Genomic DNA, 55,955 nt, shown 5'->3' with positions numbered 1-55,955 from the left:
ACCTGCGGGCCACCATGGGGTTGTCGGACGCCTCCGTCCAGCTGGACCTCGTCATGGTGATGGGGGCCCTCTTCGGGGTCGTGTCGACGCACTTCCCCGAGCGCGCGGCCCTCCGGGACGCGGCGGGCCAGGAGCATCCGCTGGCGTCGGTGCACCGGAGCCTGGACGAGGTCTTCGCCAGGCTGGCCGCCGGCCTGGGCTGAGCGCGGGGTCGCTCAGGACGGGGTTGCTCAGCGCCGCAGGACGACCGGCACGTGCGCCCAGCCGCCGACGGGGTAGGTCTCACGCACCGGTCTACGGTCGGGGTCGGGCACGACCTGCCGGGTGGCCCTCAGCAGCTCCGTCAGGACGACGACCAGCTCCATGGTCGCCAGCGGACGGCCGGGACAGACGTGGACCCCGGTGCCCCACACCAGGTTCTGGGCCGCGTTCTCGGTGGGCCGGTAGGCGTCGGGGTCGCCGAAGACCGACTCGTCCCGGTTGGCCGAGGTCCAGTTGAGGTAGACGCGTTCGCCGGGCCGCAGGTCGAAGCCGCCGACCTGCGCGGGTCGGGTCACGACCCGGCGGTTGACGAGGAAGGGGTCGTCGATCCGCAGCATCTCGTCCACCGCGGCGGCCAGCTCGTCCGCCGCCGACCCCTGCCCGCCCAGGGCGACCTGCCGCAGCTCGTGCTGGACCTCGGGGGAGCTGGCCAGGAAGTGCACGACCACACCCAGCGACGCGGCGATCGACCCCAGGTCGCCGGCGGTCCAGTTGCGCAGGACGGAGACGATCTCGGCATCGGTCAGCGGCCGCCCGTCCACGACGGCGTGCAGCAGCTCGGTCGTCGGGTCGTCGGGGGCGTCGTCGCCGGCGGCCCGGCGCAGGGCCACCTGCTCGGCGACGAGCTCGTCGAACTCGGCGGCGACCGCCGCCGTGCGCCCGCGGTCGGCCGACCGGGCGGCGTCGTGGTTGGCCGACATCCACCGCACCAGCCGGTCCTCCTGGCCGGTCCAGCCGAGCCAGGAGGTCTGGGCGTGCACGGCGAAGCGCCGGCCGAGCCCGGTGACCGCGTCGGTGCGGTCCCCCAGCCCGGCGACGACGGCCCGGGCGATCCGTCGGACCTCCGGCTCGAGGGCGGCCATCCGCTCCCGGGTGAAGAAGGCGTCCACGAGGGAGCGGTACGCCGTGTGCTCCGGCGGGTCCATCGTGTTCGGCACCGACCGGAAGACAGAGGCGCCCGAGGAGAAGGTCGCGGGGTCCTGCGCCACGGCCACCACGTCCGCGTGCCGGAGGACGGTGACGCCACGGGGCGAGCGGGCCACCGGGCAGGCCCGCCGCCGCTCGTCGTAGTGCGCGCGCTGGTCCGCCAGGACCTCCTCGGACAGGGGCGCCCACGTCGGGATCTCGGCCATGCGGCCACGGTAGCCGGACGCGCGAGGGCCGGGCGGCTGCCACCGCCCGGCCCTCGTCGCACCCCGGGGCGGCTGCCCCCGGGCCGGTGCTCAGTCGCTGATGCGCTCGCCGGTCTCCGCGTGGAAGAGGTGCAGGTGCTCGCCCTTGGGCTGGAAGTGCACGATCTCGCCCTTCTTCGGCGGGGTACGGCCGTCGACGCGGGCGATGAACGGCTTGTCGTCGATCCCGGCACCGGGCAGCTCGCCGTAGATGTAGGCGTCGGCCCCGAGCTCCTCGACCACGTCCACCTCGATCGGCAGGCCGCGGCCGGAGTCGGAGATCGCCACGTCCTCGGGCCGCACGCCGAGGACGACCTCGCTGCCGGCCTTGGACAGGGTCTCGCGGTCGACCGGGTGCACGTAGTCGCCCAGCTTGACGCCGCCGTCGGCGACCGGGACGGTCATGAGGTTCATCGCGGGGGAGCCGATGAAGCCGGCGACGAAGACGTTGTTGGGGTGGTCGTACATGTGCCGCGGCGCGTCGACCTGCTGCAGGATGCCGTCCTTGAGGACCGCCACGCGGTCGCCCATCGTCATGGCCTCGACCTGGTCGTGGGTGACGTAGACCGTGGTGACGCCCAGGCGCCGCTGCAGCGAGGCGATCTGGGTGCGGGTCTGCACGCGCAGCTTGGCGTCCAGGTTGGACAGCGGCTCGTCCATGAGGAAGACCTGCGGTTGGCGCACGATCGCGCGGCCCATGGCGACGCGCTGGCGCTGGCCGCCGGAGAGGGCCTTGGGCTTGCGCTCGAGGTAGTCGGTCAGGTCGAGGATCTTGGCGGCCTCCTCCACCCGCTCGCGGATCTCCGCCTTCGGCTTGCCGGCGATCTTCAGGGCGAACCCCATGTTGTCGGCGACCGTCATGTGCGGGTAGAGCGCGTAGTTCTGGAAGACCATCGCCACGTCGCGGTCCTTGGGCGGCATGTGGGTGACGTCGCGGTCGCCGATGAGGATGCGTCCGCCGTTCACCTCCTCCAGGCCGGCCAGCATGCGGAGGGAGGTCGACTTGCCGCAGCCCGAGGGGCCCACGAGGACGAGGAACTCACCGTCCGCGATCTCGATGTTGAGCTTGTCGACCGAGGGCGTGTCGGCCCCGGGGTAGACGCGGGTGGCCTCGTCGTACGTCACTGTTGCCATCTGTGTGCCTTTCCTTCACCGGCAGGTACGTGCCGGACGATCCGTCGTAAAGGAACCCGTCCGCGGGCGCGGGCGGGCGTCGTGCGGTGCCTCCGGCGGCGGGTGCCCACGACAGACGGTGAGGTATGGCGTGCACGGCGCCCTTGCCGGTGACGGACCTCACGCTAGCACGGAGCCCGGGACGGGCGTTGCAAGATTTTGCATGCCGCTCGTCACGGCCCCATACTGATCGCGTACGTCACGGCTCGGTCTCCGGGTCGTCGTGTACCGGCGTCGTGGCCGTCAGAGGTGCCACGGCCGGGGACCACCCAGTTCGAAGGAGAACCATGAAGCGCACGACCGGAGCGGTCGCCATCGCCAGTGCGGCGGCCCTGCTGCTGTCCGCCTGCGGCGACACCGCGGACACGGCCGACGAGCCCACCACCGCCGCCGAGGAGACCGCCGAGGACGACGCGGCCGCCGAGGACGACACCGCCACCGAGACAGAGGACGCCGCGGCCGGTGAAGACGCCGCCGCCACCTCCGAGGGTGCCGCCCCCGCTGCCAGCGACGGCACCAGCCTCGTCATCTGGGCCGACGACCTGCGCGCCGCGGCGCTCGAGGACGTCGCCGTCACCTTCGAGGAGGAGACCGGCGTGCCGGTGACCCTCCAGGTGGTCGCCAACGAGAACCTGCGCGAGCAGTTCAAGGACTCCGTCGGCGCCGGCGCCGGCCCGGACATCGCGGTCGGCGCGCACGACTGGCTGGGCGAGCTCGTCCAGAACAACGTCGTCGCCCCGGTCCAGCTCTCCTCCGACCTCGCGGGCCAGTTCACCCCGGAGTCGGTCGAGGCGTTCACCTACGAGGGCCAGACCTACGGCGTGCCCTACTCCGTGGAGTCCCTCGCGCTCATCCGCAACACCGCCCTGGCGCCCGAGGAGCCCGCCTCGATGGAGGCCCTCGTCGAGACCGGCCAGCAGCTGGTCGCCGACGGCGAGGCCGAGCTCGTCATGGCCCAGGAGCTGGGCCAGGAGGGCAACGCCTACTCCATGTACCCCTACCTGGCGGCCTACGGCGGCGGCATCTTCCCGGTGCTGGAGGAGGGCGGCTTCGACTCCACCGAGGTCATCATCGACTCCGAGGAGACTGTCCAGGGCGGCGAGAAGATCGCCTGGCTGGCCGAGGAGGAGGCGCTCAGCGTCAGCATCGACGCCTCGAACGCCATCCCGCAGTTCGTCGAGGAGAGCACCGCCTTCCTCGTCTCCGGCCCGTGGGCGATCCAGCAGATCGTCGACGCCGGCATCGACTACGAGATCACCTCGATCCCGGACTTCGAGGACGGCGGCGAGACCACCCCGTTCCTGGGCGTCCAGGGCTTCTACGTCTCCGCCGAGTCGAAGAACCCGCAGATCGCGCAGACCTTCGTGCAGGAGTACGTGAGCCGTCCCGACGTGCAGGTCGCCCTGTACGAGGCCGGTGACCGTCCGCCGGCGCTCGTCGAGGCCTACGACGAGGTCTCCCAGGGCAACACCGACATCGAGGCCTGGGGCCAGGCCGCCGAGGGTGGCACCCCGATGCCGAACATCCCGCAGATGAACGCCGTCTGGGGCCCGCTGGGCAAGGCCACCGCGGACATCGCCACCGGCGACGACCCGGCCGAGCGCCTGGCGACCGCCCAGTCCGAGGTCGAGGCCGCGCTCTGACCCCGGCCTGATCCCGCCACCGCGGGTGGGTGTCCCGGTCCGGGGCGCCCACCCGCACCGGCGGGGCGTGGTATGCCGTGCGTGCGCACCTCCCGGGGCGCGACCGCACGGCATACCTCCCCCTCCGGACCGTCCTCGAGGAGACATCGATGTCCCAGACCGTCGCCGACCCGTCCCGGTCCGGCCCGCCGCAGGACCCGCACGTCAGCGAGGTGGCCCACACGCCCGTGTGGGTGACCGTGACCAGGTGGGTGCTGATCGCGCTGACGATCGGCGTGCTGGCCTACGCGGCCCAGCAGGCGATCGAGGCCGGCGCCTGGCTCATCGTCATCGTCGTGGCGTTCATCGCCATGTCCGTGCTGGTCGTCTACTCGACGCGGCGGTTCATCCCGCTGAAGTACCTGCTGCCCGGCCTGATCCTGCTGCTGCTGTTCCAGATGTGGCCGATCGTCTACACGGCAGCCACCGCCTTCACCAACTACGGCGACGGGCACACCCTGTCCAAGGAGGAGGCGATCTCGGCGATCCAGGCGCAGTCGGTGCGCCAGGACCCAGACGCCCCCCGCTACGGGATGTCGGTCGCCGTGCCCGAGGGTGCGACGGTGCAGAACGGCGAGCTGTCGCTGCTGCTGACCGTGCCCCCGGCCGAGGACGCCGGCGAGCTCGAGGAGGGCGCCGAGGAGGGGATCGGCGCCGCCGAGCTCGGCGAGAACGTCACCGCCGACGGCTTCCAGCTGTTCGTCGGCACCGAGGAGGGGCTGGAGCCGCTGGCCGCCGAGGGCGTGGAGGTGCGCGGCAACGGCACCATCGGCGCGGCGCCCGGCTACCGGGTGCTCAACCTCATGGAGGCCAACCAGCGGGCCCAGGAGGTCCAGGACTTCGCCGTGCCCGTCGGGGAGGACGGGGCCGCGGTCAAGCCGGCCACCACCTCGCAGGCGTTCGTGGGGCAGCCCACGATCTCCTACGACGAGGAGAACGACGTCATGGTCACCGCCGAGGGCAAGCGCTACGTGGCCCAGGACGGCAACTTCGTCCCCGAGGACGGCCAGGGCGCGGTGCTGCCCGCCGGGTGGACCGAGAACGTCGGCTTCGACAACTTCCTGACGATCTTCACCGACCCGACCTTCCGGGGCGGCTTCCTGAAGATCTTCCTGTGGAACCTGGCCTTCCCGCTGCTCAGCGTCGCCAGCACGTTCATCCTCGGCATGCTGCTCGCGCTGCTGTTCAACGACCCGCGGCTCAAGGGCAAGGGGATCTACCGGTCGCTGCTGATCCTGCCCTACGCGCTGCCGATCTTCGTGACGGGCCTGGTCTGGGCGGCGATGTTCAACCAGCAGTTCGGCCTCATCAACGAGGTCACCGGGCTCAACGTCAACTGGCTCGGCGACCCGTGGGCGGCCCGGGCGGCGCTGCTCATCACCAACCTGTGGCTGGGCTTCCCCTACATGTTCCTCATCACGACCGGGGCGCTGCAGTCGATCCCCAACGACGTCAAGGAGGCCGCAGCGGTCGACGGCGCGGGCCCCGTGCGCACCCTGGTGTCGGTGACGATGCCGCTGCTGCTCGTGGCCGTCGGTCCGCTGCTCGTGGCCAGCTTCGCCTTCAACTTCAACAACTTCACGTTGATCTACCTGGTGACGCGGGGCGGACCCTTCGACTCGGGCAACAGCCTCGTCGGCAACACCGACCTGCTCATCAACTTCGCCTACCGGCTGGCGCTGGAGTCCGGGCAGCCCAACATCGGGCTGGCGTCCGCGGTGAGCATCGTGATCTTCATGCTCGTCGGTGCCATCAGCTACATCGGGTTCCGCCAGTCCGCGGCCCTGGAAGAGGTGAACTGAGATGACTCAGCCCACGGCCGAGACCCCCGCCGCCGACGCCAACGCCCCCGCGCCGGTGCCCGAGAGCAAGAAGGCTGCCGCGAGCGCCGTGTCCAAGCCCCGGTCGGGCGTGTGGTGGCGGCACGCGCTGGCGATCGTCGCCCTCGTGTGGGCGTTGTTCCCGGTGATGTTCATCCTGTCCGCGGCGCTGAACCCGGCGGGCACGCTGAGCGCGTCCTCGCCGATCCCGCAGCACTTCTCCGGGAAGAACTTCTCCGACCTCTTCGCCTCGACGACCTTCCCGTTCTGGACCTGGTTCCGCAACAGCCTCATCGTGGCCGGCCTGGGCACGGTCTTCCAGGTCTTCATCGGCGCGGCCGCGGCCTACGCCTTCTCCCGCCTGCGCTGGTCGGGCCGCCGGCCGGGCCTCATGGGGCTGCTGCTGGCACAGATGTTCCCGGCGCTGCTGGCCTTCCCGGCGCTCTACGTCATGTTCCTGCGGATCGGTGAGGTCCTGCCGGCCGTGGGTCTGAACACCCTGTGGGGCCTGCTGCTGGTCTACCTGGGCGGGGCGATGGGGGCCAACGTGTGGCTGCTCAAGGGCTACTTCGACACCATCCCCAAGGAGATGGACGAGGCCGCCAAGATGGACGGCGCCAGCCACGCCCGGATCTTCTTCACGATGACCCTGCGCCTGGTGGCGCCGATCCTGGCGACCGTCGGCATCCTGGCCTTCGTCATGCTGTGGGGCGAGTTCCTCCTGGCCAGCATCTTCCTGCTGGACCAGGACCAGCGGACCCTCGGCGTCGGTCTGTACTCGCTGAACATGGCCGACCGCAACCGCTACTTCGGCATGTTCAGCGCCGGTGCCCTGGTCGCCTCCATCCCGCCGGTGCTGGTCTACCTCTCCCTGCAGAAGCAGCTCATCGGCGGGTTGACCTCCGGCGCGGTGAAGTGACGACTACGCCGGCTTCTCCGGCCCGCCGCGCCGGCACCGGCGAGGCCGGTGGGAGCCGGGGTCGTCTGGCCGACCTGGCGGCCTACGCCGGGGTCAGCGAGGCCACCGTCAGCCGCGTCCTCAACGACAAGCCCGGCGTGGCGTCCGGCACCCGGCAGTCCGTGCTCACCGCCCTCGACGTGCTCGGGTACGAGCGGCCGAGCAAGCTGCGCCGCAGCAGCGCCGGGCTCGTCGGCCTGGTCGTCCCCGAGCTGACGAACCCGGTCTTCCCGCTGTTCGCGCAGTACATCGAGACCCACCTGGCCGCGGCCGGCTACACCCCGGTGCTCTGCACGCAGACGCCGGGCGGTGTGCACGAGGACGAGTACGTCCAGATGCTGCTGGACCGAGGAGTCTCGGCCATCGTGTTCGTCAGCGGCTACCACGCGGACTCGCGCGCCGGGATCGAGCGCTACACCCGGCTGCGCGACCGGGGTCTGCCCATCTCGCTGGTCAACGGCTTCCGGGAGGGGGTCGAGGCGACCTTCGTCAGCCATGACGACCGGGGCACGATGCACCTGTCGGTGGGGCACCTGCGCGACCTGGGCCACACCCGCATCGGGTTCGCCACCGGGCCGGCGCGCTACGTGCCGGTCCAGCGACGGGTCGAGGGGTTCCTGGAGGCCATGGACGGCCTCGAGGGCGTCGACGCCGAGGGGCTGGTGCGCACGACCTTCTTCACCGTGGAGGGCGGCGCGTCGGCGACCCGGCAGCTCGTCGAGGCGGGGGCGACCGCCATCGTCGCCGGCTCCGACGTCATGGCGCTGGGCGTCCTGCGCGCCGCCCGTCAGCTGGGGCTGCGCATCCCCGAGGACCTCTCGGTCGTCGGGGCCGACGACGTACCGTTCATGTCGTTCGTGGACCCACCCCTGACGACCGTCCGGATGGACGTCCCGGGCATGTCCACCGCGGCGGTCGGGGCCGTCATGGAGGAGATCGCCGGCGAGACGGTCCAGCACCGGGAGTACCTCTTCGAGCCCGAGCTCATCCTGCGCCGCTCCACGGCGGCCCCGCCCCGGGACTGACTCCCGCCGGAGCGCCGGAGGTCGCCGGCCGGCCCCGCCTCGGCGTGTCGCGCACTGTGCCGATCCCGTTGCGGCGTGTCGCGGCCCCTGGCGCGGTTTGTGCAGCACGTGTCCTGCACCGGTGCGCGACACGCCGGCAGTGGGGGGGTCTGGATGTGCGCGACCCGCAGGCGGTGGGGTTCAGCAGTGTGCGGGACACGCCGGCGGTGGGACGGCGGTGGGATTTCGGCGAGGTGCGGGACACGCCAGGTCACTCGGCCGGCCGCTGCTCCCGCCGGGCGGCCTCGATGGCCCGGAAAACCTCGACGAGGGCCCGCTCGTCGGGCACGCGGAACTGCGCGGACGTCTCGCCGTCGCCCACCCGGACGGTCAGCCGGCGACCGGCACGCTCCCGGTCCGGGTCGTCGGCCAGCGCGGCGAAGCCCTGCTCGTCGGTCAGGTCGTCCCCGGCGTAGAACACGGCGTCCACGCCGAGCTCGTCGGCGAGGGCGACGAGCGCGGTGCCCTTCCCGACGTGCGCGACGGCCAGCTCGACGACCTCCTTGCCGGGGGTGACCACGAGCGCGGGATGCCGCTCGCCGAGAGCGCGGGCCGACTCCAGGGCGGCGGCCCCCGCCTGCGGGTCCAGCCCCCTGGTGTGCAGCACCCGCCCGGCCGGCTTCTCCTCGATGCGCGTCCCCGGGTGCCGCTCGACCACGGCGCGCAGATCGCCGTCCAGCGTCTCGAGCAGTGCGCGCTGCTCCTCGTCGAGCGCCAGCCCGTCGGGGTGCCGGGAGTCCTCGGCGCCGTGGCTGCCCACGAGCAGGAGCGGGTCGGTGGCGCCGGACAGCGCACGCAGCGGCTCCAGCGCCCGGCCGGACACGAGGGCGACCGTGGTCCCGGGCAGGTCGGCGATCGCCCTGAGCGACTCCATACCCCCCTCGACGGGGCGGGAGTCGTCCGGGTCGAGCACGAGCGGGGCCAGCGCCCCGTCGAAGTCGGTCGCCACGAGGACCCGGGGCAGGGCGGCGAAGCTGCCGACGGCCTCGGCGAGCGGCGGGGGCAGACTCATGACGGCTCCTGGGGGCGGGGGGGGCGGGACGTTCGTGCGGTGGCCGGGTGCCGACCGGTCATCGGCGGGAGCGCCCCCGGGGCCGCTGGGGCGCCGAGGCCAAGGCGGCCAGGAACTCCTCGGCCCACGTCTGCACGTCGTGGCGGCGGACCCGGCGCCGGAGCGCGGCCATGCGCCGGCTCTTCTCGGCCGGGTCGTCCCGGATCGCCCGCACGATCGTCTCCTTCAGGCCCTCGATGTCGTGGGGGTTGCACAGGTAGGCCGCGCGCAGCTCCTCGGCCGCCCCGGTGAACTCGGACAGCACGAGGGCGCCTCCGCCGTCGTGGCGGGCGGTGACGTACTCCTTGGCCACGAGGTTCATCCCGTCCCGCAGCGGGGTGACGAGCATGACGTCGGCCACCTGGAAGAGGGCGGCCATCTCCTCGCGCGGGTAGGACTGGTGCAGGTAGTGGACCGCGGTGTCGCCCAGGTGCGAGAAGTCGCCGTTGATCCGGCCCACGGTCGCCTCGATCTGCTCGCGGAGCGTGCGGTAGGCCTCGACCCGCTCGCGGCTGGGGGTGGCGACCTGGACGAAGGTGACGTCCGGGGGAGCGATGTCGCCGTCCTCGAACAGCTCGCCGATCGCGCGCAGCCGGTGCCGGATGCCCTTGGTGTAGTCGAGCCGGTCGACCCCCATGAGCACGACGTCGGGGTCGCCGAGCGACTCCCGGATCTCGCGGGCCCGCTCACAGACCTCGGGGGAGTCGGCCAGGCGCTGGAAGCCGGAGGCATCGATCGAGATCGGGACCGAGGCGGCCCGCACGGTCCGCGGCCCGGCGCCCGTCCGCCCGTCGTCGGTGCCGTCCCAGCGCACCTGGTCGCCGGCGGCGCGGGCCCCGAGCACCGCCCGGCAGGCGCGCCGGAAGTTGCGGGCGTCGTCGGGGCGCTGGAAGCCCAGGAAGTCGGCCCCGAGCAGGCCGCGCAGGATCGAGGCCCGCCACGGGAGCTGGGCGAAGAGCTCGACCGGCGGGAAGGGGATGTGGTTGAACCAGCCGATCCGCAGGTCGGGTCGACGGTCGCGGACCATCGCCGGGACCAGCTGGAGCTGGTAGTCGTGCACCCACACGGTCGCGCCCTCGGCGGCCACCTCGCAGACCGCCTCGGCGAACCGTTCGTTGACCGCGCGGTAGCAGTGCCACCAGGACCGGTGGAAGGTGGGCGGGACGATGACGTCGTGGTAGAGCGGCCACAGGGTGTCGTTGGAGAAGCCCTCGTAGTAGTCGGCGATCTCCTCGGCCGACAGCGGCACCGGGACCAGCCGCAGCGGCCCGTCGTCGAAGGGTTCGGGGGCCTCGCCGGGGAAGCCTGCCCAGCCGACCCAGGCGCCCTCCCGGTCGCGCATGACCGACTCCATGGCGGTGACCAGGCCTCCGGGGCTGGTCTGCCAGGTCGTGGTGCCGTCCGGTTCGACGTGCCGGTCCACCGGCAGCCGGTTGGCGGCCACGACGAAGTCGTAGGTGCCGCGTGCGGACGAAACCATCTGCGCTCCTCGTTCGTTGACCTGTGTCGACTCCGTCCGCCAGCCTAGTGAGGGCTTGCGGAGTCCGCCCGCCGGACCTGCAGACCGGGTCCCCCGAGGAGGAGACCGCATACCGTGGACCCCGTGACGACCGAGCTGCCCCGCACCCCCGGTGCCGACCCGACCCGACGGGTCCCGGTCGTCGTGCCGCGTCGGCTGGGCGGCTACGAGCTCCTCGAGCGGATCGGGGAGGGGGGTATGGGGGTCGTGTGGCGGGCCGTGGACGACCGGGGGCGCCAGCTGGCCGTCAAGGTGCTGCGCGAGCACATCGCCCACGACGAGCAGGCCCGGGCCAGGCTCCGGCGCGAGGTGCGCACGTTGGCCCGGGTGCACCACCCGCGGGTGGCGGCGGTCGTCGACGCCGACGTCGACGGACCGGCCCCCTTCGTGGCGACCGAGTACATCGCCGGCCGCCCGCTGGACGAGGTCGTGGGACGGTCAGGGCCGCTGCAGGGGGAGGAGCTGCTCCGGCTGGGCCGCGGCCTGGGGGAGGCGCTCGAGGCGATCCACCGGGCCGGGATCGTCCACCGGGACCTCAAGCCGGGCAACGTGCTCATGGTGCGACGTCAGGACGGCACCGGGCTGGACCCGGTCGTCATCGACTTCGGGATCGCCCAGGTCGCCGACGACGTGCGGCTGACGATGACCGGGATGGTCATGGGGACGCCGGGCTACCTCTCGCCCGAGGTCGTCGAGGGCGGCGACGTGGGACGGGCCACCGACTGGTGGGGCTGGGCGGCCACGCTGGCCTACGCGGCGAGCGGGGAGCCGCCGTTCGGCCGGGCGCCGATGACCGTCGTGCTCGACCGGGTGACGCGGGGACGGCTCCGGCTCGACGGCGTGGACCCCGCCCTGCGGCCGCTGCTGGCCGCTGCGCTGGATCCCGACCCGTCCCGACGACCCGCGCAGCGGCAGCTGCTCGAGGGCCTGGAGCGCTATGCCCGGGGGGAGGACGTCACCGGTGTCCTGCCCTCGAGAGCGCCTCGTGGGGGCGGTGGCGTCGGCGGGCACGAGGGCGGCCCGCGCGACCGGGACGACACCCGCCGTCAGCCGGTGGTCGACCCCACCCGGGGGCTTCCCCGGCAGCCCGGGCTGGTGGCGGTGCCGTCTCCGCCCCGGGACGCCGCGGAGAGCGACGCCGGGCGTCCCGCGGTCCCGCAGGCGCAGCCGGGGACCGACGGGGCATACCCCGTGGCGGCGGGGGAGCAGGGCGGGCCCGACCCCCGGATCGGGCGCAGCCGCCGGACCGGGACGCTGGCGGCGATGCTCGTCGGGTTCGTCGGCCTGGCCTCGACGGTGCCGGTCCTGGCGTGGGGGCTGTTCGCGCTGTGGGGGGTGGCCGCCAGGACGGTCGACGCCAGCCTCACCACGCTCGTGCTGCGCCGCCACGAGGCCGGACGACGACGCAGCGACGTGCCGGTGCTGGTCGCCGCGTCCCCATGGCACCTGACCCGGGGGGTGTTGGCCACCCTCCTCTCGCTGCTGCTGCCGGTCGGGCTGGCGGTGCTGGTCACCCTCGTGGTCGCGGGGGTGGTGACGACGACAGAGACGATGGTCGGCGTCGGGGTCGAGCACCCCCTGCCGATCGCGGCCGGCTCCCTCGTCGGTGGGCTCCTGGCCTGGTGGGGCCTGTCCGCCACGTCCCTGCGGCGGGGGTCGCGCACGCTGGTGCGGGGCGTGGCCCCGGCCGGGCTGCCCACGGTGGCCCTGGTCACCCTGATGCTCGTGGGGGGTGCCGCGCTCGCCGTGTGGGGCGTGCTCGACGCGCCCGCCGTGTCCTGGTGGCCGCTGCCCCCGGACGTCGACCCGCGGGACGTGCTGCCGTTCCAGCTCCCGTGACCCATTAGCAGGGTGCTCGGCTCGACCGGGGGATCTCGTCGTATGAGGTGCGTCACACCCGCTTCCCCGTCCGGGGAGGGTGCCTCTAGGCTGGTCCGGCTCGTCCCATCCGTCACACCCGTCCCTCGGGTGCGACGCCCGCGGTGCTCGTCCCGGCACCGCGCCCCTGCCGGAAGGACCGCTCCATGGGCTCCACCACCTCCCACCGCACGCCCCGCACCGGGGTGCTCCGGCGTCGCGTCGGCCGGCTGACCCTGGCGGGCGCGACCTCCGTCTCCGCGATGGGGATGGCCGCGCCGACCGCCGCCGCCGACGACCACAACGTCTGGGACCGGGTGGCCGACTGCGAGTCCAGCGGCAACTGGAGCATCAACACGGGCAACGGGTTCTACGGCGGGCTGCAGTTCTGGCACCCGACCTGGACCGGCTTCGGCGGAGGGGAGTTCGCCCCCTACGCCCACCAGGCGACCAAGCTGCAGCAGATCACCGTGGCCCAGCGCGTGCTCAAGGTCCAGGGACCCGGCGCCTGGCCGGTGTGCTCGGTGCGCGCCGGGCTGACGATGGAGAACGGGCTGGAGCCCTACGACGGGGCGGCCCCGGCCCCTGCGCCCGCGCCGGGCGTGCAGGGCACGTGGTGGGTGAGCGCGACGCCCGGGGCGAACGTGCGCTCGGGCCCGTCGACGACGTATGCCGTGGTCGGCGCCGCCGCCACGGGCTCGGAGGTCACCGGGACGCTGAGCAACGGGTGGGTGCGGCTGGCCGACGGACGCGGGTGGATCGCCCTGTCCACGCTGACCGACGAGGACCCAGGAGCCGCCACGCCGGAACCGGAGCCGGAGCCCACGCCCGAGCCGCCCGCCGCGTCCACGAGCTGGACGGTGACCGCGACCCTGGGGGCGAACGTCCGGTCCGGCCCGTCCACCTCCTACGCGGTGGTCGGGGGCCTGGCGCACGGGGCGACGGTGCAGGGCGAGTCGTCCACGAACGGCTGGATCAGGCTGGCCGACGGCCGGGGCTGGGTCAGCGGGTCGATCATGAAGGCGGCCGACGGGGCCGTGACCAGCCCCGGGTCGAGTACGATGGCCCCGCTCGTCCTGGACGGCAGCCGTGGCCCGCTGACGGTCAAGGCGGTCCAGCGGTGGGTCGGCCTGCCGGAGACCGGCCGCTGGGACACCACGACGGTCAAGGCGGTGCAGGCCGAGGTCGGCACCCGGGTGGACGGTGCCTGGGGCCCGATGTCCCAGGCCGCCTTGCAGGGCCACATCGGCCTGTCCCGCGACGGGTCGACCTACATGAACTACCGCACCGTCGTGGCCCTGCAGGCCTGGCTGAACGCGAACGTCATCGGCTGAGCGGCGGGCAGGTAGCATCGACGGTCGGCCGGGCGCTCCCGGCCCGGCTGGCGTGGCGCAACTGGTAGCGCACCTGTCTTGTAAATAGGTGGTTGAGGGTTCGAGTCCCTTCGCCAGCTCTGAGATCGCCTGTGGTGCAGGCGATTTGGGCTCTGATGTCACCGCTTCGGGCTGCTGTTCGAGAAACAGGTGGGTCAAGCCTCGAGGCGCCTCTGACCTGCGGTTTCTTCGCTTGCGCAGTGCACTTATGGATGGGACGTCCTCATCGCTGACGCACATATGCTGCACGCGAATTGGGGCAGGCTGCCGGGTTGGAGCCGGTTGCCTGGCACGGACTCCCAACTGTTGCTCTTGCGCGAGGATGCAAGTGCTTCGGTCGGCGTGCCCCTGGTCGTAACGTGGACCGAAACACATAGCTGTTTCACAGGTGCGGCACAGGTGGGCTGGAGTCCGCCGGTGGAGAGTGAGGTCATGACGATGTCACCCGGCGTTTCGCCTGCCCAGCCTCTGACCCGGGTCGACGGGACCCCGGTGCGCGTGCTGGTGGTCGATGACGAGCCTGTCCTCGCCGACCTGCTGCGGATGGCTCTGCGCTACGAGGGGTGGGAGGTGCGAACTGCCGGCACCGGGACCACGGCCCTTCGAGAGGTGCGCGACTTCGGTCCGGACGTCGTCGTCCTGGACGTGATGCTGCCTGACCTGGATGGGATGGCCGTGCTGCGACGGCTGCGCACCCAGGGTGAGGACGTCCCGGTCCTCTTCCTGACCGCGAAGGACGCGGTGGAGGACCGGGTCGCGGGTCTCACGGCGGGTGGAGACGACTACGTCACCAAGCCGTTCAGCCTCGAGGAGGTGGTCGCCCGGCTGCGTGGTCTCGTGCGACGCACCCAGGCCGTGGTCGCCAGCGCCCCGGACCCGCGGCTGGTCGTCGGTGATCTCGTGCTGGACGAGGACAGCCACGAGGTATGGCGCGGCGAGGAGTCGATCGAGCTCACCGCGACCGAGTTCGAGCTGCTCCGCTTCCTCATGCGCAACCCGCGCCGGGTGCTCAGCAAGGCTCAGATCCTGGACCGGGTGTGGAACTACGACTTCGGCGGACAGGCCAACATCGTCGAGCTGTACATCTCATACCTGCGCAAGAAGATCGACGCGGGTCGGGACCCGATGATCCACACCCTGCGGGGAGCCGGCTACGTCCTCAAGCCGGTCAGCACGTGACGAATTGGCTGCCCCGCCCCGCGGCGTGGACGCTGAGGCGGCGTCTTCTCCTCGCGGTCCTCTCGCTCCTCGCGCTGGTGGTGACGGCGATCGCCGTCCTCAGCGTCGTGACGGTGCGCGGGGTCCTCATGGAGCGGGTGGACACCCAGCTCGTCGCCGCGGCCCAGCGCGCCGGCGACGCCGCCGACCGTCCACCGGGTGGTGGGGAAGGACCCCCACCCGACGGTGGTCTGGCCGGCGGGGTACCTGACTTCCTGGAGATCCCCGGTCAGCCGGAGGACACGCTGGGGGCCCGCATCGTGGCGGGGGAGGTGGACCGTGCCGCGGTGCTCGACCAGGCGGGCACCGGTCAGCCCATCGATGCGGCGACCGCGGCGCCGCTGCTCACGGTCCCGGTGGACGGCACACCGGTGACGGTCGACCTCGGCCCGGAGTTGCTCGACTACCGGGTGGTGGGGGTGGAGACGGACTCAGGCGAGGTCATCGTCACGGGGCTGTCCTTATCCGGTGTGCACGACACCGTGGAGCGGGTGGTCCTCACCATCGCTGCTGTCGCCGTGCTCGGTCTGCTCCTCGCGGGGGTCGCCGGCACCGTGGTGGTCCGAGGCGCCCTGCGGCCGCTGGACCGGGTCGCCGCGACTGCCGCCCGGGTCACCGAGCTGCCCTTGTCGACCGGCGAGGTCACCCTGCCGCACCGTGTGCCGGACCAGGACACCGACCCGCGCACCGAGGTGGGCCAGGTGGGTGCCGCGCTGAACCGCTTGCTCGACCACGTCGTCGCGGCGCTGCAGGCGCGTGAGGCCAACGAGCGCCAGGTGCGCCAGTTCGTCGCCGACGCCAGCCACGAGCTGCGCACCCCGCTGGCGGCGATCCGTGGGTATGCCGAACTCACCCGCCGCGTCCCCGACCCGGTGCCGCCCGACGTGCAGCACGCGCTGGCGCGGGTGGAGTCGGAGACGGTGCGCATGTCGGGTCTGGTGGACGACCTGCTGCTGCTCGCCCGGTTGGACTCGGCGGCCGCGGGCGGCAACGGCCCCGGGCTGGCCGGTACCGAGGAGGTCGACCTCTCCTCGCTGCTCCTGGATGCCGTCGGGGACGCGCGTGCCGCTGGGCCGGACCACCGCTGGGAGCTCGACCTTCCGCCCGAGCCGGTCGTCGTGACCGGCGACCGTGACCGCCTGCACCAGGTGGTGGCCAACCTGCTGTCGAACGCCCGCGTCCACACGCCCCCGGGCAGCACTGTGACCGCGGCCCTGCGCCCTGTCCGTGAGGGCGGCGCACGACTGGTGCGGCTCTCGGTGACCGACGACGGGCCGGGCATCCCCGCCGATCTGCTGCCGCACGTCTTCGAGCGTTTCCGGCGTGCCGACACCTCACGTTCGCGGGTCTCCGGGAGCAGCGGGCTCGGTCTGGCCATCGTCGACGCGGTGGTCCGGGCCCACGGCGGCCAGGTCACGGCGACCTCGGTCCCCGGCCTCACCCAGCTCACCGTCCAGCTCCCGGCGGTCTCCTAGCGGGAACCCTGGGAAGAACCCCCCGGGGAGCATCGAGCAGCCGTCCGCTCGCCTCCGACGAGCATGGAGCCCCGAAGATGAGGGACCGAGAAGGGGCTCGACGGCGGGGATATCCGAGGTCGCCTGCTTGCGGTAGGGCTGTGGTGTTCCATCGTGAGGACTGTTGCTGCGGCAGTCTCAAGAAGCATGGGGCGGCTCCCGGCTAACCGCTCTGGCGCGACCCCCACGACGGAACGATGAGCTCGATCAACACACAGGTGCGCCGCAGCAGACCAATCACCCATGCGCGTCCTGTGACTGGGCCGAGGGACGGTCACTCACATCGTTCGCCCTGCGCCCAGGTCGCGATACGACACAAGCGGGGCCGACCACCAGGTGGTGGTCGGCCCCGTCGTTCTCGGGTGGTCAGCCGCGGGGGGCAGGCGCCATGCCGCCACCCGGGCCACCGGGCCGCATAGCCAGCTGGTCGGCGGACGTGATGATGGTGCCGTTCGCCGTGACCTGCGCGCCGTCCAGGGTGAGCTCGCCGTTCACGTCGACTGGGCTGTCGCCGCCGTTGGCGGCGCTGCTGATGGTCACCGTGCCGCCGGTCAGCTCAGCGGAGCCGTTGACGTCGATCCCGTCGGTGCCGGCCGCGACCGTGATCGTCCCACCGGTCACCTGGAGCAGCGAGCCGTCATCGGACTCGCTCCCTCCCTCGACCCCGTCGACGGCGGTGGCGTTGATGCCGTCGTCGGAGGCGGTGACGTCCACGCTGCCGCCGGTGACGAGGATCCAGGCGGACTCCATACCCTCGACGGAGGAGTTGACCGTAACCTCGCCCGAGGAGACCTGCAGCGCTTGCTCGCCCTTGATGCCGTCGTCGCCGGCGGCCACGGTGAGCGTGGCGCCGTCCACGAGCACCCAGCCTCGGTCGGTGTCAGTGGTGTTGTCCGACTTGACGCCGTCGTCCCCGGCCGTGATGGTGATCGTGCCGCCGAGCAGGTCGACGTAGTCCTTCCCGCGCAGGCCGTCGTCGACGGCCTCCAGGGTGAGTTGCCCGGTGCCGGGGGTGACGACGAGGCCGTCGCTGGAGCTGATGGCGTCGTTGGCGCGTCCTGTCACGGTCAGGGACCCGGACCCCGCGAGGGTGAGGTCGGAGGCCGACGCCAGAGCGGCGACCGGGGTGGAGTCGTCGGCGACCTCGTAGCCCTCGCCGTCGGTCAGCGTGTTGTCGGTGCCGTCCGCGAGCACCACGGTGACCTCGTCCGCGCTGACCACCGACAGGGCCGGGCCGGTGGTGCTGGTGATGTCGACGCCGTCCAGGACGAGGGTGACGGTCTCGTCGTCCGGGGCGGTCACGACGACCTGGCCGTCGCCGAGGTCCCCGGAGATCCGGTATACCCCACCGGCGCTGACGGTGATAACGTCGCCGTCCACCGCCACCCCGTCGGAGTCGGTGCTGCTCGCTCCGTCGGCGAGGGTGACGGCCTGTTCCTCGCTGGGGTCCCAGGTCAGGTCGTCCTCGTCCCAGTGTGTATCGAGGCCGCCGAGCCCGGTCGTCGTCGAGGAGGTGTCGCTGGCCTCCGCGCTGGCGGTGGCGTCCTCGGCTGCTGTCGAGCTGGCTGCGGATGTCGCGCCGGCCGCGGACGAGGTCTGGGTCGTGGTGGTGCTGGTCGAGCCGGGCGACTGGGCGATGGCGCCGAGCCCGGTGCAGGCGGCGAGGCTCAACGCTGCCAGGCCGGCGGTGCCGCTGGCGATGAGGCGAGAGAGGTTCATAGTGGTCTCCTTGGAGGTGGTCAGCCCGCGAGGGCGAGAGGGGTGGTGGGGTGGAGGTCGGCACGCAGCCGTGCGGTGGTGCGGTGCCAGCGGTTGCCCGCGAGGGCGTGTGTGAGGGCCATCCCGGTGGCGTACTTGGACAGCCGCACCGGGCGCATCCCGGCCGCCCACAGGATCCGGTCGGCGCGACCGGGGCGCGAGTCCGTCTTGGTCTCCACGACCACGAGGTCGTCGAGCGCTCTCCGGCAGCGAGAGGGTTCGTCGTCGGGGAGGGTCCAGGACAGGCCGCTGTCCAGGGTCACCCGTGCCCCGTCGACGGCGTCGAGCAGCGTGACGCGCCGGTACGTGGTGACCAACGCGGGATGCAGCCCGGCCGTGGCGTTGGTGCCGACCGTGAGTCGCTCGGCGACGAACGCGAGCTCTGCGGCAGTGAGCGCCGGTTCGCCGGCCACGGTGGCGCTGTCGCGCAGCAGCCGTTCCTTGACCGCGACGCCGCGCACCCCTCGCGTCTTGACCTCGAGGTAGGAGTCGCCGGTGTCGAGGTAGTCACGGACCCGCACCTTTGACCTGCGGCGACGACCGGTCGCCGCGGCGCGGTAGCAGTCCAGGTCCGGGGTGTCCAGATAGGTCGAGCGGTAGCCGAACTCACGTCGGTCACCGATCTGCAGCACCTGGACCGCATCCGCGTCCTGGTCGGCGAGGGTGCCGACGAGGTAGTCGACGAGCGAGGAGGGCACCAGGTACTTCCGGTCGGTGCGACTCATCAGCGCCGCCCGCTCGGTGAGCTCGGCCAGGGTGACCGGTCGCAGGGCGTTAACAGCGCTCATACCAGGACCCGCCCCTCGGCGCGCACCACGTGCCGGCGAGCGACCTGGTAGCGGACGTCCACGGTCGTGCTGTCGTTGACCAGGTCGGTCCGGACCACGGTCGCGGCCGTCACCTCTGCGCCCAGGAGCTGCGCGACGTGCTGGACCAGGAGCGACTCGTCGGGGAACGTCCGGTCGACGACCAGCACCTGTCGCCGGTGACCGGACAGGAACGCGGGGGAGTCCACAATCGCCATCGTGGTCACGATGAGGGCCATGAAGGTCACCGCGAGCCAGGGGGCGGTCGTGCTTGCGAGACCTCCCACGAGACCGAGCGCCAGGACGGCGAAGTAGTAGGCGATCTCGTGCTGGGCGAGCTCGTCCGACCGCAGCCGGATGATCGACAGCACCCCGAACAGCCCGAGACCGAGCCCCGCGGTGACCGAGGACCCCGCGAGCAGGGCCGCGACAGCGAGGACGCCGACGTTGATACCGAGGAAGGCGACCACGAGGTCGCGGCGACGGTGGCGGGGCCAGTAGATGCCGATGGCTAGGACGGTGGCCGCGACGACGTCGGCGGCATAGAGCATGAGGGTGCTCATCGAGGTCTCCTCCAGTGATGGGTCCCGGGTCTGCCGGGCGGGTACCCATCACTCTGGGAGGCTCGCGTATGCCTGGGCTGTGGCGTTCCTGTGGGCAGGCTATGTCTGTCGTCGGCGCTCTCGAGATGTGCTTATGGGGTAGAACGGAACTGCCAGCCGGCACCTCTGCGGGGTCTCTGCTCGGCATCGACCGCGGGTGGCGCGCCAAGTGGCGAGGGTCTAGCGTGGCAGCCGACGCTCGGCCCCGGTCAAACACGGAGTTGGCCGCTCTTTCCGGAACCTAGTGGTCACGAAGAGCCCCGAGGCGACAGCCATGATGCACGTATGATGCACGAAAAGGTCTGAACTCATCATTTTCGGCTGTTAGTGCAGGTCAGGACGTTTTGGTCGGGAGTCTTGTAAACAGGTGGTTGAGGGTTCGAGTCCCTTCGCCAGCTCTCCTCCTGTGCGAGACCGACGAGGAGGCAGGGCGCGTGCCCTTGTAGCGTGCTGACATGGCCGGTCACCTGAAGCGCTACCGGGAGATCGCCCGTGTCCTGACGCGGCACGGGCTGCACGCCATCGCGGTCCAGGCCGGTCTGGGTCGTTGGCTCCCGCACCAGCCCACCGAGCGGGACCTGGAGGTTGAGCGGGACAAGCTGCCGGGCCTCCTCGTGGACACCTTCGAGGAGCTCGGGACCACCTTCATCAAGCTGGGTCAGCTGATCTCCACCCGACCGGACATCTTCCCCGCCCCCTACTGCCAGGCCTTCGCCAGGCTCACCGACTCCACCTCCCCGGTCCCTTTCGAGCAGATGGCCGCGGTGGTGCACGACGACTTCGGTGCCACGGTGGAGCAGCTCTTCGCCTGGTTCGACCCGGTCCCGGTGGCCACCGCCTCCATCGGCCAGGCCCACCGTGCCCGGTTGCACGACGGGCGCTCGGTCGTGGTGAAGATCCGCAAGCCTGGCGTGGTCCAGGAGGTCCACAACGACCTTGAGATCCTCAAGAACCTCGCCGGCCACCTGAGCCGCAACTCCCAGCTGCTGTCCGACATGGACTTCGCGGGCCTGGTGGAGGAGTTCTCCCGTTCCCTGAGGGCGGAGCTGGACTACCTCACCGAGGCCCGAGCCTGCGAGGAGATCGGTGACCACTTCCGCGGCGCGCCGGGTGTCCACATACCCTGGGTCGACTGGGAGACCACGACGTCACGGGTGCTGACCATGGAGGAGCTCTCGGGCATCCGGATCGACGACGTCGACGCCCTGGATGCCGCCGGCGTCGACCGCCCGGACCTCGCCCGGCGCGCGGTCGAGGTGCTGATCCGGATGGTCTTCGAGGACGGTGTCTTCCACGCAGACCCACACGCCGGCAACCTCTTCGTCGAGCGTGACGGCACCATCGGCCTGATCGACTTCGGCATGGTCGGGCGGATCAGCCCGGAGATGCGTGGACAGTTCGCCCGCATGGTGATGGCCCTGGTCCGGCAGGACACCGACGGGCTCGTCAGGATCCTGCTCGAGATCGCTCCGCCCCGGGGTGCGCTGGACCGCCGGCGCATGCGCACCGAGCTCGCTCGGATCACCAGCTGGCTGGACGGACGGGCCTTGGCCGACATCCACCTCGACCGGGTCGCCAACCAGATCTTCACGGTGGTGCGCCACCACCGGCTCTCCCTCCCGCCCGAGGTGGTGCAGCTGTTCCGAATGCTGATCATCGTGGACGGTCTGGGACTCAAGATCGATCCCGGCTTCGACATCACCACGGTGCTCCACCCCTATGCACGACGTCTGATCGAGGAGCAGCTGAGCCCGCGGCAGATGGCGGCGCGGCTGCGGGACGCCACGCTGACGGCCGCCCAGCTGGGGGTCGACCTGCCCTCCTACGCCCGGCAGCTGCTCGACCGGATCGACGGCGGTGGCGTCGACGTGACCATCCGCACGGCTGAGATCGAGCCGCTGGTCGGACGGATGGAGCGCACCGGAGACCGGGTCGTCGCCGCTCTGGTGGTGGCGGCCATGATCACCGGCGGCACCAACGTGCTCGTGGCCTACAGGGACCGGTTGGGCCGCTTCGCGGGTCCACTCGTGGCCGGCGGGGGTGCCGCCCTCACCGCGGGCAGCGCCTACCTCGCCTGGACCGGACGCCCCCGCCACATCAGGCCGCGCTGACCAGCCCTGGCATGACCTCTGGCCGACACGGAGGACCCCGGCGCGCGGTACGGCTCCTCGTCCTCGTCCTCGTCCCGATCGTCCTGGTGGTGGTGCTCGTCATGGTGCTCTCGTCGCTGCAGCGTTCCCTCATCTACTTCCCCGACGCCACGGCCGTCCCTCCGGCCGCCGAGGTGCTGCCCGGGGCCCGGGACGTCGTGCTGCAGACCGAGGACGGGCTGGAGCTGGGAGCCTGGCTGGTCCCGGCGGCGGAGCATCGCGACCGTGGCCTGGGGGTGCTGTACGCGCCGGGCAACGGCGGTAACCGTGCCGGACGGGCCGGGCTCGCCGAGGAGCTGGCCCGACGCGGGTTCACCGTCCTGCTGATGGACTACCGGGGCTACGGCGGCAATCCCGGCTCGCCCGACGAGGACGGCCTGGCCACCGACGCCCGCGCCGCAGCGCAGCTGCTCGAGGACGAGGGATTCCCCGCGCAGCGGACGATCTACCTCGGTGAGTCCCTCGGCACCGGTGTGGTGGCCGCCCTGGCCGCGAGACGTCCTCCTGCCGCCATGGTGCTGCGGTCACCGTTCACCGAGCTCGCCGACGTCGGGGCGCACCACTACCCCTGGGTTCCGGTGCGGCTCCTGCTCCGCGACCGCTTCCCCGTGCTGGAGCACGTCCGGGGCAGCGCCGTGCCCGTGACGGTCGTCCGGGGGAGCCACGACTCGGTCATTCCTCCCGAGCTCAGCCGCCGGGTCGCCGACGGCGCCGGCCACCTCGTCGAGGAGGTCGTCCTGGACGGGGTCGACCACAACGACCCGGAGATGTTCGGCGCCCCGGTGGCGGACGCCCTGACCCGCCTGGCGGACACCCTGGACCGGTGAGCGGCTCCGTCGTCAGCCCAGCTCGGCGGCCATCAGGAGGCCTCCGGACCGGACCTCACGTCCCGCAGAACGTGACGTAGGGGCCGAGGTCCGCCGGGGCCGGGCCGGCGTAGCGCTCCAGGTGGGGACGCTCGACGTAGGGGTCGGTCACCGCCTCCAGCAGCCGTTCCACCAGCGTCAGGTCACCCTCCACGGCGGCGTCCAGCGCCTCCTCTACCAGGTGGTTGCGGGGGATGTAGACGGGGTTGACCGGGTCCATCGACGCCGCGTCCGGCTCCAGGGGAAGCCAGCGGCGGAACCAGGCGTCGAACGCGGCCCCGTCCGCGCCGGCACGCCGTGCCGCAGCGGTGTCACCGCGCGCGACGGCGCCGAGGCTGCGGAAGAACGAGGTGTGGTCCACCCGGTGCTCCTGCAGCAGGCCCAGCAGCTCCTCGGCCAGGGAGTCGGCGTCGTCCGGCGCGACCTGTTCCGGCAGGCCCAGCTTGGCCCGCATCCCCTCCGACCAGGCCGATGTGTATGCCGTCGCGAACCCCTCGACCGCCTCCGTCGCCACCTCCACCGCACGGTCCTCCTCCTCGTGCAGCAGCGGCAGCAGCGCCTCGGCCAGCCGGGCCAGGTTCCACCGGGCGACGGCGGGCTGGTTGCCGTAGGCGTAGCGTCCCTCCGCGTCGATCGAGCTGTAGACCGTCGCCGGGTCGTACCGGTCCAGGAAGGCGCACGGCCCGTAGTCGATGGTCTCCCCGGAGATCGTCATGTTGTCGGTGTTCATCACGCCGTGGACGAAGCCCACGAGCATCCAGCGCGCCACGAGGGAGGCCTGGTCGGCGACCACGGACCGCAGCAGCGCGGCATACCGGTCGTCCGACCCGGCCGCCCCGGGGTGGTGCCGGTCGATCGCGTGGTCGGCCAGGCGCCGCAGCAGCGCGACGTCGCCGGTGGCCCGGGCGAACTGGAAGGTCCCCACGCGGAGGTGGCTGCCGGCCACCCGCGCGAGCACCGCGCCGGGCAACGTCCTCTCCCGCTGGACCCAGCGACCGGTGCCCACCACCGCCAGCGAGCGCGTCGTGGGGATGCCCAGGGCGTGCATGGCCTCGGAGACGATGTGCTCGCGCAGCATGGGGCCCACGGTGGCCAGGCCGTCGCCCCCGCGTGCGAAGGGGGTGCGCCCGGACCCCTTGAGGTGCAGGTCGCGGCGGCGGCCGACGGGGTCGACCAGCTCGCCCAGCAGGAGCGCCCGTCCGTCGCCCAGCCGCGGGGAGTATGCCCCGAACTGGTGCCCGGCGTAGGCCTGCGCCACGGGGGTGGCGTCGGCCGGGACGCTGCGCCCGGTCAGCAGGCCCACACCCTCGGCGCCGCGCAACCCCCCTGGGTCGAGGCCCAGCTCGTCGGCCAGGGGCTCGTTGAGGGCCAGGACGCGGGGGTCCGGGGCGGCCTCGGCCTGCCAGGGGATGGCCAGCTCGGGCAGCTCGGTGGCGAACCGGCCCTCGAGGACGACGGTCGGTCGGGTGGACGTGCTCATCCATCGAGCGTAGGTCAGGTCCGCGGCCCCGGCGACGTCCCCCGGTTACCCGGGTTGCGGACCCGTCCCTCCGCCCGGCACGTAGCCGCGCTCCTTGTCGACGACGTTCTCCAGCGGCTCCTCGTCCAGCCAGCGGCGCGCGTTGGCGACGAACTGGTCGGCCAGCGTGTCCCGCCAGCCCACCACGTCGCCCGACATGTGCGGCGAGACGACCACCCCGGGCGCGTCCCACAGCGGGGAGTCCGGTGGCAGCGGCTCGGTGGCGAAGACGTCGAGGGTGGCGCCGTCGAGGCGCCCCTCCTGCAGGGCCGCCAGGAGGTCCTCCTCGACGACGGTCGGGCCCCGGCCGACGTTGACCAGGTGGGCCGTCGGCGGCAGGGCCGTCAGCACCTCCGCGTCGATCAGGCCCCGGGTGCGGTCCGTCAGGGGAGCGGCGTTGACCAGGTAGTCGACCCCGGCCAGGTGCTCGGCCAGCCGTCCGCTGTCGACCACCTCGCCGAGCTCGGGGTCCGTGCGGGCGCTGCTCCCGGCCACCGAGACGTCCAGGCCCGCCGTCGTCAGCAGGTGCGCCGTCTCCCGGCCGATCCCCCCGGTCCCCACGACGACGGCCCGGGCGCCCCGGAGCGGGCGGGTCTCCCGGTGTCGCCACTCGTGCCGCCGCTGCAGCTCGGCGCTCTCGTGGAGGCGCTTGGCGTGGGCCAGGACGGCGGCCAGGACGTACTCGGCGATCGGCCGGTCGAAGACGCCCCGGGCGTTGGTCACGACGACCTCCGAGGCCCGCAGCTCGTCGAAGAGGAGCGTGTCGACGCCCGCGGCGGCCACGTGGATCCATTCGAGGTCGCCGCAGCGCGGCCAGACGTCCCGCACGGCCGAGGAGAAGAAGTCCCAGAGGAACAGCGCCCGTGCGCCCCGCAGCGCCTCGCCGAGGTCCGCCTCGGTGGCGATCCGCAGGTCCACCCGGTCCGCCAGCGCCGCCAGCTGCGGCGGGGCGTCGTCCTGGCTCGCGCAGAGGACGACCAGGACCGGTGGGGTGCTCACCCGGTCACCGTAGGAACCGGCCTGTCTGATTGTCAACAATCCAGGCGAGGGTGCACGATGGCCCCATGCCCTGGCCTGGTGACGGAACCCCTGACGACCCGACGGACGTCGAGTCCCGGCCGTTCCCGCGGGCGGAGTACCGCGACCGGCTGCAGCGGGTGCAGGAGGCGATGGCCCGCCACGCCTTCGGCGCGCTGGTCGTCGTCGACCCGGCGAACCTCTACTACCTGACCGGCTACAACGCCTGGTCGTTCTACATGCCGCAGTGCCTGATCGTGCCCGCCCACGGCGAGCCGCACCTGTTCACCCGGGCGATGGACGCGCAGGGGGCGCACTACACGGCATACCTCCCGCAGTCCCAGATCCACGGCTATCCCGAGGACCTGGTCCAGCGGCCCGACGTGCACCCCTTCGGCTGGATCGCCGACCGGGCGATCGAGGTCGGGCTGCTGCCCGTCGGGGTGGACGCGCGGGTGGCCGCCGAGACCGACGCGCACTTCTTCTCGCCCCGGGGCTACCTGGCGCTGCTGTCGCGGCTGGGGCAGGGGCACCTGCTGGACAGCCACGAGCTGGTCAACTGGGTGCGGGTGGTCAAGTCGCCGCTGGAGCAGGACAAGATGCGCGTCGCCGGCGAGATCGCCCAGCAGACCATGCGGATCGCCGTCGACAGCATCGAGGTCGGGCGCCGCCAGTGCGACGTCGTCGCCCAGATCCAGTACTCCCAGGCGCTCGGCGCCCGCAAGCTCGGCGGCGACTACCCGGCCATCGTGCCCATGCTGCCGACCGGCGAGACGGCGGGCACGCCCCACCTGACCTGGAGCGACCTGCCCCTGCGGGCGCACGAGGCGACCACGATCGAGCTGGCCGGGGTGCACCACCGCTACCACGTGCCGCTGGCCCGCACGGTCAGCCTGGGACGGCCCTCGCACGACCTCGACCGGTGCGCCGGGGCGGTGACCGAGGGGCTGCAGGCGGCCCTGGAACGGATGCGGCCCGGCGTCCCCGCCCGGGACGTGCACGCCGCCTTCACCGAGGTCATCGGCCGCTACGGCTACACCAAGGCCTCCCGCCTCGGCTACTCCATCGGCATCGGCTATCCGCCCGACTGGGGCGAGCACACCATCAGCCTGCGCCCCGAGGAGACCACGGTCCTGAAGGCCGGGATGGCCCTGCACGTCATCCTCGGGATGTGGATGGACGGGTGGGGCTACGAGCTGTCCGAGTCGGTCCTGCTCGGCGACGACGGCCCCGAACGCCTCGCCCCGCTGCCCCAGGAGCTGGTCGTCAAGATCTGACCACGCCCCACGGCATACCCCCGACCCGCCCGCACGAGACCGACGAGACCGACCACGAGAGGGCCCACCATGACTCCCCCCACCACGACCGCGCTGCCGCTGGCCGCCCGCACCTCGGGCCTCGTCGGCTCGGTCATCGACTCCAGCACCTCGCTGCTGGCCTCCCAGACCCACGACATCGTCCGCTTCGCCATGGGCAGCCCCGCCCGCGAGGCCATCCCCGCCGAGATCCTGGCCGAGGTGGGGGCGGACGCGATCGGCGCGCAGGCGCACGACGCCTTCGACTACGCCGCCACCGAGGGCGACCCCGCGCTGCGGGACGCCCTGCTGGAGATGCTCGAGGGCACCACCGACGCGACCACCCCCGACCGGCTCACCATCACCTCCGGCGGCATGCAGGGGCTGGACCTGGCCTGCAAGCTCTTCGTCGACCCCGGCGACCTCGTCGCGGTCGAGTCGCCCACCTACACCAACGGCAGCGGCACCGCCCTGTCCTACCAGGCCGAGCTGCTGGAGGTGCCCGTCGACCGGGACGGCATGCAGGTCGTGGCGCTGCGCGAGGAGGCGCAGCGGCTCGGCCGCCGGCCGAAGGTGATCTACACGATCCCCACCTTCCAGAACCCCTCCGGCGCGACGATGACCCTGGAGCGCCGCCGCGAGCTGCTCGAGCTGGCCCGCGAGTGGGGCAGCATGGTCATCGACGACGACCCCTACGGGATGCTCCGGTTCGCCGGCGAGCCCCTGCCGAGCCTGCACGAGCTCGCCGCCGGCGACCCCCTCGTCTTCTCGGTGCGCACGTTCTCCAAGATCGTGGCCCCCGGCCTGCGGGTGGGCTGGGTGGACACCGACCCGTCGCTGCAGCCGCTGCTCGTCAACGCCAAGCAGGCCATGGACACCTGCACCAACCTGCCGATGCAGCGGCTCGTCGCGGCCTTCCTGTGCGGCGGCCACCTCGAGGCGCACCTCGTCGAGCAGCGGCAGCAGTACCGCCTCCGCAAGGAGGCCATGCAGGCCGCGCTCACCGAGCACTTCGGCGGCCTCGCCCGGTGGACCGACCCCGAGGGCGGGTTCTTCCTGTGGGTGACCTTCGACCCGGCGTTCGACACGCAGGCGCTGTTCCCGGTCGCCCTGGAGGAGGGGGTGGCCTACATCCCCGGCAACGCCTTCTCGCCCGAGGGCCGCTTCCCCGACGCGCTGCGCCTGTGCTTCGCCTCGACCCCGCCGGACCGGATCGCCGAGGGCGTGCAGCGGCTGCGGGTGGCCGTCGACCGGCTCGCCGGGGGGCGCCCATGACGTCCCTGACGCCGGTCGTCCAGGAGTCCACGCCGAGCATGATCGCCACCCGGCTCCGGGAGGCGATCGCGGCGGGGGAGCTGGCCCCGGGCAGCCGCCTCAGCGAGGCCCGGCTGGCGGCCCGCCTCGGGGTGAGCCGCGGCCCCCTGCGGGAGGGTATGCAGCGGCTCACCCAGGAGGGGCTGCTCGTCTCCGTGCGCAACCGGGGGCTGTTCGTCACCGAGATGACGCCGGGGAACATCGAGGACATGTACGTCGCCCGGCAGGCGGTGGAGCGGGCCGCGGCCCGCCGGGTGCTGACGACCGACCCGGCTCCGGCCGGGGAGGAGCTGCTGGCCGTGGTCGACCGGATGGAGGCCGCGGCCCGTGCGGGGGACGGGCAGCAGGTGGGGGAGGCGGACGTGGAGTTCCACGAGCGGCTGGTGGCCCTGGCCGGCAGCCCGCGGCTGTCCCGGATGCAGCAGACGCTGCTCACCGAGACCCGGATGTGCATCCACGCGCTCGAGGAGACCTACCCCGACCCGCTCGTACGGGTGGAGGAGCACCGGGCGATCGCCGAGGCGGTGCGCGAGGGCCGCGCCGAGGAGGCCGACCGGCTGCTCATCGCGCACATGGTCGACGCGATCGACCGGCTCACCACGTCCGGCCCGGGCGCCCGCCTGGCCGGGGCCGGAGGGCGGTAGCCGGCCGGCGGTCCTCAGGCGGCTGGCGGTCGTCAGGACAGGGCGATGCCGACGTACTTGGTCTCCAGGAACTCCTCGATGCCCTCGGCGCCGCCCTCGCGGCCCAGGCCGGACTGCTTGATGCCGCCGAAGGGGGCGTACGGGTTGGAGACCACGGCCTGGTTGAGCCCGACCATGCCGCTCTCGAGGGCCTCGGCGACCCGCAGCGCTCGTCGCAGGTCGTTGGTGAACACGTAGGAGACCAGCCCGAACTCGGTGTCGTTGGCCAGCCGCACCGCCTCCTCCTCGGTGGAGAACGGGGTCAGCGGGGCCACCGGGCCGAAGATCTCCTCCCCGGCCATCCGGGCGTCGGTCGGCACCCCGGTGAGCACCGTCGGGCGGTAGAAGAAGCCCGGCCCCTCGACCTGCTCGCCGCCGGTGAGCACGGTGGCGCCGCGCCCGACCGCGTCGGCCACCAGCGACCTGACCTTCTCCAGCCCGGCCTCGTCGACGAGCGGCCCGACGTCGACGCCCTCGTGCGTGCCGTCGCCGACGGTGAGCGCGCCCATCTGCTCGGCCATCCGGGCGCCGAACTCCTCGATGAGCGACTCGTGCACGTAGATCCGGTTGGCCGCCGTGCAGGCCTCGCCCATGTTGCGCATCTTGGCCTGCAGCGCCCCGGCGACCGCCTCCTCCAGGTCCGCGTCCTCGAAGACGACGAACGGGGCGTTGCCGCCGAGCTCCATGGAGGTGCGGAGCACCTTCTCGGCGCTCTGCTCCAGGAGGATCCGGCCCACCCGGGTCGACCCGGTGAAGGACAGCTTGCGGGCCTTGCCGGAACGGATCAGCGGCTCCGTCGTGCCGCCGGCGTCCGTGGCGGTGAAGCAGTTGACCACCCCGTCGGGCACGCCGGCCTCCCGCAGGACGTCCATGAGCGCCAGCATGGACAGCGGCGTCTGGTGGGCGGGTTTGACGACGCTGGTGCATCCCGCGGCGATGGCCGGGCCGATCTTGCGGGTGCCCATGGCCATCGGGAAGTTCCACGGCGTGATGAGCAGGGACGGGCCGACCGGCTGCCGGGCGACGAGGAAGCGGGCCCCGCCCTGGGGCGCCGCCTGGTAGCCGCCGTCGATCCGCAGCGCCTCGGCCGCGAAGTGCCGGAAGAACTCCGCGGCGTAGGTGATCTCGCCCCGGGAATCCTTGAGGGGCTTGCCCATCTCGGTCGTCATGAGCAGGGCCAGGTCCTCGATCCGCTCGTGCAGCAGCCGGAAGGCGGTCATGAGGATCTCGTGGCGCTCCAGCGCCGTCGTCGCGGCGAACGCCGGCTGGGCCTCCACCGCGGCGTCCAGCGCCGCCATGGCGTCCGCCGGGGAGGCGTCGGCCACCTGGGCGATCTCCTCGCCGGTGGCCGGGTTGAGCACGGGGAAGGTCGCGCCGGCCTCGGCGTCGACCCAGCGGCCCCCGACGAACAGCTGACGGGGGACCGAACCGGTCACGGACTGCGTCATGGTGTGCACCTTCCTCGTGGAGAGACCCTGGGATACGCTGATTGTCGACAATCTATCAAGGAGGTTCGGCGTGACGTCGTTGTCACCGGTGCTCAAGCAGGCCACGGGCGTGGTGGCCGCCCGTGGGGAGGGTGCGCTCATCTTCGACGAGGAGGGTCGGCGCCACCTGGACTTCACCGCCGGGATCGGCGTGACCAGCACCGGCCACTGCCATCCGCGCGTGGTCGCCGCCGCCCAGGAGCAGGTCGGAAAGATCATCCACGCGCAGTACACGACCGTGATGCACCGGCCGCTGCTGGACCTGACCGAGCGGATGGGGGAGGTGCTGCCGGCCGGCCTGGACCGGATGTTCTTCGCCAACTCCGGCTCGGAGGCCGTCGAGGCGGCCCTGCGCCTGGTGCGCCAGGCGACCGGCCGGCCCAACGTCGTGGTCTTCCACGGCGGCTTCCACGGCCGGACCGTGGCCGCGGCCTCGATGACGACCTCCGGCACCCGGTTCCGCTCCGGGTTCTCCCCGCTCATGCCGGGCGTGGTGGTCTCCCCCTTCCCGGACCCCACCCACTACGGCTGGAGCCGGGAGGAGGCGACCCGGTTCGCGCTCGAGCAGCTCGACTACACCCTGCAGACGATCAGCGCCCCGGCGGACACGGCGGCGTTCGTCGTCGAGCCGGTGCTCGGCGAGGGCGGCTACGTCCCGGCCAGCACCGAGTTTCTCGCCGGCCTGCGGGAGCGGGCCGACCGACACGGCATCCTGCTCGTCCTCGACGAGGTGCAGACGGGGTGGGGGCGCACCGGCAAGTTCTGGGGGCACGACCACTTCGACGGCCGCCCCGACGTCCTCGTCACCGCCAAGGGGCTGGCCTCCGGCTTCCCGCTCTCGGGCATCGCCGCCTCCGAGGAGCTGATGGCCAAGGCCTGGCCCGGCTCCCAGGGCGGCACCTACGGGGCCAACGCGGTGGCCTGCGCGGCCGCCCTGGCCACCCTCGACGTCATCAAGGACGAGGGGCTGGTGCACAACGCCGCGGTGCGCGGCGAGCAGCTGCGCGCCGGCCTGGAGCAGGTGGCGTCGGCGCACGGGCGGATCACCGACGTGCGGGGGCTGGGCCTGATGCTGGGCTGCGAGTTCCGGGACGCGGACGGTCGCCCGGACGGGGCTGCCGCCTCCGCCGCGCAGCAGGAGGCCGCCCGGCGCGGGCTGCTGCTGCTCACCTGCGGCGCGTGGGGCCAGGTCGTGCGGTTCATCCCGGCCCTGGTCGTCGACGACCAGCTCGTCGACGAGGCGCTGAGCGTGTGGGAGGAGGCGGTGGCGGCCACGTCCTGAGCGGACGCCCGGGCGCCCCGCCCGGGTGCGCCGCCCGGGTGCGCCGCGGGGGCGCCGCGGGGGCGCCGCGGGGGCGCGGCCGGCCCGGCGAACGACGACGGGTGCCGGCGGCTCAGCCGAGCTGGGGCAGCACCGCGGCGGCCACCAGCTCGACGTGGTCGAGGTCGGCCAGGTCGAGCATCTGCAGGTAGATCCGCTCCACCCCGGTGCGCTCGTGCCAGCGGCCGATCTGCTCCACGACCTCGTCGGGCGTGCCGACCAGGCCGTGCCCGCGCAGCTGGCCGAGCTCCTGACGGGTCGCCCCGACCCGGCGGGCCACCTCGGCCTCGTCGCGCCCGACGGCGGCGGTCAGCGCGGCGGAGCGCAGCACCGTCCCCGGGTCCCGCCCGGCCGCGTGGCAGGCCTGGTCCACCCGGCCGAACTGCGCATGTCCCTCGTCCATCGCCATGAACGGCAGGTTGAACTCGTCGGCGAACCGGGCGGCGAGCGCGGGCGTGCGGCGCGCCCCCTTCCCGCCCAGGATGATCGGCGGCCGGGGGTGCTGGGCCGGCTTGGGCAGGCCCGGGGAACGGCTCACCGTGACCGTCGGTCCGTGGTGGTCGAAGAGCTCGCCGGGCGGGGTGGCCCACATCCCGGTGACCACCTGGAGGTTGTCCTCGAGCAGGTCGAACCTCGTGCCGACCTCGGGGAAGGGGACGCCGTGGGCGGTGTGCTCGGCCTCCATCCACCCGGCCCCCAGCCCCAGCTCCACCCGGCCGCCGCTCATCTGGTCGACCTGGGCCACCTGGACGGCGGTGAGCCCGGCGTGCCGGAAGGTCACCGAGGTGACCAGGGTGCCCAGCCGGACCCGGGAGGTCTCCCGGGCCAGCGCGCCCAGGGTCACCCAGGCGTCCGTCGGTCCGGGGGCGCCGTCGCGGGAGAGGAAGTGGTCGGAACGGAACCAGGCCCCGAAGCCGCACTCCTCGGTGAGGCGGGCGTGCCGCAGCTGGTCCTCGTAGGTCGCGCCGAGGTGGGGTTCGGTGAAGATGCGCAGGTCCACGCCGCCCCAGTCTTCCCCCACCCCGGCGTCCGCGCACCCCGGGCCGGTCCTCCCCGCGCCCCGCGCCCCGCGCAGGGGTGCGCCGCCGGGTCCGCGGCCGCGGCTACGCTGCCGGGATGACCTGGGTCCGGCACCGTCCCATCGCCCTGTCCTGGGCGCTGCTCCTCGCCTTCGTCGCCGTGCTGGGGGCCACCGTCCACCGCTACACCGCCGGGGGCGTGCGGCTCGGCGACGACGTCCTCGGCCTGGTGCTCCGGCTCCTCGTCCTCGGGGTGGTGGTCGCGGCATACCTGCGCACCGGAGGGAGCACGACGGCCTCGCCGGAGGGGCTCGCGGTCCACGACGGCATCCGCCGGGTCGAGGTGCCCGCCGCGAGGGTGACCACGGTGGTCGAGGAACCCACGCGCAACGGCGCGGTCGCGGTCCTCGAGGGCGGTCGCCGGCTGGCCCTGCCCGGGGTGCCGGCGGACGCGGTGCGCGAGGTGCGGCGCCGGCTGCGGGGGCGCTGAGGGGTGCGCGCCCCGGGCGGCCGGTCGGGCCGTCAGTCCGCCGGGAGGTGGACCGTCGTGCGCCGCCCGTCGTCCCTGACCAGGGCGGCCGAGGGGAGCCGTCCGACCCGCCACGCCTGGAGCAGGTCCCCGGCCGAACCAGCCAGGTTGAGCCCGGCGAGCACGTAGACCGTCAGGAACATCTCGTCCGGGACGACTGCCAGCAGCCCGAGCAGCACCAGCCCCCAGAGCACGAGCGGCCCCAGCGCGACCGTCGTCGCCGTCCGCCGGGGCAGCAGCGCCTGGCTGCCGGTGACCAGGTAGGGCAGGCGTACCCCGACCGTGGGCCGGGTCCCGGTCAGCGCCCAGAGCAGCCCGGCGTGGGTGAGCTCGTGCAGCGCCATGTAGGCCAGGCACGCCAGGACGGTGACGAGGGCGACGGTCCAGGGGCCCCAGGCGCTGTCCACCGGCAGGTCGAGCAGGAGCGCCAGCCCGACCATGCCCGCGGCCACCAGGAGGAACCCGGTCTGGACGACCACCCCCGCGCCCCGGTCCTCCTCCAGGTCGAGCACCGTCCGCGGCCGCTCCTGCGCCGGGGGTGGTGCGACGGTGGGCTGGACGGGGGAGGCAGCCATGGGGCTTCACGACCTTCGGTGGTCCTTCCACCGTACTCCTGTGCCGGGAGTCCTAGGCTGGACCGGTGCGACGCTCCGGCCCCACCGGGTCCCCGACCGACGAGTGGCTCATGCAGCCCCGGTGGTTGCCGACCCTCCGGGCGGCCCTGGGCGTGGCCGTCGTGCTCAGCGCGGTGCTCGCCCTGGCCCTGACCAGCCCGGGACCGGTCGGCCTGACCGTCGTCGTGGTCTGGGCGGCCTACGGCGTCTTCCTCGTCTGGGCGAGCAGGCACGAGCACAGCGGCACCCGCCTCGAGGAGGACGCGATCGTGCTGACCGAGGGCCGGAAGACGCGCCGGCTGACCCGGTCGGACATCCTCGACCTGCGGCCGGACGCCCCGGGCGGGCGGGCCTGGCGGGTGCAGGCGCTGCTCGCGGACGGGAGCCTGGTCACCCTGCTCGGGGTCCCCCCGTCGGAGCTGGAGCGCCTACGGCGCTGGCACACGGGGGTATGACGTGCGCGCCCCTCAGCGGGGCGGCATCCGCAGGGCCCCGTCGAGGCGGATGACCTCGCCGTTGAGCAGCGGGTTCTCCACGATGTGGGCCACGAGCGCGGCATACTCCTGGGGCCTGCCCAGCCGGGCGGGGTGGGGCACGAGCGCCTCGAGCGACTCCTTCACGCCCTCGGGCATCCCGGCCATCATCGGGGTCTCGAAGACGCCGGGGGCGATGCACATGACCCGGATCGCCCTGTCGGCCAGGTCGCGGGCCGCGGTGAGGGTCAGCCCGGCGACGCCGGCCTTGGACGAGGCGTAGGCGGCCTGGCCGACCTGCCCGTCGAAGGCGGCGACGGAGGCGGTGGTGACCACGACCCCGCGGTCGCCGAGACCGCGGTCGTCCTCGACCGGCTCGTTGGTGGCCATCTGCTCGGCGGCCAGGCGCAGCACGTTGAACGTGCCGACCAGGTTGATCTCCACCACCGTGCGGTAGGTCTCCAGGGGAAGGACGCCGCGCTTCGACAGGATCCGCCCGGGGGTGGCCACGCCGGCGCAGGCCACGACGACGCGCAGCTCGCCCAGGCCGGCGGCCGTGGCGACCGCGGCGGCGACCTGCTCCCCGTCCCGCACGTCGGCCGGGGCGAAGTGCGCCCGGTCGCCCAGCTCGGCGGCCAGCTCCTCGCCGCGTCCGCCGGGCAGGTCGACGAGCACGACCTGGGCCCCGTCGGTCAGCAGCCGTCGGGCGGTCTGCTCGCCGAGCCCGGACGCGCCTCCGGTGACGAGGGCGACGGTGCGGTCGGTGATCTGCATGGGGGGCCTTTCGGGTGCTTGTCGGTCGGACGGGTGGGTGCGGGGACGTCCGGTCAGCGGAACTCGGAGAGCAGCTGGCGGGAGATCACCAGCCGCTGGATCTGGTTGGTGCCCTCGAAGATCTGGGTCACCTTGGCCTCGCGCATGAAGCGCTCGACCGGGAAGTCGGTGGTGTAGCCGTAGCCGCCGAGCACCTGGACGGCCTCGGTCGTGACCCGCATCGCGGCGTCGGTGGCCACGAGCTTGGCGATCGAGGCCTCCTGGGTGTGCGGCTGCCCGGCGTCCTTGAGCCGGGCCGCGTGCAGGTAGGTCGCGCGGGCCGAGCCGACGGCCGCGGCCATGTCGGCGAGCTTGAACGCCAGGCCCTGGTTGTCGGCGATCGGCCGGCCGAACTGCTCGCGCTCGGCGGCGTAGGCGGCCGAGACCTCCAGGGCACGCTGGGCCAGTCCGGTGGCGGCGGCGGCGATGCCGAGGCGGCCGGAGTCGAGCGCCGCCAGCGCGAGCTGCATGCCCTGACCCTCGGCGCCGATCCGGTGCTCCTCGCCGAGCCGGACGCCGTCGAGGAGGACCTCGCGCACCGTGGCCGCGCGCATCCCCATCTTGCGCTCGGGCTCGGCGAAGCTCAGCCCCTCCACGTCCGCCGGGACGTGGAAGCACGACAGCCCCCGACCGCCGTCGTCGGACGTGCGGGCGAACAGCGTGTAGAAGTCGGCGTGCCCGGCGTGGCTGATCCACGCCTTGGTCCCGGTGACGACGTAGCTGGCCCCGTCGGCCGTGCTCTCCTTCTGGGCGCGGGTGCGGATCGCCCCGACGTCGGAGCCCGCCTGCGGCTCGGAGAGGCAGTAGGCGCCGAGCTGCTCGCCGGAGAGCATCCCGGTCAGCCAGCGCTCCTGCTGCTCGGGCGTGCCCTGGGTGGCCAGCGGGAAGCAGGTCAGGGAGTGGACGGAGACGCCGACGGCGACCGACATCCACGCGCGGGCGATCTCCTCGACGACCTGCAGGTACACCTCGTAGGGCTGCCCCCCGCCGCCCCGCTCCTCGGGGTAGGGCAGCGACAGCAGCCCCGCCCGGCCGAGCATCGTGAAGACGTCGCGCGGGAAGCGGGCCTGCTCCTCGGCCTCGTCGACACGGGGAAGGAGCTGTTCGTCGGCGATCTCGCGCACCAGACCCAGCAGGTCGCGCGCCTCCTCGGTCGGGAGCACTCGTTGCACCATGGGGCCGAGGCTATCGCCGGACGCCGCGTCAGGAGGTAGTCGGGGGAGCGCTGGTGGTCGGGCGACCGCCCGGCCGGAGCACCCCGGCGTGTCCTGCACAGGCGGCCGTCCTGGCCCGGCGTGTCGTGCACTGTGCAGCTGCCGTTGCGGCGTGTCCCGTGCCAGGACACGGATCCTGCACAGGTCCGGCGAGTGGAGTCCGGCGGCCAGCCCTGGCCACGGAGCCCACCCCCGCCCGTCAGCCCGGCTGGACCCGCACCTCGGTGGCCTTGACCGAGGCCCACAGCCGGGTCCCGGCGACGACGCCCAGCTCGGCGACCGACCCGGCGGTGATCTCGGCGACCAGGGGCACCGGCCCGTCGAGGCCGACCCGGGCGCGCTGACCGGCCATGGTGACCTCGGTGACGACGACCGGCCAGACGTTGCGGGGGGACCCGGCCGGGCGCTCGCGGTGCACCGAGACGGCGGCCGGGTCGACCGTCGCCAGCGCCCGCGACCCGTCCGCGAGGCCTCCCGGCTCCTCGGCGGTGACCACCTCGGCCCCGGCCCCGTCGACGGCGACGACCACGGGCGGGCCGGAGCGCACCGTGCCGGCGAGCAGGTTGAGGCCGACGACCTGGGCCGCGTAGGCCGTGCGCGGGTGGGCGACGACGTCGGCCGGGGTGCCGTCCTGGGTGACCCGGCCACCGTCGAGGAAGACGAGCCGGTCGGCCATCGTCAGCGCGTCGACCGGGTCGTGCGTGACGAGCAGGGTCACCCCGGCGAACTCGCGCAGCCGGCGGGCCAGGTCGGCCCGGGTGGCCGACCGGGTCTGCGGGTCCAGCGCCGACAGCGGCTCGTCGAGCAGCAGCAGCGCCGGGTCGGTGGCCAGCGCCCGGGCGAGCGCCGCGCGCTGGGCCTGGCCCGACGAGAGCCCGCCCGGCCGTCGACGGGCCAGGTCGCCCAGCCCGACCCGCTCCAGCTCCAGGGAGGCACGCGCGCGGGCGGCGCGCCGCGGCATACCCCGGGAGCGGGGGCCGAAGGCCACGTTCTCGACCAGGTCGAGGTGGGGGAAGAGCAGCGGCTCGGCCAGCACGAGGCCGACGCTGCGGCGGTCGGCGGGCAGGTCGACGCCCCGGTCGAGGTCCAGCCACTCCGGCTCGGGGGCGTCGGCGACGCGGACGTGGCCGGCCCGGGGGCGGCGCAGCCCTGCGAGCGCGGTGAGCGCGGTCGTCTTCCCGGAGCCGTTGGGCCCCAGCAGGGCGGTCACCCCCACTGCGCAGCCGAGCTCCAGGTCGAGGGAGAAGTCGCCGGCCTCCACGACGAGGTGGGCGTCCAGGGCGACGGGGTCCGGCGACGGCGCGGCGGCGGCGTTCACGGCACCCACCGGGAGCGCAGGGCCCCGAGCACCACGACGGCGACGAGCAGCATGACCAGGGACAGCGCGATCGCGGCCTGCGGGTCCTGCTCCAGGGCCGCGTAGACCCCCAGCGGCGCCGTCTGGGTGCGGCCGGGGAAGCTGCCGGCGAAGGTGATCGTGGCGCCGAACTCGCCGAGGGCCCGGGCCCAGGCGAGGGCCGAGCCCGCCGCGACGCCGGGCAGCACCATCGGCAGCGCGACCCGGGTGAAGGTGCGCAGCGGACCGGCGCCGAGCGTCGCCGCGAGCTGGTCGTAGCGCCGGTCCAGGCCGCGCATCGCCCCCTCGACGGTGATGACGTAGAACGGCAGCGCCACGAAGATCTCGGCGAGCACGACGGCCACGGTCGTGAACGGCACGGTCAGCCCCGTCGCCTGCTCGAGCCAGCCGCCGACCACGCCGCGGCGGCCGTAGGTCATCAGCAGCGCCACGCCGCCGACGACCGGCGGCAGGACCAACGGCACGGTGACCAGCGCCCGGACCCAGGTGGTCAGCCGGTGGTCGGAGCGGGCCAGCACCCAGGCCAGCGGCGTGCCGAGCAGCCACACGACGACCATGGTGGCGCTCGTGGTCACCGCGGACAGGCGGAGGGACTGGCCGACGACGGGGCGCGACAGGTGGGTGGGCAGCTCGGCCCAGTCGACCCGCAGAAGCAGGGCCAGCATGGGCAGGGCGACGAGGGTCAGCGCCAGCCCGGCGGGCACCAGCAGGGGCACCCGGCCGCCCCGCCCGCGGGTGCTCACGGGAGCCCGAACCCGGCGTCGGCGAGGACTTTCCGGCCGTCCTCGGAGGTGACCGCCTCGACGAACCATGCGGCTGCCGGGTCGTCGGAGACCACGGCGAGCGGGTAGTCGTTGACGACCTCCGCACCCTCCGGCAGGGGCACGGCGCGGACCGCCCCGTCGGCGGCGAGGACGTCGGTGCCCCAGACCAGCCCCGCGTCCGCCTCGCCGAGCTCGACCTTGGTGAGAGTGGCCCGGGCGTCCGGCTCGTAGGAGGCGATCCGCGGCGCCAGGCCGAGGTCGGTCAGCAGGGTCTGCGCAGCCCGTCCGCAGGGGGCCTCGGGGCGGCACACCACGAGGCGTATGCCGTCGCGCGCCAGGTCCTCGACGGAGGCCACGGGCCCGGCGCCGGGGTCGGAGCCGGGGCCGGCCGGGACCGCGAGGGCGAGGGTGTTCGTGGCCACGACGACGGGGTCGCCCCGGACGAGGTCGGGGTCGAGCATCGCCAGCGGCTCGGGCCCGGCGAGGACGACGACGTCGGCCGGCGCGCCCTGCCCGACCTGCTGGACGATCGTCGAGCTGGCCGCGAAGCCCAGGTCGACCCGCAGGTCGGGGTGCTCGGCACGCACGAGGTCCGCCACCTCCTCCAGGACGTCGGTGAGGGAGGAGGCGGCCAGGACGGTGAGCCCGTCGGAGGTGGGGGCCCCGCTGCCCGACCCGCCCCCCGAGGTGCCACCCGTGGCCGGGCCGCAGCCGGACAGCCCGACCGCGATCGCCAGCCCGACCGCGATCGAGAGGCCGAGCGCGGCGGACCGAGGGAGCACCCGGAGCCGGCTCACCGCGGGAGCCCGACGGTGACGTGCGTCGACTTGATGGAGGCGACCACGACGCTGCCGACCTCCAGGCCCAGCTCCTGCACCGCCTCGGTGGACAGCAGCGAGACCAGCCGGAAGGGGCCGGCCTGGACGTCCACCTGGGACATGACCGTGTCGCTGAGGATGCGGGTGACCAGCCCCCGCATCTGGTTGCGCGGCGAGGAGGTGCCGGTCCCGGCCTCGGCGGCCTGGGCCGTCCGCTGGGCGTAGCCGGCCAGCTCGGCCCCGTCGAGCACCATCCGGCCCGCGTCGTCCCGGGTGGCCGTCAGGCGGCCGGCGTCGACGGCCCTGCGGACGGTGTCGGAGGAGACACCCAGGAGGGACGCGGCCTCGGCGACACGCAGATGCGACATGCGCAGCAGCATACCGCCGCAGAAGCGGCACGACCGTCGGTCGTGGGTGCCCGCGCTCAGATGCGCAGGGTCACGTCCTGCTCGCGCCACTCGCGCACGACCGGCGCCAGCCCCTGCTCGAGGAGCGGCAGCTGGGGCACCAGGCACAGGCTCGCCACGGCCTGGACCCGGCGGGCGGCGTCCATGGCCTCCACGAGCCGGGGGTCGGTGCGGCGCAGGTCGAGGGTCTCCACGGCCTCGTCGTAGGCCGCGACCGCCTCGGCGCCCAGGCCGGCCAGGTCCCACTCGACGGGGCCGCGGCACACGTCCTCGAAGTCGGCGAAGACCAGGCCCCGCGGGCTGCGGATGACGTTGTGCACCGGGGCGTCCCCCTGGATGGGCTGCACGGTGGTGGGGCCGAACCGGGCCTGGAAGGACTCCTCGTCGGCCAGGACCGGGGCCAGCGCGTGCCACTGGGCGTGCAGCCGGTCCACGTCCTGGGCGGACAGCAGCGGCGATCCCTCGGCGGCCTCGACCATGTCCGCCAGCGACCCGTTGAAGGGGGCGAGGAAGGGCAGCTCGCCGGGGTAGGCGGCCAGGGCCAGGTGCAGGGCCGCGGCGACCTCGGGGTCGGCCGCGCGGTAGGCCCGGTGGTCGGGGGCGGTCTCGACCAGCTCCCAGAAGGTGATCGCGAACCCGTCCTGGCGCACCGGCTCCGGCGGCACGAGCGGGCTCGGGCGGGTGACCGGCACGCCGTGCTCGTGCAGCCAGCCGGCGACGTCCAGCTCGCGGCACTGCCGCTCCTCGACCTGCTCGGCGGTCGTCCCCGGCGGGTGGACGACCGGGATCCGGGCCACGACGGGGGTGGGGGAGAGCCGGACGACGACCGAGAACGCCTCGTGGAGGACCTCGGTGTCGGCGACCTCCAGGTCCAGGTCGCCGGCGGCCGTGAACGCCGCCTCGCAGGCCAGCTCGGTGCGGCGGGCGATCTCCTCGGGGGTCAGGACCGGGTGTGCCATACCTCATCGTGGCAGGGTCCTGCCGGGGCTGCACGCGGGGGTCCTCCGGTTCGGGCCGCCGACCCCGGGGCCAGGCTCACTCCGCTCCGGGACGCTCCACCGGCAGCAGCTGCGGCCGCTTGGCGGAGCGCCCGTCGCCGGAGGACCGGCCCTGCACGCGACGTCGTACCCAGGGGCCGGCGTGCTCGCGCACCCAGCGGCCGTGCTCGCGGGCCCCGGCGACGAACCCGGGCGGCTGCTGCGGGGGGAGGGGGACGTGCCAGTCCGCCTCCTGGGGGTCGTGGCCGAGGGCGGCGTAGGCGGCCAGGGCGACCCGCCGGTGCCCCTCCGCGGTCATGTGGATGCGGTCGTCGGCCCACATCCGCCAGTCCTGGAGGAAGTCGCAGGCCCACTGGTTGAGCACGAAGCAGCCGTGGCGCTGGGCGATCGACCAGATGTGCGCGATGTAGACCGCCACCCGGCCGCGGGTGCGCCCGATGACCGGCGCGCCGACCGGGTCCGTGGGCGTGGCCATGAGCACGTCCGCGCCGGTGGCCCGGATGCGCGCGACGGCCTGCTCCAGCTGGGCCGCCAGGGCGTCCACGTCCGCCGTCGGCCGCAGGATGTCGTTGCCCCCGCCGACGATGCTGACCAGGTCAGGCCCGAGGGCCAGCGCGGCGTCCAGCTGGGGACCGGCCACGTCGGCGAGCTTGCGCCCGCGCACGGCCAGGTTGGCGTAGGACAGCTGGGGAGCGTGCGGCGCGAGCAGCGAGGCCAGCCGGTCGGCCCAGCCGACGAACACGTCGGGGTCGTGCGGGGAGGCGTCGCTCATCCCCTCGGTGAAGGAGTCGCCGATCGCGACGTAGCGCGACCACGCGCGCGGCTCCGGGCGGACGCTGCCGGCCCCGCCGTGCACGGCGGCGCGCGGGGGCAGGGACGGCAGGCCGTCGCTCAGGGTCATGGCAACCTCCAGTCGATCGGGTCGGCCCCCTGCTGCCGGAGCAGGGTGTTGGTGCGGCTGAACGGGCGGCTGCCGAAGAACCCGTGCCGGGCCGACAGCGGGGAGGGGTGCGCGCTCTCCACGCGCGGCACGTCGCCGAGGCGGGCGGCCAGGCCACGGGCGTCGCGTCCCCACAGGACGGCCACCAGCGGGCCGCCGCGGCGCACGAGGGCGTCGATCGCCAGCTCGCTGACCTGCTCCCAGCCCCGTCCCCGGTGGCTGGCCGGGGCGCCCGGCCGCACGGTGAGCACGCGGTTGAGCAGCAGGACGCCCCGCTCGGACCAGGGGCCGAGGTCGCCGGTCGAGGGGGCGGGGCAGCCCAGGTCGTCCACGAGCTCGGCGAAGATGTTCTGCAGGCTGCGGGGCAGCGGGCGCACGTCGGGGGCCACCGAGAAGCTCAGCCCGACGGCGTGGCCGGGGGTGGGGTAGGGGTCCTGTCCGACGACGAGCACGCGCACGTCCGGCAGCGGCTGCCGGAAGACCCGCAGGACCTGGGGCCCGGGGGGCAGGTAGCCACGGCCGGCGGCCAGCTCGGCGCGCAGGAAGTCCCCGAGCTCCCGGACGGTGTCCGCGGCCGGGGAGAGGGCGTCGGCCCAGCTGGGGTGGACCAGCTCGGTCAGCGGGGCGGAGTCAGGCACCGGGACAGGGTATGCGGTGGCGCCGGGGGCGGCGAGGGGGCGCCGGGACGGCGTGGAGGCCGGTCCGCCGCCGAGTGGGCTACAGCTCGATGCCCAGCCGGCGGGCCGAACGGCTGCGCTGGCGGGTGGCGCGCTGACGGCGCAGGCGCTTGATGAGCAGCGGGTCGTGCGCCAGGGCGGCCTCGCTGTCGATGAGCTGGTTGAGCAGCTGGTAGTACCGGGTGGGGCTGAGGTCGAAGAGCTCCTTGACCGCCTCCTCCTTGGAGCCGGCGTGCTTCCACCACCGGTGCTCGAAGTCGAGGATCCTGCGGTCGCGGTCGGAGAGGTCCGTCCCGACATCGTTGACCCGCGGGGCCGCGCCCATGAACACTCCCTCTCGTCCCGGTGGTGCCTGGCCTCGCCGGTGCCAGAGCCGCTCGAACTGGCCGTCAGTCTACGACACCCGAATTGCACGCGTGTCATTTGCCGGGCATGTCCGGTGGGTCGTCGGACCCCGTCCGTCCCGGTGGTCCCAGACGCCTCAGGCGTCCCCCGCGAGCGGGCAGCGAGGCGGCAGGGGCGACCTGCCCGCCGGTCTGTCCACCGGGGTCGGTAGCGTGCTCTCCGACGTGGGGCCAACGGCGGCCCCGCCCGGCACCAGGAGGTCGTCAGCCCGTGCAGACCGACGTCGAGATCGCCCAGTCCGCCCGCCTGCGCCCGATCGGCGAGATCGCCGAGGGACTGGGCCTGGGCCCGGAGGACTGCGAGCCCTACGGGCACGACAAGGCCAAGCTGTCCCTGGACGTGCTCGACCGGCTGGCCGACCGGCCCGACGGCCACCTCATCCTGTGCACGGCGATCAACCCGACCGCCGCGGGGGAGGGTAAGACGACCACCAACGTCGGGCTGTCGATGGCCCTCAACCGGCTGGGGCACCGGGCGATCACGACCCTGCGCGAGCCCTCCCTGGGGCCCGTCTTCGGGATGAAGGGCGGGGCGGCCGGCGGCGGCTTCGCGCAGGTGGTGCCGATGGAGGACATCAACCTGCACTTCACCGGCGACTTCCACGCCATCACCTCGGCGCACAACCTGCTCGCGGCGCTGCTCGACAACTCCGTCCACCAGGGCAACCCGCTGGGCATCAACCCCAAGCGGGTCAGCTGGAAGCGGGTCCTGGACATGAACGACCGCTCGCTGCGCAACATCGTCGTCGGCCTGGGCAAGGTGGGTGACGGCGTGGTCCGGGAGTCCGGCTTCGAGATCACCGTCGCCAGCGAGATCATGGCGGCCCTGTGCCTGGCCACCGGGGTCGAGGACCTCAAGGAACGCCTCGGCCGGATGGTCGTGGCGCAGACCTACGACAAGCAGCCGGTCACCGCGGCCGACCTGGACGCGGCCGGCGCGATGGCGCTGCTGATGAAGGACGCGGTCAAGCCCAACCTGGTCCAGACCCTGGAGAACACGCCGGCGATCATCCACGGCGGGCCGTTCGCCAACATCGCCCACGGCAACAACTCGGTGCTGGCCACCCGCACCGCCCTCAAGCTGGCCGACTACGTCGTCACCGAGGCCGGGTTCGGCGCCGACCTGGGGGCCGAGAAGTTCTTCGACATCGTCGTCCCGGCCGGCGGGCTGACCCCCTCGGCGGTCGTCCTCGTCGCCACCGTCCGCGCCCTGAAGCTCAACGGGGGGATGGACAAGAAGTCGCTGGCCACCGAGGACCTCGAGGCGCTCGGCCGCGGCGTGGTCAACCTCGAGCAGCACCTGGAGAACCTGCAGAAGTTCGGCGTCCCGGTCGTCGTCGCCCTCAACCGCTTCCCCACGGACACCGACGCCGAGCTGGACCTGGTCCGGGAGCGCTGCGCCCAGCTGGGCGCGCCGATGGCGCTCTCGGACGTCTTCGCCCGGGGCGGCGAGGGCGGGGAGGAGCTGGCCCGGGCGGTCGTCGAGCTGTGCGGCCAGGAGAGCAGCTTCGCCCCGCTCTACGACGCGGCCGACGACCTGCTCACCAAGATCGGCACGGTGGCCCGGGAGATCTACCGCGCCGACGGGGTCGACCTGGCCCCCGCGGCGCGGACCCAGCTGGCCGACCTGGAGGCACAGGGGCACGGCCACCTGCCGGTGTGCATGGCCAAGACGCAGTACTCCTTCTCCGACGACCCCACCCTGCTGGGCGCCCCCCGCGGGTTCCGGATCACCGTGCGCGAGCTGGTCGTCAACGCCGGTGCCGGGTTCGTCGTGGCCCTGACCGGCGACATCCTGCGGATGCCCGGCCTGCCGAGGGTCCCGGCGGCGGTCGGGATGGACATCGCCGAGGACGGCACCATCACCGGGCTGTCCTGACCCGGGGGCCGGCCGTGCGGCGCCCGGCCCCCGGGCGGCTCAGGCGAAGGCCGCCACGACGCCGGCCGTGGCGGCCAGCAGCACCACGGACAGCACCCGGTAGTTGGCCCACACCGGCGTGCCCTTGAGCTCGGCGGTCTCCTCGGCCCAGTACTCGTTCTTCCAGGTCAGCTCGTCGGCCTTCTCCTCGTCGACCGCCGGGCCGAGCAGGCTGATCCCGACGAGCATCGCCAGCGACAGGGCGAAGCTGATGCCGGCCGCGTAGAGGAACTGCAGCGGCACCAGCCCGTTGACCTCCACGAGCAGGAACATGGCCAGGCCCAGCGGCTGCATGACGACCAGGGTGAGGAAGGCTGCGGTCGCGGTCGTGCGCCGCCAGCCGATCCCCAGGAGGAAGACGGCCACGACCGGCGGCACGAGGTAGGACAGCACCGACTGCAGGTACTGGTACAGCGTGTCGAACTGGGCGATGAACGGGGCCCAGACGATCGCGACGACGAGGGCCACCACCGTGGAGATCCGGCCGATCGTCACCAGGCCGCGCTGGGAGGTCTTCGGCCGCAGCGTCTTGACGAAGTCCATCGTGACGATCGTCGAGGCCGAGTTGAGGATCGAGTCGACCGTGGAGGTGATGGCCGCGATGACCGCCGCGAGGATCAGCCCGCGCAGCCCGACCGGCATGAGGTCGAACACCAGGGTCGGGAAGACCGTGTCCGGGTTGTCCAGCTCGGGGTAGAGCGACAGCGCCATCACGCCGGGCAGGATGAACAGGAACAGGAAGGTCAGCTTGATGGCACCGGCCAGCAGCGAGCCCCAGCGGCCGTGGTCGAGCGACTTGGCGCCCAGGGTCCGCTGGACCACGAGCTGGTTGGTGGTCCAGTAGTAGAGCCCGATGATGAGCACCCCGGTGACCAGGCCGGGCCAGGGCAGGTCGCCGTGGTCCGCCGGCAGGATCAGGCTCATCTTCTCCTCGCCGGCCGTCTGCACCATGGCGTCCCAGGACTCGATGGCGTTGAAGGTGGCGATGAGCACGAGCACCCCGCCGAGGAGGGTGACCGTGGCCTGGATCGAGTCGCTGATCATCACCGCGCCCAGGCCGCCGATCACGGTGTAGACCGCGGCCAGGATGGCCAGGACGGCCACCGAGACGATGAGCGGCACGTCCGGGTAGAGCACCTTGACCACCATCGCGCCGGCGAACAGGGCCGCGGCCATGTCGATGAACATGTTGGCGAAGAGGTTGAACCCGGCGAACGACATCCGGGTGCGGCGGTCGAAGCGCTTCTCCAGGAACTCCGGGAGGGTGAAGGCCTCCGAGCGCAGGTAGAAGGGCAGGATGAAGAAGATGAAGATGACGAGGATGACGGCCGACATCCACTCGTAGGCGAAGATCGAGATGCCCTGCTCGTAGGCGCCGCCGGCGAGCCCGACGAAGGTCGCGCCGGACATGTTGGTCGCGACGAGGGAGAGCCCGACGAACGGCCAGATGAAGTTGCGTCCTCCGAGGAAGTAGTCCTCGGTCTCGTCGGTCTCCTTGCCCGAGGCCTTGGCCTTCTTCTTCATCCGGCTCTGGGCGACGAGCGGGATGATCCGGCTCAGCAGCAGGTAGCCGATGATGACCGCCAGGTCGATGCCGGTGACGGTGAAGTCGGGCATGCCGCCCCCCGACGTGGTCGACGTGGGCAGCATCACTTCTCCTTCGACGGGGGACGGACGACGAGGACGTCGCAGGGGGCGTGGCGCAGGATCGTCTCGGCGTCGTCGCCGAGGAGGACCCGGGTGAACGCGTTCAGCCCGCGGCTGCCGATGACGACGAGGTCGGCCTGCGTCTCGTCCTGCACGCGCAGCACCTCGTGGGGCGGGCGCCCCAGGCGCAGGTGGGGTATGGCGTCCACGCCCGCCTCCCGCAGGGCCGCCAGCTCGGCGTCCAGTACCGGGCGGGCATCGTCCAAAAGCCGTCGACGGTGCTGCTCGCCGAGGGGCCGGGGGGAGGTCCACGGACTGGCGAGGGCCACGTGCACCACGTGCAGCTGCGCCCCGGTGAACCGGACCAGGTCGACCGCGCGTTCGCGCGCGAGCGCGGCGGTGGGCGAGCCGTCGGTGGCGAGCAGGATGCGCCTGGCGGACGTCATGGCAGCTCCTCGGGTGCGGGTGGCTGAGGCTGGACCGCAGGTTAGGACGAAACTGTGATCCGGGCCACACGAAGTGCCCTGGTCGGCACGGGTCCGCCCCGGTGGCCCGGGGGCACGCACCGGCCGCCCGTAGACTGGGGGCATGGCAGAAGTCACCTGGCGCAGCGTCGCGCCCGGGGTGTACGTCCGACGGCACGAGGAGCTCAACCTCAACTGCGGGCTGGTCGTGGGGGAGGACCGCGCCCTGCTCGTGGACACCCGCAGCTACCACCAGCACGGGGTCGAGCTGGCCGCGGCCGTCCGGGAGATCACCGACCTGGAGGTCACGGTCGTCAACACCCACGCCCACTACGACCACTGCTTCGGCAACTCGGCCTTCCGCGACTCCCAGATCTACGCACACGTCGGCGCCGTGGACGACCTGCGCCGCACCGCCGAGCACCAGCGGGAGCAGATCGTGGCGCACATGCGGGCCACCCACCGGGAGGGGATCGCCGAGGAGATCCTGGCCACCGAGATCGTGCTGCCCTTCTACCTGGTGGAGCAGGACACGCCCCTCGACCTGGGCGGGCGCAGCGTCGAGCTGCTGTTCGCCGGACGGGGCCACACCGACCACGACCTGGCCGTGTCCGTGCCCGACGCGGGCGTCGTCTTCGCCGGGGACCTCGTGGAGGAGGGGGCCGACCCGATGATGGAGGACGCCTTCCCCCAGGAGTGGGCCCCCACCCTGCGCGCCCTGCTGGCCAAGGGGTCGGCGGAGCAGGCCGACGTCTGGGTCCCGGGGCACGGGGCCGTCGTGGACCGTGGCTTCGTCGAGGACCAGGCCGCCCGGCTGGCCCAGCTCGGGGAGCGCTTCGACGAGGTCCTGTCGGGCGGGCTGGCGGGCGTGGACGCCCTCGTCAGCGCCGGGCGCGGCCTGGGGCTGGAGGACCAGACGCTGCGCGACGCGGCGGTGCGGGCCCTCGAGCTGCGCTGACCTACGGTCCCCGGTCAGGGCCTCACCGGTCCCCGCGGACGCGCCCGCCCGGCATTTGCACTCGGAGGGGTCGAGTGCTAATCATGGTCCTAGCACTCTCGACACGAGAGTGATAAGACCGACCGGCAGTGTCGAGGGTCGGGAGCCCGGGCGACGTGAGCCCGTGGGGACCGGCTCGTCCGTCGCGGGCGACACCGCTGGTCACCGCCCATCAGCGTGTGGAGGACAGACCACGATGGCCAAGACCATTGCATTCGACGAGGAGGCTCGCCGCGGGCTCGAGAAGGGCATGAACACCCTTGCCGACGCCGTGAAGGTGACCCTGGGCCCCAAGGGCCGCAACGTCGTGCTCGAGAAGAAGTGGGGTGCGCCCACCATCACCAACGACGGTGTGAGCATCGCCAAGGAGATCGAGCTCGAGGACCCCTACGAGAAGATCGGCGCCGAGCTGGTCAAGGAGGTCGCCAAGAAGACCGACGACGTCGCCGGTGACGGCACCACCACCGCGACCGTCATCGCCCAGGCGATGGTGCGCGAGGGCCTGCGCAACGTCGCGGCCGGCGCCAACCCGATGGCGCTCAAGCGCGGCATCGAGGTGGCCGTCCGCGCCGTGAACGACGAGCTGCTCGGCATGGCCAAGCCGGTCGAGACCAAGGAGCAGATCGCCCAGTCGGCGTCCATCTCCGCGGCCGACGAGGAGATCGGCGGCATGATCGCCGAGGCCATGGACAAGGTCGGCAACGAGGGTGTCATCACCGTCGAGGAGTCCAACACCTTCGGCCTGGAGCTCGAGCTCACCGAGGGCATGCGGTTCGACAAGGGCTACATCTCGCCCTACTTCGTCACCGACACCGACCGGATGGAGGCCGTCCTGGAGGACGCCTACGTCCTGGTCGTCAACTCCAAGATCTCCTCGGTCAAGGACCTGCTGCCGCTGCTGGAGAAGGTCATGCAGTCCGGCAAGCCCCTGGCGATCATCTCCGAGGACGTCGAGGGCGAGGCCCTGGCGACCCTGGTCGTCAACAAGATCCGCGGCAACTTCAAGTCGGTCGCCGTCAAGGCCCCCGGCTTCGGCGACCGTCGCAAGGCCATGCTGGGCGACATCGCCATCCTCACCGGTGGCCAGGTCATCTCCGAGGAGGTCGGGCTCAAGCTGGAGACCGCCGACCTCGACCTGCTGGGCACCGCCCGCAAGGTCGTCGTCACCAAGGACGAGACCACCATCGTCGAGGGCGGCGGCGACGCCGACCAGATCGCCGGTCGGGTCTCCCAGATCCGCACCGAGATCGACAACAGCGACTCCGACTACGACCGCGAGAAGCTGCAGGAGCGGCTGGCCAAGCTGGCCGGCGGCGTGGCGGTCATCAAGGCCGGCGCGGCGACCGAGGTCGAGCTCAAGGAGCGCAAGCACCGCATCGAGGACGCCGTCCGCAACGCCAAGGCCGCGGTCGAGGAGGGCATCGTCGCCGGCGGCGGCGTGGCGCTGATCCAGGCCTCCAAGGCCTTCGAGGGTCTCTCGCTCGAGGGTGACGAGGCCACCGGCGCCAACATCGTCAAGGTCGCCATCGAGGCCCCGCTCAAGCAGATCGCGGTCAACGCCGGTCTCGAGGGTGGCGTCGTCGCGGAGAAGGTGCGCAACCTGACCCCCGGCGAGGGCCTCAACGCGGCCACCGGCGAGTACGGCGACATGCTGTCCTTCGGCGTCGCCGACCCGGTCAAGGTGACCCGCTCCGCCCTGCAGAACGCGGCCTCCATCGCGGCCCTGTTCCTCACCACCGAGGCCGTCATCGCCGACAAGCCGGAGAAGACCCCGGCCATGCCGGCGGGCGCCGACGGCGGCATGGGCGGCATGGACTTCTGATCCGCTGACGGATCGGAGCACAGCGCGCCCGCGTTCCTCGCGGGCGGTCAACGCACCGACGGGGCGGTCCCTCCCACCGGAGGGGCCGCCCCGTCGGCGTGCCACGGGACGCCCTCGGGTGGACGGCCGGGACCGGCCGCCCCGTTCCTGCGCGTCAGCCCGGCTGGAACCGCATCCGGTTGGTCTGCTCGACCAGCTCGTAGTCCTGGCCGGCGCTGCGCAGGGTGGTGGAGATCTGCTGCAACGAGGCGCGCACCCGCTCCTGGGTCGCGCTCCAGTCCTGCGTGACGGACTGGAAGCCGGCCGAGGCCGACCCCTGCCAGCAGTCCTGCAGCGCGGTCAGGCTGCCCATCATCGCGCGCACCTCGGCCTCGATCGTGGTCGCGATCCGCTCGATGTCGCCCGAGGCAGCGGCGATCCGGGCCGTGTCGACGGCGAACGTGTTGCTCATGACTCATCCTCCTCGTGGCGGCCGGTCGGCCCCCTCGCCCCCCGACGGTAGGCCTCCCACGCGCACGACCCGGTGAGTTGTCCACAGCTCCCCGGCCGCAGCCCCACCCCCCGCACCTTCCCCCCCCCGCACCCGTGCCCGACGGGCGCGCCCGCATACCCGGGCACCGGTAGTCTCGGACGCCATGACCGGACGCTCGATCGCCCTCTTCGCCCTCGCGGCGCTGCTGGAGATCGGGGGTGCGTGGCTGGTCTGGCAGGGGATCAAGGAGCACCGGGGGTGGCTGTTCGTGGGGATCGGGGTCGTCAGCCTGGGGCTGTACGGGGTCGTGGCCGCGTTCCAGCCGGACGCGCACTTCGGCCGGGTCCTGGCGGCCTACGGCGGGGTGTTCATCGTCGGGTCGCTGCTGTGGGGCATGGTGGCCGACGGCTTCCGCCCCGACCGCTGGGACGTGCTGGGGGCGCTGACCTGCCTCGTGGGTGTCGCGATCATCATGTACGCACCGCGGTCGCTGCCATGACCGTCCTCATCGACCCGCCCCTGTGGCCGGCCCACGGGCGGCACTTCTCCCACCTGGTCAGCGACAGCTCGCTGGCCGAGCTGCACGCGTTCGCGCGGGCCGCGGGCCTGCCCGGACGGGCCTTCGAGGGCGACCACTACGACGTCCCCGAGGAGCGGTATGCCGCGCTCGTCGCCGCGGGGGCGGTGCCGGTGCCGGCGACCGAGCTGGCCCGGCGGCTGCGGGACAGCGGCCTGCGGTTCCGCAAGCGACGGGGGGAGCGCCCGCTCGCCCGGGTGGAGAACGGGCTCGCCGCGGCCACCTCGGCCCCGCACGTGCTCGACGTGCTCGCCTCGGGGATGGAGCAGACGCATGCCGGCGCGGCCGTCGTCCTCGTCCGCCGGGACGCGTGGATGGCCCTGGTGCGCAACGCGACCCGTCCCGGCTGGGCGCCGCCCGGGGGCAAGCGCGAGCGTGGCGAGACCGTGCGCGAGGGGGCGGTGCGGGAGGTCGTCGAGGAGACGGGTCTGGTGCTCGACCCCGCAGAGCTGGTGCCGGTCGGCTACGAGCGCATCACGGTGGCCCCCGGGGCCGACCCGCGGCCCTTCGACACCGGGGTCAACCACCTGCAGGTCTTCGGGGCGGTGCTGGACACCGACGGTCTGCCGCCCCTGCGGCCCGACCTCGACGACGTGCTCGAGGCCGGGTGGTTCACCCGGGGGGACGCCGACCGGATGACGGCCCACGAACCCTGGTGGCCGCTGGTCGACTGGTGGTGGGACCGGGCCGAGCTCACTGCCCGTCGGTGAGGTCGGCGAGCTCCCCGGCGAGATTGCGCCGCGCCCGCTCCGTCCAGCGGCGGTGGCCGTGGGTGGTCCGGTAGAGCCGGTCCCGTCCCGCAAAGGCGCGCAGCACCGCGGACCGCCCTGAACGGAAGGAGTCGTCGGGCACGTGGGCATACTCCTCGCGCACCTGACGGCGGTAGGCGGCGTACCGCTCCGGCGGGGCCGAGAGGATCCACAGGTCGGCGTCGTGGACGGCGTCGAGCACGGCGAGGGGCCCGGCGTCGGGTGCCACCTCGTGGGTGGCCGTCATCAGCACCCCCTCCTCGACGACGTCGACCACGACGTCGTCGGCCCCGAGGTGGTGCAGGTGGTCGCGCGCCAGGGTGGCGCTGCGGTGCTCGTTGCTCCCTGCGGCCGCCCGCGGGTCGTGGGCCAGGTCGTGGTACCAGGCGACGGTGCGCGCGAGGAGGGCCTCCTCGGGGGACAGCGGGACGGCGCCCTCGAGCTCGTCGAGGGCGGCCAGCATCTCCTCCAGGTGCTGGACGGTGTGGTAGCGCCGGTGCGCCTCGGTCCACCCGGCCAGCAGCCGGGAACCCTCGCCCAGCCACCGGTCGCGCCCTGCGTGCGGGGCCAGCTCGGCGGCGTCGAGGAGCCAGCGGTCCAGCAGGAGCTCCGGGTCGGTCCTCATGGTCGTCCACCCTGCCAGGAAGGCGACGCCGACGGCGACCGCGGCAGGTGCCGGGTCGCCGTCGGTGGGTCGTGGGGGCTCAGCGCTTGACGAGCGAGTCCGCCAGGTCGGCCAGCGTGTCGGCCAGGTCCGCCCGGGCGTCGTGGGCGCTGCTGAGCAGGCCCTTGACGCCCTTCTCGGCCTTGTGCGACCCCGAGCCGACGGCTCCGGTGACGCCGCTGGCCACGGCCCCGGCCGCGCCCGTGACACCCCCGGCGACGGCCTCGGCGGCGTGCTTGGTGCCGGAGAGGAAGGACTGCATCGCCAGCGTCAGCCCCGCGCCGACCAGCCACACGTCCTTGGCGACGGCGGTGCCCTCCTGCGTGGGCCGGATGCCGTCGTCCTGGGTCATCCCCGGGGTGTTCAGGTACATCCCCACCAGGCCGGCGCCGAACGCCGTGAGAGCCCCGCCGGCGATCGCGGACGGGACGGTCGGCAGCAGCAGCAGCGCCCCGACGCCGATCTCGCCGTAGCCCAGGAGCTTGGTGAAGTCGGCCGGCTTCATGTCCTTGAACACCGGGTAGACGCTGGAGGCCCAGCCGTGCATCTGCTCGGCGGCCTCCTGGTCGGCCTTGAGCTTGGTGAGCCCGGAGTTGACGATGAAGGCGCCGGTGGTCAGCCGCAGCGGGACGTGGGTGGGGTGCATGGTCGCTCCTCTTCGGTGGGGGTCGTTCGTCTGGTCCCACGGTATGCCGTGGCCCGGCCGGGTGCGACCTCAGCCCTGCCCGAGCGGTCCGGGAAGGGGTTCGGCGTGGACCACCGTGAGCCCGCTGACGGCGCGGGTGAGGACGACGTAGAGGCGCCGCAGGCCGCTGCGGCCGTCCGGCTCGGCCCGGGCGAGGGCAGCCGGCTCCACGACCACGACCTGGTCGAACTCCAGGCCCTTGGCCACCGTGGCGGGCACCAGGTGGACGGGTAGCAGCCGCTCCCCGGCGTGGTCGCCGTCGAGGACCTCGTGCTCCAGGCCCGCCGCCGACAGGGCGGCGCCGACACGGGCGACCCAGCTGTCGGGCACGACGACGCCGACCGTGCCCTCCGCGTCGGCCACCTCCGCGACGGCGGCGACGGCGCCGGCGACCGCGTCGTCCACGGGACGCACGTCCAGCCGGCCCGGGTCCGGGCGGACCGACTCCGGCGCCGCCAGGCCGGGCGCCACCTGGGGCAGGAGGCGCGCGGCATACCCGATGACCGAGGCGGGGACCCGGAAGCCGCGGACGAGCACCTCCAGGTGCGTGGTGGGTGCGTCGAGGTCCTTGCCGAGGTGGCCCAACGACTCGGCCCAGCTGCCGGTGGCCCAGGGGGTGGTGCCCTGGGCGATGTCCCCCAGCACCGTGAGCGAGCCCGTGGCGGCGCGGCGGCCGACCGCCCGCAGCTGCATGGGGGAGAGGTCCTGGGCCTCGTCGAGGATCACGTGCCCCAGGCTGGGCGTGCGCTCGAGCAGGTCGGCGACCTCGTCGAGCAGCGGCAGGTCGGCGATGCTCCACCGGGCCGACCCCGGGGAGCGGGGTGCCCTGTCCCACACCAGGTCCTGCTGGTCCGGGGCGAGCCCCTCGCCGGTGCCCAGCACGTGGGCCAGGACGGCGGCAGGCGTGAGCTGCGGCCACACCTGCTTGACGTAGGCGGTGACCGGGGCCGACCGTGCGACGGCGTCCTGCACCCGGTCGTCGGGGGAGTCGCCGGCACGCTCCATCTCCAGCAGGACCGCGTGCGCGAGGCGCCGGGGCAGCATGGCCCGGGCGGCGCCGTAGCGCACGCCGCGCGTGCGCAGCTCATCCAGGATGTCCTGGACCTGGTAGGCGGGCACCCGCCACCGGCGTGACCCACGGGGCACGACGAGGGGCTCGGTCGCCGGCCGGACGTGCGACCAGACCGCGTCGGAGAGCACCTGCGCCATGCGTGCCTCGCCCTTGAGCCGGGCGACGGAGGGCGGGTCGACGGTCCGCACGCGGGCGTGCGCGAGCAGCTCCTCGACGGTGGTGTGCCGCACCGAGATCTCCCCGAGCGAGGGCAGGACCGCCCCGACGTGCTCGAGGAAGGCCCGGTTGGGCCCCACGACCAGCACGCCTGACCGGGACAGCCGGTCGCGGAAGGCGTAGAGCAGCCAGGCCGCCCGGTGCAGGCCGACCGCGGTCTTGCCCGTGCCGGGGGCGCCCTGGACGCAGATGGTGGTGCCGACGTCGGCCCGGACGATCTCGTCCTGCTCGGGCTGGATGGTGGCGACGATGTCGCGCATCGGACCGATGCGGGGACGCTCGATCTCGCGGGCCAGCAGGCGCGACCCGGCGGCGTCGACCGGTGCGGCCTGCCGGTCGAGCTCCTCCTGGTCGAGCCACTCGTCCTCCAGCGCGGTGATCCGTCCGCCCTCGACCCCGAAGCGGCGGCGGCGCCGGACGCCCATCGGGTCCGTGGGACCGGCCCGGTAGAACGGCGTGGACACGTCGGCCCGCCAGTCGACGACGACCGGGTCGCCGGAGGCGTCCGTCACGTGGCGCCGGCCGATATGGAGCCGGTCCTCGCCGACGGGGCCGGTGGTGTCGATGCGGCCGAAGAAGAGGGTGGTGCCAGGGTCGTCCTGGAGGGCCCTGGCCCGCAGCCAGAGGGTGCGCGCCAGCGCCTCGCCGGCGATCGCGTCGCCCGCGTCGGCGCCGAGGGAGAGGGTGTGCTCGCGCATCCGGGCGAGCTCGGCCCGGGCCCGGGCCAGGTGGGCGCGCTCGGCGGCGAGCTCGTCCTCGGGGGTGTGGACCGGCCCGGGGGGCTGGGAGGCCGGAGGTCGGCCAGGGGCAGGAGGCGGGGGAGGGGCAGATGGTGGAGCAGGCACGACGAGACCTCGGGAAAGGAGGGGGGAGCGTGACGATACACCCGCCCGCGGCCTCCGGTCCTGCCCTGTGCAGAACCGGTGCCCTGGCACGCGACACGCCGCAGCGCTGCCGGCACGGTGCGCGACACGCCGGGGCTGCTGGGCCGGTGGTGCGCGACACGCCTGGGCAGGTCGGGCCCACGCTGGGCGACGCGGGGTCAGGAACGCGTCGGTCAGGGGCGGCGGGCGCGCAGGGGGCGGACCATCGGCCGGCGGCCCCGGTGGCGTTCGACCGCCTTCTCGTAGTGGCCTACGAGCGTCTCGGTGGCCGCCCGCCACGAGTGCGTCTCGGCGTCCTCGCGGGCGGCCCGGCCCATCCGGCCCCGCAGGTCGGGGTCGGTCAGGAGCCGGTGCAGCCGGTCGGTGAGGGTGTCGGTGTCGCCGGGCCGGACCAGGAAGCCGGTGCGTCCCTCGTCGACGACGAACGGGATGCCGCCGGCGTCGGCCCCGACGACCGGCACGCCGCTGGCCATCGACTCCAGCGCGACCAGGCCGAGGGTCTCCGTGGTCGAGGGGAAGGCGAAGACGTCCGCCGAGGCGTAGGCCGCAGCCAGGTCCTGTCCCCCGAGGTAGCCGGTGAACACCGTCGGTGTCCCGGCGAACATCCGCTCCAGCTCGGCCTGTCCCGGACCGGAGCCGACGAAGGCCAGCCGGGCGCCCGTCGCCGCCAGTCGGCGCGCCGGCTCGAGCAGCTGGTCCAGGTCCTTCTCCCGGGACAGCCTCCCCACGTAGAGGACCAGCGGCGCGTCCGGCTCCCCTCCGGTGAGGCGGTGGCGCATCTGCTCCGTGCGCGCGTCCGGGTGGTAGGTGACCGTGTCGACCGCCTTGGGCCACAGGTCCACCTCCCGGATGCCGACCTGGCGGGCGCGGTCGACCATCTGCCGGGAGGTGCACAGGTTGACCTCGGCGAGGTTGTGCATCCCGGTGATCCAGCCCTGCGAGGGTGCCCGCAGGAGCGAGAGCCCGTTGCCCAGGCGCGTCGTGTACGACGGCACATCGGTGTGGAAGCTGGCCAGGAGCGGCAGGTTGCGCCGGCGGGCGGACAGCACGCCGTAGGCCGCCAGCCACACCGGGTTGACCGCGTGCACGACGTCGGGCTGGAAGGCCATCATCTCCCGCGCGATCCGGGCGGTGGGCAGGCCGACCTTGATCTCGGGGTACCAGGGGCGGAAGGAGACCGACCGGACCTTGACGACGCGGTGCGGGCCGTAGCTCGCCGGCGGGTCCCCGGGCGCGAAGACCAGCGCCGTGTGGCCGAGCTCGGTCAGCTGGTCGAGGGTG

General features: G+C 73.3%; 51 protein-coding genes and 1 tRNA gene (2 of these 52 cut by a window edge). 23 read left to right on the top strand and 29 right to left on the bottom strand.

Annotated features, from left to right (window positions below):
* Window positions 1–203, top strand: partial view of a TetR/AcrR family transcriptional regulator gene (locus FJR00_RS15980; RefSeq protein ID WP_202876628.1) — the 3' end only. The gene continues 403 nt to the left of window position 1, outside the view; only the last 203 of its 606 coding nucleotides appear in the window; its start codon lies beyond the left edge, outside the window; the stop codon is at window positions 201–203.
* A gap of 27 nt (window positions 204–230) precedes the next feature.
* Here FJR00_RS15980 and FJR00_RS09235 read toward each other — a convergent pair whose 3' ends face one another.
* Both FJR00_RS09235 and FJR00_RS09230 read right to left on the bottom strand, forming a co-directional pair.
* Window positions 231–1,394: a cytochrome P450 gene (locus FJR00_RS09235; protein WP_141338457.1), complete on the bottom strand. Its 1,164-nt coding sequence runs from the start codon at window positions 1,392–1,394 to the stop codon at window positions 231–233.
* Window positions 1,395–1,484: 90 nt separating this feature from the next.
* Entirely contained in the window at window positions 1,485–2,567 is a 1,083-nt protein-coding gene (locus FJR00_RS09230; protein ID WP_141338456.1) for an ABC transporter ATP-binding protein, read from the bottom strand.
* 326 nt (window positions 2,568–2,893) lie between these two features.
* Between FJR00_RS09230 and FJR00_RS09225 the strand changes: the two genes are divergently transcribed.
* The 4 genes from FJR00_RS09225 to FJR00_RS09210 all read left to right on the top strand — a co-directional run bounded on the left by FJR00_RS09225 (window position 2,894) and on the right by FJR00_RS09210 (window position 8,091).
* The gene (locus FJR00_RS09225; protein WP_141338455.1) at window positions 2,894–4,249 is read left to right on the top strand and encodes a sugar ABC transporter substrate-binding protein; all 1,356 of its coding nucleotides are present in this window, start codon (window positions 2,894–2,896) and stop codon (window positions 4,247–4,249) included.
* Window positions 4,250–4,398: 149 nt separating this feature from the next.
* Entirely contained in the window at window positions 4,399–6,090 is a 1,692-nt protein-coding gene (locus tag FJR00_RS09220) for an ABC transporter permease subunit (protein WP_141338454.1), read from the top strand.
* A 1-nt stretch (window position 6,091) separates the two neighbouring features.
* Window positions 6,092–7,027, top strand: a complete 936-nt coding sequence (locus FJR00_RS09215; RefSeq protein WP_141338453.1) for a sugar ABC transporter permease — start codon at window positions 6,092–6,094, stop codon at window positions 7,025–7,027.
* Window positions 7,024–8,091: a LacI family DNA-binding transcriptional regulator gene (locus FJR00_RS09210; protein ID WP_141338452.1), complete on the top strand. Its 1,068-nt coding sequence runs from the start codon at window positions 7,024–7,026 to the stop codon at window positions 8,089–8,091. The genes FJR00_RS09215 and FJR00_RS09210 overlap by 4 nt, the downstream gene beginning before the upstream one ends.
* A 250-nt stretch (window positions 8,092–8,341) precedes the next feature.
* Here the strand turns inward: FJR00_RS09210 and otsB are convergent, their stop codons facing one another.
* Both otsB and FJR00_RS09200 read right to left on the bottom strand, forming a co-directional pair.
* Window positions 8,342–9,142 (bottom strand): trehalose-phosphatase, encoded by an 801-nt coding sequence (gene otsB, locus FJR00_RS09205; protein ID WP_141338451.1) that lies wholly within the window; start codon window positions 9,140–9,142, stop codon window positions 8,342–8,344.
* 58 nt (window positions 9,143–9,200) lie between these two features.
* Window positions 9,201–10,661 carry an alpha,alpha-trehalose-phosphate synthase (UDP-forming) gene (locus FJR00_RS09200; RefSeq protein WP_141338450.1) on the bottom strand — a complete coding sequence of 487 codons (1,461 nt, stop codon included), beginning with the start codon at window positions 10,659–10,661 and terminating at the stop codon, window positions 9,201–9,203.
* Window positions 10,662–10,784: 123 nt separating this feature from the next.
* Here FJR00_RS09200 and FJR00_RS09195 point away from each other — a divergent pair, with 123 nt between their 5' ends.
* From FJR00_RS09195 to FJR00_RS09175, 5 genes are all read left to right on the top strand, one after another.
* Window positions 10,785–12,539: a serine/threonine-protein kinase gene (locus FJR00_RS09195; RefSeq protein WP_141338449.1), complete on the top strand. Its 1,755-nt coding sequence runs from the start codon at window positions 10,785–10,787 to the stop codon at window positions 12,537–12,539.
* Between the two features lie 185 nt (window positions 12,540–12,724).
* Window positions 12,725–13,891, top strand: coding sequence for a transglycosylase family protein (locus FJR00_RS09190; protein WP_141338448.1), 1,167 nt, complete (start codon window positions 12,725–12,727; stop codon window positions 13,889–13,891).
* A gap of 46 nt (window positions 13,892–13,937) precedes the next feature.
* Window positions 13,938–14,010, top strand: a tRNA-Thr gene (locus FJR00_RS09185).
* A gap of 358 nt (window positions 14,011–14,368) precedes the next feature.
* Complete coding sequence (locus FJR00_RS09180; RefSeq protein ID WP_141338520.1) at window positions 14,369–15,109, top strand: response regulator transcription factor; 741 nt, start codon at window positions 14,369–14,371, stop codon at window positions 15,107–15,109.
* Window positions 15,106–16,623 carry a sensor histidine kinase gene (locus tag FJR00_RS09175; RefSeq protein ID WP_141338447.1) on the top strand — a complete coding sequence of 506 codons (1,518 nt, stop codon included), beginning with the start codon at window positions 15,106–15,108 and terminating at the stop codon, window positions 16,621–16,623. The genes FJR00_RS09180 and FJR00_RS09175 overlap by 4 nt, the downstream gene beginning before the upstream one ends.
* A 405-nt stretch (window positions 16,624–17,028) precedes the next feature.
* Here the strand turns inward: FJR00_RS09175 and FJR00_RS09170 are convergent, their stop codons facing one another.
* Genes FJR00_RS09170 through FJR00_RS09160 form a run of 3 tightly spaced genes read right to left on the bottom strand, consistent with a single transcriptional unit; the run spans window position 17,029 to window position 19,789 of the window.
* Window positions 17,029–18,381: a carbohydrate-binding domain-containing protein gene (locus tag FJR00_RS09170; RefSeq protein WP_141338446.1), complete on the bottom strand. Its 1,353-nt coding sequence runs from the start codon at window positions 18,379–18,381 to the stop codon at window positions 17,029–17,031.
* Window positions 18,382–18,401: 20 nt separating this feature from the next.
* Window positions 18,402–19,208: a polyphosphate polymerase domain-containing protein gene (locus FJR00_RS09165; protein WP_141338445.1), complete on the bottom strand. Its 807-nt coding sequence runs from the start codon at window positions 19,206–19,208 to the stop codon at window positions 18,402–18,404.
* Window positions 19,205–19,789 carry a DUF4956 domain-containing protein gene (locus FJR00_RS09160; RefSeq protein ID WP_141338444.1) on the bottom strand — a complete coding sequence of 195 codons (585 nt, stop codon included), beginning with the start codon at window positions 19,787–19,789 and terminating at the stop codon, window positions 19,205–19,207. The genes FJR00_RS09165 and FJR00_RS09160 overlap by 4 nt, the downstream gene beginning before the upstream one ends.
* A 494-nt stretch (window positions 19,790–20,283) precedes the next feature.
* Between FJR00_RS09160 and FJR00_RS09155 the strand changes: the two genes are divergently transcribed.
* Window positions 20,284–21,939 carry an ABC1 kinase family protein gene (locus FJR00_RS09155; RefSeq protein ID WP_141338443.1) on the top strand — a complete coding sequence of 552 codons (1,656 nt, stop codon included), beginning with the start codon at window positions 20,284–20,286 and terminating at the stop codon, window positions 21,937–21,939.
* Window positions 21,940–21,950: 11 nt separating this feature from the next.
* Window positions 21,951–22,805 (top strand): alpha/beta hydrolase, encoded by an 855-nt coding sequence (locus FJR00_RS09150; protein ID WP_141338442.1) that lies wholly within the window; start codon window positions 21,951–21,953, stop codon window positions 22,803–22,805.
* Window positions 22,806–22,860: 55 nt separating this feature from the next.
* Here FJR00_RS09150 and FJR00_RS09145 read toward each other — a convergent pair whose 3' ends face one another.
* The gene (locus FJR00_RS09145) at window positions 22,861–24,324 is read right to left on the bottom strand and encodes a protein adenylyltransferase SelO (RefSeq protein WP_141338441.1); all 1,464 of its coding nucleotides are present in this window, start codon (window positions 24,322–24,324) and stop codon (window positions 22,861–22,863) included.
* 45 nt (window positions 24,325–24,369) lie between these two features.
* A complete protein-coding gene (locus FJR00_RS09140; protein ID WP_181409565.1) occupies window positions 24,370–25,362 on the bottom strand; it encodes a D-2-hydroxyacid dehydrogenase in 993 nt (330 codons plus the stop codon).
* 65 nt (window positions 25,363–25,427) lie between these two features.
* On the opposite strand from FJR00_RS09140, the gene FJR00_RS09135 reads away from it, so the two are divergent.
* From FJR00_RS09135 to FJR00_RS09125, 3 genes are all read left to right on the top strand, one after another.
* Window positions 25,428–26,657 (top strand): M24 family metallopeptidase, encoded by a 1,230-nt coding sequence (locus FJR00_RS09135; RefSeq protein ID WP_141338439.1) that lies wholly within the window; start codon window positions 25,428–25,430, stop codon window positions 26,655–26,657.
* Between the two features lie 69 nt (window positions 26,658–26,726).
* A complete protein-coding gene (locus tag FJR00_RS09130; RefSeq protein WP_141338438.1) occupies window positions 26,727–27,950 on the top strand; it encodes an aminotransferase-like domain-containing protein in 1,224 nt (407 codons plus the stop codon).
* Window positions 27,947–28,633 (top strand): GntR family transcriptional regulator, encoded by a 687-nt coding sequence (locus FJR00_RS09125; protein ID WP_075956685.1) that lies wholly within the window; start codon window positions 27,947–27,949, stop codon window positions 28,631–28,633. The genes FJR00_RS09130 and FJR00_RS09125 overlap by 4 nt, the downstream gene beginning before the upstream one ends.
* A 32-nt stretch (window positions 28,634–28,665) precedes the next feature.
* Here FJR00_RS09125 and FJR00_RS09120 read toward each other — a convergent pair whose 3' ends face one another.
* Window positions 28,666–30,120, bottom strand: a complete 1,455-nt coding sequence (locus FJR00_RS09120; protein WP_075956684.1) for an NAD-dependent succinate-semialdehyde dehydrogenase — start codon at window positions 30,118–30,120, stop codon at window positions 28,666–28,668.
* 70 nt (window positions 30,121–30,190) lie between these two features.
* Between FJR00_RS09120 and FJR00_RS09115 the strand changes: the two genes are divergently transcribed.
* Window positions 30,191–31,441: an aspartate aminotransferase family protein gene (locus tag FJR00_RS09115; RefSeq protein WP_075956683.1), complete on the top strand. Its 1,251-nt coding sequence runs from the start codon at window positions 30,191–30,193 to the stop codon at window positions 31,439–31,441.
* A 112-nt stretch (window positions 31,442–31,553) separates the two neighbouring features.
* Here FJR00_RS09115 and FJR00_RS09110 read toward each other — a convergent pair whose 3' ends face one another.
* Window positions 31,554–32,480 carry an LLM class F420-dependent oxidoreductase gene (locus tag FJR00_RS09110; protein ID WP_141338437.1) on the bottom strand — a complete coding sequence of 309 codons (927 nt, stop codon included), beginning with the start codon at window positions 32,478–32,480 and terminating at the stop codon, window positions 31,554–31,556.
* A 116-nt stretch (window positions 32,481–32,596) separates the two neighbouring features.
* Here FJR00_RS09110 and FJR00_RS09105 point away from each other — a divergent pair, with 116 nt between their 5' ends.
* Window positions 32,597–32,989, top strand: coding sequence for a hypothetical protein (locus tag FJR00_RS09105; RefSeq protein WP_141338436.1), 393 nt, complete (start codon window positions 32,597–32,599; stop codon window positions 32,987–32,989).
* Window positions 32,990–33,021: 32 nt separating this feature from the next.
* Here the strand turns inward: FJR00_RS09105 and FJR00_RS09100 are convergent, their stop codons facing one another.
* On the bottom strand, window positions 33,022–33,603 hold the full coding sequence (locus FJR00_RS09100; protein WP_141338435.1) for a DUF3267 domain-containing protein: 582 nt from the start codon (window positions 33,601–33,603) through the stop codon (window positions 33,022–33,024).
* A 65-nt stretch (window positions 33,604–33,668) separates the two neighbouring features.
* Here FJR00_RS09100 and FJR00_RS09095 point away from each other — a divergent pair, with 65 nt between their 5' ends.
* Window positions 33,669–34,097 carry a hypothetical protein gene (locus FJR00_RS09095; RefSeq protein ID WP_141338434.1) on the top strand — a complete coding sequence of 143 codons (429 nt, stop codon included), beginning with the start codon at window positions 33,669–33,671 and terminating at the stop codon, window positions 34,095–34,097.
* A 12-nt stretch (window positions 34,098–34,109) separates the two neighbouring features.
* On the opposite strand, the gene FJR00_RS09090 is transcribed toward FJR00_RS09095, so the two are convergent.
* The 10 genes from FJR00_RS09090 to FJR00_RS09045 all read right to left on the bottom strand — a co-directional run bounded on the left by FJR00_RS09090 (window position 34,110) and on the right by FJR00_RS09045 (window position 42,428).
* Window positions 34,110–34,889 (bottom strand): SDR family NAD(P)-dependent oxidoreductase, encoded by a 780-nt coding sequence (locus FJR00_RS09090; RefSeq protein WP_141338433.1) that lies wholly within the window; start codon window positions 34,887–34,889, stop codon window positions 34,110–34,112.
* 53 nt (window positions 34,890–34,942) lie between these two features.
* Window positions 34,943–36,103: an acyl-CoA dehydrogenase family protein gene (locus tag FJR00_RS09085; RefSeq protein ID WP_141338432.1), complete on the bottom strand. Its 1,161-nt coding sequence runs from the start codon at window positions 36,101–36,103 to the stop codon at window positions 34,943–34,945.
* Between the two features lie 238 nt (window positions 36,104–36,341).
* A complete protein-coding gene (locus tag FJR00_RS09080; protein WP_238330407.1) occupies window positions 36,342–37,460 on the bottom strand; it encodes an ABC transporter ATP-binding protein in 1,119 nt (372 codons plus the stop codon).
* Window positions 37,457–38,242, bottom strand: coding sequence for an ABC transporter permease (locus tag FJR00_RS09075; RefSeq protein ID WP_238330406.1), 786 nt, complete (start codon window positions 38,240–38,242; stop codon window positions 37,457–37,459). Before FJR00_RS09075 ends, FJR00_RS09080 begins: the two co-directional genes overlap by 4 nt.
* Complete coding sequence (gene modA / locus FJR00_RS09070; protein WP_238330405.1) at window positions 38,239–39,045, bottom strand: molybdate ABC transporter substrate-binding protein; 807 nt, start codon at window positions 39,043–39,045, stop codon at window positions 38,239–38,241. The genes FJR00_RS09075 and modA overlap by 4 nt, the downstream gene beginning before the upstream one ends.
* An 11-nt stretch (window positions 39,046–39,056) precedes the next feature.
* Entirely contained in the window at window positions 39,057–39,449 is a 393-nt protein-coding gene (locus FJR00_RS09065) for a TOBE domain-containing protein (protein ID WP_141338429.1), read from the bottom strand.
* A 56-nt stretch (window positions 39,450–39,505) separates the two neighbouring features.
* On the bottom strand, window positions 39,506–40,447 hold the full coding sequence (locus FJR00_RS09060; protein WP_202876627.1) for a phosphotransferase: 942 nt from the start codon (window positions 40,445–40,447) through the stop codon (window positions 39,506–39,508).
* A gap of 76 nt (window positions 40,448–40,523) precedes the next feature.
* A complete protein-coding gene (locus FJR00_RS09055; RefSeq protein WP_141338428.1) occupies window positions 40,524–41,387 on the bottom strand; it encodes an SGNH/GDSL hydrolase family protein in 864 nt (287 codons plus the stop codon).
* Window positions 41,384–42,064 carry a uracil-DNA glycosylase gene (locus tag FJR00_RS09050; protein ID WP_141338427.1) on the bottom strand — a complete coding sequence of 227 codons (681 nt, stop codon included), beginning with the start codon at window positions 42,062–42,064 and terminating at the stop codon, window positions 41,384–41,386. The genes FJR00_RS09055 and FJR00_RS09050 overlap by 4 nt, the downstream gene beginning before the upstream one ends.
* A 79-nt stretch (window positions 42,065–42,143) precedes the next feature.
* Window positions 42,144–42,428 carry a DUF3263 domain-containing protein gene (locus FJR00_RS09045; RefSeq protein ID WP_075956706.1) on the bottom strand — a complete coding sequence of 95 codons (285 nt, stop codon included), beginning with the start codon at window positions 42,426–42,428 and terminating at the stop codon, window positions 42,144–42,146.
* 290 nt (window positions 42,429–42,718) lie between these two features.
* On the opposite strand from FJR00_RS09045, the gene FJR00_RS09040 reads away from it, so the two are divergent.
* Window positions 42,719–44,386 carry a formate--tetrahydrofolate ligase gene (locus FJR00_RS09040; RefSeq protein WP_141338426.1) on the top strand — a complete coding sequence of 556 codons (1,668 nt, stop codon included), beginning with the start codon at window positions 42,719–42,721 and terminating at the stop codon, window positions 44,384–44,386.
* A 39-nt stretch (window positions 44,387–44,425) separates the two neighbouring features.
* On the opposite strand, the gene FJR00_RS09035 is transcribed toward FJR00_RS09040, so the two are convergent.
* Together FJR00_RS09035 and FJR00_RS09030 are read right to left on the bottom strand one after the other, a co-directional pair.
* On the bottom strand, window positions 44,426–46,075 hold the full coding sequence (locus FJR00_RS09035; protein WP_141338425.1) for a sodium:solute symporter: 1,650 nt from the start codon (window positions 46,073–46,075) through the stop codon (window positions 44,426–44,428).
* Window positions 46,075–46,518, bottom strand: a complete 444-nt coding sequence (locus tag FJR00_RS09030; RefSeq protein WP_181409563.1) for a universal stress protein — start codon at window positions 46,516–46,518, stop codon at window positions 46,075–46,077. Before FJR00_RS09030 ends, FJR00_RS09035 begins: the two co-directional genes overlap by 1 nt.
* 142 nt (window positions 46,519–46,660) lie before the next feature.
* Here FJR00_RS09030 and FJR00_RS09025 point away from each other — a divergent pair, with 142 nt between their 5' ends.
* Window positions 46,661–47,494, top strand: coding sequence for an MBL fold metallo-hydrolase (locus FJR00_RS09025; protein WP_141338423.1), 834 nt, complete (start codon window positions 46,661–46,663; stop codon window positions 47,492–47,494).
* Between the two features lie 235 nt (window positions 47,495–47,729).
* Window positions 47,730–49,355, top strand: a complete 1,626-nt coding sequence (gene groL / locus FJR00_RS09020; RefSeq protein WP_141338422.1) for a chaperonin GroEL — start codon at window positions 47,730–47,732, stop codon at window positions 49,353–49,355.
* A gap of 154 nt (window positions 49,356–49,509) precedes the next feature.
* On the opposite strand, the gene FJR00_RS09015 is transcribed toward groL, so the two are convergent.
* Window positions 49,510–49,806 carry a WXG100 family type VII secretion target gene (locus tag FJR00_RS09015; RefSeq protein ID WP_075956673.1) on the bottom strand — a complete coding sequence of 99 codons (297 nt, stop codon included), beginning with the start codon at window positions 49,804–49,806 and terminating at the stop codon, window positions 49,510–49,512.
* Between the two features lie 184 nt (window positions 49,807–49,990).
* Between FJR00_RS09015 and FJR00_RS09010 the strand changes: the two genes are divergently transcribed.
* Together FJR00_RS09010 and FJR00_RS09005 are read left to right on the top strand one after the other, a co-directional pair.
* The gene (locus FJR00_RS09010) at window positions 49,991–50,326 is read left to right on the top strand and encodes a YnfA family protein (RefSeq protein WP_141338421.1); all 336 of its coding nucleotides are present in this window, start codon (window positions 49,991–49,993) and stop codon (window positions 50,324–50,326) included.
* The gene (locus FJR00_RS09005) at window positions 50,323–51,114 is read left to right on the top strand and encodes a DUF4031 domain-containing protein (protein ID WP_141338420.1); all 792 of its coding nucleotides are present in this window, start codon (window positions 50,323–50,325) and stop codon (window positions 51,112–51,114) included. Before FJR00_RS09010 ends, FJR00_RS09005 begins: the two co-directional genes overlap by 4 nt.
* Here the strand turns inward: FJR00_RS09005 and FJR00_RS09000 are convergent.
* The 4 genes from FJR00_RS09000 to FJR00_RS08985 all read right to left on the bottom strand — a co-directional run.
* Complete coding sequence (locus tag FJR00_RS09000) at window positions 51,098–51,778, bottom strand: HD domain-containing protein (RefSeq protein WP_141338419.1); 681 nt, start codon at window positions 51,776–51,778, stop codon at window positions 51,098–51,100. The two genes, FJR00_RS09005 and FJR00_RS09000, sit on opposite strands and share 17 nt — an antisense overlap.
* A gap of 79 nt (window positions 51,779–51,857) precedes the next feature.
* Window positions 51,858–52,463, bottom strand: coding sequence for a hypothetical protein (locus FJR00_RS15740; RefSeq protein WP_075956671.1), 606 nt, complete (start codon window positions 52,461–52,463; stop codon window positions 51,858–51,860).
* 69 nt (window positions 52,464–52,532) lie between these two features.
* Entirely contained in the window at window positions 52,533–54,635 is a 2,103-nt protein-coding gene (locus FJR00_RS08990; protein ID WP_337678391.1) for a HelD family protein, read from the bottom strand.
* 212 nt (window positions 54,636–54,847) lie between these two features.
* Window positions 54,848–55,955 carry the 3' portion of a glycosyltransferase gene (locus FJR00_RS08985; protein WP_141338418.1) on the bottom strand. It continues 68 nt past the right edge of the window, so 1,108 of the gene's 1,176 nt are visible here — the last part of the coding sequence; its start codon lies beyond the right edge, outside the window; the stop codon is at window positions 54,848–54,850.

Source organism: Ornithinimicrobium kibberense (genome assembly GCF_006519705.1).
GTDB lineage: Bacteria > Actinomycetota > Actinomycetes > Actinomycetales > Dermatophilaceae > Ornithinicoccus > Ornithinicoccus kibberensis.
The sequence above is the reverse complement of the archived record's forward strand: the minus strand, read 5'-3'. Positions and strand labels throughout refer to the sequence as shown.

Coding starts and splice junctions, on each gene's coding strand:
- FJR00_RS09235 (WP_141338457.1), bottom strand. CDS start 1,394: ATGGCCGAGATCCCGACGTGGGCGCCCCTGTCCGAGGAGGTCCTGGCG.
- FJR00_RS09230 (WP_141338456.1), bottom strand. CDS start 2,567: ATGGCAACAGTGACGTACGACGAGGCCACCCGCGTCTACCCCGGGGCC.
- FJR00_RS09225 (WP_141338455.1), top strand. CDS start 2,894: ATGAAGCGCACGACCGGAGCGGTCGCCATCGCCAGTGCGGCGGCCCTG.
- FJR00_RS09220 (WP_141338454.1), top strand. CDS start 4,399: ATGTCCCAGACCGTCGCCGACCCGTCCCGGTCCGGCCCGCCGCAGGAC.
- FJR00_RS09215 (WP_141338453.1), top strand. CDS start 6,092: ATGACTCAGCCCACGGCCGAGACCCCCGCCGCCGACGCCAACGCCCCC.
- otsB (WP_141338451.1), bottom strand. CDS start 9,142: ATGAGTCTGCCCCCGCCGCTCGCCGAGGCCGTCGGCAGCTTCGCCGCC.
- FJR00_RS09200 (WP_141338450.1), bottom strand. CDS start 10,661: ATGGTTTCGTCCGCACGCGGCACCTACGACTTCGTCGTGGCCGCCAAC.
- FJR00_RS09190 (WP_141338448.1), top strand. CDS start 12,725: ATGGGCTCCACCACCTCCCACCGCACGCCCCGCACCGGGGTGCTCCGG.
- FJR00_RS09180 (WP_141338520.1), top strand. CDS start 14,369: ATGTCACCCGGCGTTTCGCCTGCCCAGCCTCTGACCCGGGTCGACGGG.
- FJR00_RS09170 (WP_141338446.1), bottom strand. CDS start 18,381: ATGAACCTCTCTCGCCTCATCGCCAGCGGCACCGCCGGCCTGGCAGCG.
- FJR00_RS09165 (WP_141338445.1), bottom strand. CDS start 19,208: ATGAGCGCTGTTAACGCCCTGCGACCGGTCACCCTGGCCGAGCTCACC.
- FJR00_RS09160 (WP_141338444.1), bottom strand. CDS start 19,789: ATGAGCACCCTCATGCTCTATGCCGCCGACGTCGTCGCGGCCACCGTC.
- FJR00_RS09155 (WP_141338443.1), top strand. CDS start 20,284: ATGGCCGGTCACCTGAAGCGCTACCGGGAGATCGCCCGTGTCCTGACG.
- FJR00_RS09150 (WP_141338442.1), top strand. CDS start 21,951: ATGACCTCTGGCCGACACGGAGGACCCCGGCGCGCGGTACGGCTCCTC.
- FJR00_RS09145 (WP_141338441.1), bottom strand. CDS start 24,324: ATGAGCACGTCCACCCGACCGACCGTCGTCCTCGAGGGCCGGTTCGCC.
- FJR00_RS09135 (WP_141338439.1), top strand. CDS start 25,428: ATGCCCTGGCCTGGTGACGGAACCCCTGACGACCCGACGGACGTCGAG.
- FJR00_RS09130 (WP_141338438.1), top strand. CDS start 26,727: ATGACTCCCCCCACCACGACCGCGCTGCCGCTGGCCGCCCGCACCTCG.
- FJR00_RS09125 (WP_075956685.1), top strand. CDS start 27,947: ATGACGTCCCTGACGCCGGTCGTCCAGGAGTCCACGCCGAGCATGATC.
- FJR00_RS09120 (WP_075956684.1), bottom strand. CDS start 30,120: ATGACGCAGTCCGTGACCGGTTCGGTCCCCCGTCAGCTGTTCGTCGGG.
- FJR00_RS09105 (WP_141338436.1), top strand. CDS start 32,597: ATGACCTGGGTCCGGCACCGTCCCATCGCCCTGTCCTGGGCGCTGCTC.
- FJR00_RS09100 (WP_141338435.1), bottom strand. CDS start 33,603: ATGGCTGCCTCCCCCGTCCAGCCCACCGTCGCACCACCCCCGGCGCAG.
- FJR00_RS09090 (WP_141338433.1), bottom strand. CDS start 34,889: ATGCAGATCACCGACCGCACCGTCGCCCTCGTCACCGGAGGCGCGTCC.
- FJR00_RS09085 (WP_141338432.1), bottom strand. CDS start 36,103: ATGGTGCAACGAGTGCTCCCGACCGAGGAGGCGCGCGACCTGCTGGGT.
- FJR00_RS09065 (WP_141338429.1), bottom strand. CDS start 39,449: ATGTCGCATCTGCGTGTCGCCGAGGCCGCGTCCCTCCTGGGTGTCTCC.
- FJR00_RS09060 (WP_202876627.1), bottom strand. CDS start 40,447: ATGGCACACCCGGTCCTGACCCCCGAGGAGATCGCCCGCCGCACCGAG.
- FJR00_RS09055 (WP_141338428.1), bottom strand. CDS start 41,387: ATGACCCTGAGCGACGGCCTGCCGTCCCTGCCCCCGCGCGCCGCCGTG.
- FJR00_RS09045 (WP_075956706.1), bottom strand. CDS start 42,428: ATGGGCGCGGCCCCGCGGGTCAACGATGTCGGGACGGACCTCTCCGAC.
- FJR00_RS09035 (WP_141338425.1), bottom strand. CDS start 46,075: ATGCTGCCCACGTCGACCACGTCGGGGGGCGGCATGCCCGACTTCACC.
- FJR00_RS09030 (WP_181409563.1), bottom strand. CDS start 46,518: ATGACGTCCGCCAGGCGCATCCTGCTCGCCACCGACGGCTCGCCCACC.
- FJR00_RS09025 (WP_141338423.1), top strand. CDS start 46,661: ATGGCAGAAGTCACCTGGCGCAGCGTCGCGCCCGGGGTGTACGTCCGA.
- groL (WP_141338422.1), top strand. CDS start 47,730: ATGGCCAAGACCATTGCATTCGACGAGGAGGCTCGCCGCGGGCTCGAG.
- FJR00_RS09015 (WP_075956673.1), bottom strand. CDS start 49,806: ATGAGCAACACGTTCGCCGTCGACACGGCCCGGATCGCCGCTGCCTCG.
- FJR00_RS09010 (WP_141338421.1), top strand. CDS start 49,991: ATGACCGGACGCTCGATCGCCCTCTTCGCCCTCGCGGCGCTGCTGGAG.
- FJR00_RS09005 (WP_141338420.1), top strand. CDS start 50,323: ATGACCGTCCTCATCGACCCGCCCCTGTGGCCGGCCCACGGGCGGCAC.
- FJR00_RS09000 (WP_141338419.1), bottom strand. CDS start 51,778: ATGAGGACCGACCCGGAGCTCCTGCTGGACCGCTGGCTCCTCGACGCC.
- FJR00_RS15740 (WP_075956671.1), bottom strand. CDS start 52,463: ATGCACCCCACCCACGTCCCGCTGCGGCTGACCACCGGCGCCTTCATC.